Raw genomic sequence first — 57,671 nt, forward strand, 5'->3', positions numbered from 1 at the left:
TTATACATATACATACGTGCCAATAATGCCGTAGCACCCCAGAAATTCATGCGACATCCCCGGTAACTCATAAACTCATTTGGCGGGGCAGACGACCACGAATTGCTTTGCCGAATCCGGCTTGTCATAGAACTACACCAGGAACGGCAAAAAACAGTATCCACTTCCGCCAGCATCGTCTTCGCCTTTTCCATATCCCGAATAATAAGCGACATGACTTCACTTGCCTCCCTATGCTTCGGCTGATAATCCGGGTACATTTCCACATAAGGCATTTTCCCGGATAATCCCGTAATGGGTGCCGGACAATAGAATCGGAACATCTCGAAATGCAATAAAGCGCGTACGCCGTACATCTCCCCTAGAATCATATCCCGTTCCGTCTTCCCGACCTCAAAAAAACTCGTGTCTTTGGCTTCAACCTGTTGAATGATGTTATTACACGTTGAAATCACGTTAAAAGCCTTCTTCCACATCGTCTCGGAAATCTCTTCCACGGAGGAATTCTCCCAGTTAAACTGGGCGCCATAATACAAACCCGTAGGTAGATAACTGGTTGATGAGGTCTGATAATTATGCCCCAAAGCACTGGCAAATCCCCACATCAAATTATACCCATATAATCCGCTACCGGATAACTCCCGATAGACTCCGTTCACAGCCATCCTCACCCCCTTATAATCCGCGAACAACTCGTCTTCAACAACAACATTATCGGAGGTAACGTCCAAGAAGTCATCACAGGCACTCAACAGTCCCATTGACAATAACAATATAATCCATATCTTTCTCATAATATTCCTTTCATTATTTTAGAAACCGGCACTCAGTGAAAAATTAAAGGTACGCGCAAACGGATAGGACAAGCCCATCTCTCGTTTAATCGTCGAAAAAGTAGCCACATCCTTCATGTTGAATTGCAATCTCAAAGAAGTGAACCCGATCTTATCGAGTAACTCGCGATTGAAATCGTATGACAAAGTCAAAGAATTAAAGGTCACGTAGTTATTTTTCTGCACGAACCGGGAAGTCGAACGGGTAATATAATACCTATCCTTCAATGCTTTCAAGGGGGTCACGTCACCTACATTCTGCCAACGTTCCGTCCACACTCGTTTATCAGCATTATAATTGTTCAAGTTTGCATTCTCCACGTTATCCAGCAACGTTTTATTATATTTATCTCCTCCGAAAGAATACAAAAACGTCGTGTATAAAGAAATGTTCTTGTAACGGAAATTCAAACCGAACGCACCCTCTCCCCATGGATCTTCATTCCCGATCTTCTGCTGTTCGTCCGAAGACCATGTATAGGTAATCGTTCCATCCCGTTTTTGGAAAACTTCCCTACCATTCGCCGGATTAATACCTAAAGATTTCATCCCATAAATCGTGTTGGTAGAATTTCCCTCCTCGTACTTCATAATCGGCGTGGCATACACTTTATTCGATTCGGCATAAATCAACAAGAATTGATTGGTAACCAGACTCTGGTCCCTGTACCCTTCATAAAACTCATCGATACGAGAATTGTACTCTTTCAATGATTCCGATATTTTCAATAGTTTATTGACATTATGGGACATATTTCCAAAAAGAATCACGTCAACATCTTTATCACTGTACACGCGTACACTCTTCAAAGCTATTTCAAACCCGCGATTCATTACCTCCCCGACATTATCCTTATACTTGGAATATCCTGATGACGACGGAATAGACACATCGTTGATCAACGACTTCGTCTTTTCATTATACACGTTAAATTCTATAACACCTCTATTCCCTACTACTCCTATTTCTGCCCCGATATTCCACGAAAACTTCTTTTGCCAAGTCAAATTAGGATTACCCAACGCCTTCGGTTTTACCCCGATACCCGTGGGATACCAGTCATCCAACATAATCTCGAAAGTATTCCTCGCCATATAAGGTTCAAAATTTGCGCTTCCGGTCTCTCCGATATTGCCCTTAATCTTAAGCATGGGAATCCAATAGAATCCATTCATAAATTCGTAATTGTGCAAGTTGATACCTGTACCGAGCGACCAGAAAGGAGCCCATTTTTTATCCGTACCGAATTGAGAAGACCCGTCGTACCGGTAAGAAGCATCGAACAAATAGATATCCTTAAAACTATAATTCAGCATCAAGAACATCCCGACCAAACGCGTTTTATTATCCGTGAATGTCGGTTTCTCCACGATTTCATAAGCATAAGCGGGTGAATCTCTTTTCGCATCCGGGAATCCGCGATATTTTGACTTCGTGTAATCATCTTTCGTCGCTTTAACGTTAAATCCCGCAGAAAAATTAAAATTATGCAGTCCCAGCGTGCGATTGTACGCCCCGAACACATTCATATTCCAATTCATTTCCTCTTTTCGTTCCTTCGCCAGATCACCTTTCTTGAACAAATCGATCCGACCGTACGTACCGGATTCCGGGTCCGTGAATTTATCCGTGTGCGAATCTTTATAACTAACTGCAAATTGTCCTTTAATCAACAGGTAATCATTGATATACCAATTCAAGGCCAAATTGTTCGTTAACTCCGAATACCCATTCTTACTGTAATTACCGATTACCGCCTCGTATAGCGGATTGTCCGACGAGCCGCCATAATTACCCCATTGTGTCGTCGTTTGCAACAATTCTCCAGTATCCGGATCCCGCCAATAGTCATATGGCTGTTTGGAAGTGTAATCTCCAAAATCTCCATAAGGAGAATCTTTAGCTTTCACGACATCATATGAAACCTGATTACGAATCTGCACTCCTTTAAATCAATAGTCTAAAGTTACTCCGGCACCCATTCTATCCCGATAAGATTTTTTCATGACTCCGTTCTCATTGTCGTAGCGTAACTCGATCCCGAAACGGATATGTTCTGCCCCTCCCTCGATATACACGCTATGCCGATGATTAATTTCCGTTCTCAAGGGCTGGGAAAGCCAATAATTATCCACGCCAATTAATACGCGATTCCGTTTTTGAAGATAATTCCACATCAACGAATTCAATTCATCTTCTGCCGAATACAATCCTTCAAATCTCCACGGCTCGAATAACCCGGCAGCCACTTCCGCTTCCAGTTTCTCTTTCGAATGCATCAAATTATAACTACTTAAATCCGGGGCTGTGATTCCCAGGTTTCCGCTGTACGAGATTCTTAATTCCCCGGGTTGCGGGGCCAAAGTTTCAACCACGATCACACCGTTTGACGCACGCGAACCATAGATAGCCGTGGCTGCAGCATCTTTCAGTATCGTAATATCCTTTACTCGTTGCACATCAAAGTCAAAAATTTTCTCGATAGATACCTCAAAACCATCCAGGATAAACACGGGCAAATTCGGGTTATTAGTTAATGCGAATTCCGATACATCGGTAGATTCCATCATATCCAACTCCTTCACGGACGGTAGTCCCGAACGTCCCCGGATATATAGTTCAGGCAATGCGTTCGGATCCGAACCCAACTCGTTATTCTTGATAATACGTAATGAAGGATCAAACACCTGCAAAGCATCCAATAAACTACGACTCGAAACTTTTAATATCTCTTCCCGGGAAACTTGTGTCGCCGATCCGGTAAAACTCGATTTCCGAATATTCGCGTAGCCCGTCACCACGACATCCTGCAGTGCAATCTTGTCCTCTTTCATCACAACTCTCAAATCTTTACGAGTTCCCCCCTTCTTTAAAGCGGCTATTTTCACGTATTCCGTTTCCATTCCCACGAATGTAAATATCAAAGTAGCCGTATCCACCGGCAACGTTATACTGAAAACCCCGTCTACATTAGTGGCAACCCCGACACTTGTCCCCTTGATCACTACCGTCACTCCCGCTAACGGTCTCTTTTTCTCATCTACCACCGTACCTTTTATCAAACGAGCCTCCCCTTTGACCACCATCGTGTCTCGGGAATGCATTTCATTTGCTTTCCGAATAATAATCAATTTGTCCTCTACGGAATAAGTCAGCCCTGTTCCCTTTAAACACTCGCGGAGAATCTCGTCGATGTCCACTGCCTTAAACCGTTTGTTCAACTTGTTGATACCCGCCACTTCGCTGTCTTTGTAGATAAAATAATAATCGCTGTGCTGGCGAATCTCTTTCATTAAATCCTCAAACGTTGCATTCTTCAAGTTAAAACTGAACACAACATGTTGCGAATGTACTGCTGCAGATAAATGCATTGCCGTACAAAAAAAGAAAAGAGTTAAAAAACGCATAGTTAATAAAATTTTTCGTACCCCCGGCGAACGGAGATAGCATTCTCGATTTTTTTTCATACATTTGTACCATTATATGATTAAACAATACCCACCCGGTTTCACCCGGTTTGGATTCATCATAAGCGGTTAGAAGTTGCACCTTCTTTCCGCTTATTTACTTTACTCTGCCTCTACCACGACGATTTTCCCTTGCACCGTAAACCGCACCCCACCCAAACTCTCAAACACGTTCAGCAAGGTTTCCGCATTCTCGTAACGTTTCAATCTTCCGGAGAATATAATATCCTTTACCCCCTCATTCTGGTAAAATACCTTGACATCATACCACTTGGATATTAGCCTCATGACATTCTCCAAACGCTGGGACTCAAATAAATATACCCCGTCTTTCCAAGACACGAACAACTCGACATCCACCTTCCGCACGTCGTTCTTCCCGCTTGCCTTATTGTAAACCAACTGCTCCGACGGATTCAACACCGTAACTTTCCCAGAAAGATCATCCACTTGCACACGCCCTTCTACCAGCGTAGTCATAATACAATTCTCTTCCCGGTATGCCCGGATATTGAATTTTGTACCCAGCGCCTTGACATCAAGCTTTCCGGCATCCACGATAAACGGACGTCTGGAATCTTTGGCCACATCAATGAAGACTTCCCCACCTACTTGTATCCTGCGTTCTTCACCTAAAAAAGTAACCGGGAAACGGATATAACTCTCTGAATTCAGCCACACTTTTGTTCCGTCATCCAAGGTGACATTATACTCCGCTCCGCGGGGAACCTGAATCGTGTTGAATACTTCTTCCGCCACAAAAATCGTATCCTCTACATTATAAGCTAAACCTCCCCCACTGTTCACGATCCGCTTGCTCCCGTCCACCAAAGCAAAGTTCTCTTGATTCAACGGCTTCGTACTCCCGTCCGACAACGTCAGGGTTGCCATCGATTTCCCCGGCAATAAAGACATTTCATTCGGATATTTCCCGAGGGAAGGATCAATCCGCCATTCCAGCAACAAGAAAGCCACCAACAAAGGCAAGATAACCACTGCCGCTACAGCAGCTGCGTATCTCCATTCGATTCGTCTTTGTTCCCGAAGGCGTCCTTTCAATTGGTCAAAATCATAATATTGCTCAAATCGACGGTAAACAGCTTCTTTATCCCGAAATGAATCCGTTCGTGTCAACTGTTGAAATACCACCCGGTGTTTCTCGGAGGTATCCAGCCATACCTTCAACTCCTCGAGTTGCTTTCCCGTGATTGAACCCTCGATATAAGCAAAAATAATATCCGCAATTTTTAAATTCTCTTCCGACATCTTTTACGATCTTTTTATCCCTATAACACGAAAAAGTATATGCCATACTATTCCCTTCCCATTTTTTTTTGAAAAAATGAATCAGATCATAAATAAATCTACCGGAAAACAATAAAAAACCAAATTAATCGGGAGAATTCACATCGACAAAATAAAAAAGAAACAACAGGAATATCTTGTCTTTCAATTTTCCCCGGAGAATTTCACGGGCACGGGCGCGTTGGTTGCGAACCGTGTTCTCCGATACATCCAAAGCCTCGGCTATCTCCGTGATCGACATATCCAACAAAGTAAGGTTGAAAACTTTCCGCATCGCCTCGGGCAATCGCTCCACCTCATTCCGAATCCGGCGATGAAGCTCTTCCTCAATCACGAAACACTCCTCCTCCTCGACAAAAGTCTCCGATACCGTGTCATTCAAGGAAACCTTCTTCACCCGGGAACGGTCACGGTTATAATTCAAACAAGCGTTTCGAACGGACAGATACATGAACGAACGCAGGGAATAAATCGCCTCGAACTTTTCCCGCCGAGTCCATACTTTTATAAATACTTCCTGCACAATATCGGCAACGGCAGCATCATCCTTAACAAACCGACTTCCAAAAGCACATAAAGCATGAAAAAACAAGCGATAAATTTCTTTTAACGCACCCTCTTTCCCTTTATTTAAATCTCGAAGTATACTCGTTTCAATATCTACCATTAGTTCCTTTCTAAGTCACACAAATATATAAAAAACCTAACACTTTTAATAGAATCAAAATAAAATACATTTGTATTCATATTTTTATAAATTCTATTTCTTTGATTTCTAAACACCTGCCAAACGGACAAAAATATTTTCAATTTTCTGGTAAATTTTCATCGAAATTATTTTGCACAATAGCACAAAACCCCTATATTTGCATCGCTTTTGAAAAAATTCCTTAGTAGCTCAGTTGGTTAGAGCGGCGGACTGTTAATCCGTAGGTCGTAGGTTCAAGTCCTACCTGAGGAGCCAAGCAAGAGAAGCCAGCAGAATGCTGGCTTTTTTCATTCCTGAGGAAAAGCAGGTGTAAACACGGTGAAATAAAGAAGAAAACAGGGAATAACTTTGCTGCAACTTCGGATCATCTTCGGTACAACTTCGCTCACGAGCGTCCATGATGCATAAATGCAACAAGAATAAAAGGCATATAATGACTTATTTGCACAGTTATACACCCTAAAATATTTGGGATTCCTCCTTATTCCGGTTTTCTATAAGGTATTCTAAAATAAACAGTCGTGCCCTTGTTTAATTCCGAAGTCAAACGAATATCTCCGCCCAGCAGTTCGACAATTGCCTTGCATATAGGCAAACCAAGTCCTGTTCCCTGTACAAATTCATTTACTTTAAAGAACCTGTCAAAAACACGCCCGAGTGATTCTTTAGACATTCCAAGTCCTGTATCTTCCACGAAACACTCGATCCAATTTCCATCATCCGATACAATTGCACCAACAATGATGCATCCCCGGGTAGTAAACTTTTTGGCATTTCTGATTAATTCAAAAATATCTTCGTCAGTTTCACTTCGTCCGTTATAACGAGTAATTCATTTTGTGGTCCTCTTTCAATAAATTCAACTCCTTCCACGGCATTCAAATGCCCAATATCCAACACCGAATGTACCAGAAAACGCATATCGTATACTCCCGAGTAAAATATTTCCTGACCTGCCTCCAAACGCGACAAATCTAACACATCATCCAACAAAACCAGTAAATCCCGACTATTATTCGATATGGTATCCTTGAACATTTTTTTCTCCTCGTTCGAGTATCCTTCTTCGACCATCAAATTAGTGAAACCAACTATACTATTCAATGGGGTTCTGATCTCATGCGAAATATTCGCCACGAAAGCGGATTTCAATTTATCCGACTCTTCAGCTCTTTGCAAAGCACGAGCCAATTCCTCCTCCGCCTGCTTATGTTGATGTATGTTTATTGCCATCCCATAGAAATACCGCGTCACGTTCCCGTCTGCCATTTCCACGATCTCCATAATACCCCGGCTTTCCCACCAGCGGAAAACACCTGTTCCCAAGAAATCAATTCTACATTCAAACGCAAATTCCGTCATCGCCTCTTTCGATAATTGCTTAAAAACGGACACGAATTTTTCCCGGTCATCCGGATGAATATGTGTTACGAATTTTTCAAAGGTATTCAGACTTTCTTCTACCTCCTTGCTTTCCGTGAAGCCTTCGCCAAAAATCAAAGAATCATTCTCCACGTCATAAAACCAGGAGTACGCTTGCAAGACATTGACCGATATCCGCAAAAATTTTTGTTGTTGCCATTCCCTTGTAATATCCCGAAACATAATTACCGCACCACAAATCTCGTTATCAGCATTCAACAAAGGCGAAAAACAACCGATACTGTAATCTTTCAATTCACATTTAACCCTATATTGCGGAAAACTCTCATCAAAATCATTGTTGTTTTTCAAATATTTATTATATTGCAAGACAATCTAAAACCAAAAAACATTATGACAACACTAGAAATTCAAGGAAAGACATTTGAAGTCGATGGTGACGGTTTTCTCACCGATCCTTCAATCTGGAACGAAGACGTGGCAAAATTGTTTGCCGAGGCGGACGGAATCGCTAATTTAACAGACAATCATTGGGCAGTTATAAAAATCATTCGTAATAACTTCGAGGAAAAGGGGAATGCCCCGATGGTACGGACGATCTGCAAGGAAACCGGATTGAAATTGAAGGATATTTATGAATTATTTCCGTTAGGACCCGCCCGGGGTGCGTGTCGGGTGGCAGGTTTACCGAAACCGGACGGTTGCGTTTAGAACACACGATTATGTCTTGGTATATTTGGACCTCGTTAGCTGCACTTCTCTTTTGTGTAGTACTACTGGGGAAATATTTTGTACGACTTTTAAAAAAGGGTCCTCCTAAAGACCTTTCGCAAAAATCGGGAAATATTGCCCAAGCAGTCTGTTACTCTTGTATTGGAGCTATGTCACCTATGCAAAAAGAATCAGCTTATTTACACCTGCCCACCTATTCGGCAGGTATTATTTTTCATATAGGAAACTTCCTGGCAATCCTTGTGTACGTGATTATCGCACTCTCGGCGATCTTCAGCTTCCGGATTCCTATTGAAAGTGTAACGAACCTCGTCATCATCATACTGGCAGCCATCACGTTTGTTGCCAGTGTCTGCGGACTATCCTTATTTATTAAACGTATCGTGAAAAAAGAACTCCGGGAGTTGTCCTGCACGGATGATTATATTTCCAATCTTCTCTGCACGGTCATGCTTTTCGTGACGACATATTCCCTGTGGATGTTCCAGTTCGGGGCGGTATATTACATCACGATGGCACTCCTGTTCGTATGGATGCCTATCGGCAAGATCAAGCACGTACTTTATTTTTTCTTTGCGAGGTATCACTTGGGCTTTTTCTACGGCTGGCGTGGAACATGGCCTCCTAAAAAAGCTACGGTATGACAAATATCACGAAAGAACAAAGAAACAAAGCCCTTGCCATCATCAGCCAAACGAGCGACAGCAAGCTGGAAACCCATCTGAACGCTTGCGTGCGGTGTGGCTTATGCGCAGACAGCTGTATGTACTACCTCACGATGAAAGAAGCCAAATTCATTCCCGCGAGAAAAGTCGATCTGGTCAGTTCGATATACAGGCGTTACAAGACATGGCAAGGCGCCATGTTCCCGAAATTATTCCACGCCCGGGAACTGGATGACAAAACGTGTGAAGAAATGGTGGATTCCCTGTTTGGCGCTTGCACCATGTGCGGGCGTTGCGTGAAACATTGCTCTATCGGGGTAGACATCCCCTTTCTCGTGAAGAAAGGCAGGGAGATGCTCGCGGCTATGGATATGGTGCCGAAGACCCTTCAAGCCACGGTAGATGCAGCCATCAACACGGGTAACAACATGGGTATCCCCACAGACGAATTCGTCGACACGATTCAATGGATGGAAGAAGAACTTCAGGATGAAATGGAAGACCCGAATGCCGGATTGTTTCTGGACAAAACCGACAAGAACGTGTTCTACACGGTAAATCCCCGGGAACCGAAATTCTTCCCTCTCTCGATCTCTGCCATGGGTAAAATATTCTATGCGGCAGGAGAAGACTGGACGCTCTCGTCCAAATATTACGATGTCACGAATTACGGTTATTTCAACGGTAATAACACGGAGGCTACACAGATTGCCCGAAATCTCTATGACGAGATACACAAGCTCAACTGCAAACGCCTCATTCTCGGGGAATGCGGCCATGGCTCACGAGCCATGCGCTGGGAAGGTCCCAATTACCTCAAAACAAAATATGACTTTGACACGCTGACCGTCGTGGAGCTTATCGGTGAATACATCCGTAACGGGAGAATCAAACTGGACAAGAACTTGAACGATAAAGTGGTAACAATCCATGACCCTTGTAATCTAGTACGAAACGGCGGACTTCTCAATGAAATCCGTTTCGTGGTTAATGCTGCCGCGGCAAACGTAGTCGAAATGACCCCTCACGGGACAGATAATTTCTGTTGCGGGGGAGGCGGGGGAGCTTTAGCCATGAGCGAATACAACGAACGCCGTCTTAAAATCGATAAAATCAAAGCTGATCAAATCACGGCTACCGAGGCACAGGTCGTGGTTACTCCATGCCACAATTGCGTGGATCAACTTACCCAAATAAACCATACTTACAAATTAGGCATCATCATAAAGACGGTGGCGGAATTGGTTGCGGATGCACTAATAATTGAAAATGCAGAATTGAAAATTAAAAATTAATACAAGCATTATGAGCAAATTAATCTACCTAGACAATTCAGCCACCAGCTTCCCGAAGCCGGATGTAGTTTATGATTTCATGAACGATTTCTATCGTAAACATGGAGTAAACCCGGGACGTTCCGGGTTTGACGCCGCCGTTGAAACCGAGGAAGTAGTGAACTCTACCCGCAAAATGTTGACTAAACTCTTTAACGGGGGTACAGATCACAATCGTTTGACGTTCAGCTACAACGCCACAGACTCTTTAAACTTGATTATCAACGGTCTGGTTGAAAAAGGTATTCACGTGGTATCCACGATGTTGGAACACAACTCCGTGTTGCGTCCTCTCAATATGCACCACCAAAATGGTACTATTGACGTGACTTACGTGCCCTTTGACGAGAACGGTTACGTGCATCCCGACGATATTAAAAAGGCGATCCGCCCGAACACCAAATTTATAGTTATTACCCACTGTTCCAACGTATTGGGAACGATCCAGCCATTGGCTGAAATCGGGAAAGTCTGTAAAGAAAAAGGCGTAATCTTCGTGGTTGACGGTAGTCAGGGAGCCGGAGCCGTCGATTTGGATATGCAAGCTTCTGGCATAGACGTGTATTGCTTCACGGGACACAAATGCCTCATGGGTCCGACGGGAATCGGGGGTTCATACGTGCGTGAAGGCATCGAGATCAAACATACCCGTGCCGGGGGCACCGGAGTCCGTTCCGCGTATCCCGTGCATCTGGACGAATATCCTTATCGTTTGGAGTACGGGACATTGAACCTGTTGGGTGTAGCCGGATTGAACGCCGGGGTGAAATGGATTCAAGAACAAGGCATCATGAATATCCATCACCGGGAAATACAATTATGGGACAAATTGCGCAAGGCTCTGCAAGACGTGGAAGGAGTCACCACCTATTGTGCCAACAGCCCGGAAAACAAAAACCCGGTACTTAGCTTCAACATCAACGGATTCGATTCAGCCGACGTGGGCACCATGCTCGACGTGGATTACAATATTGCCGTTCGTACCGGATTGCAGTGTGCCCCGAAAGTACACGAGGTAATCGGTACATTCGATATGCACGGAACTGTCCGCATGAGTATCGGGGCTTTCACCACGGAAGAAGATGTGAATACAGCCATCGAAGCCGTGAAAGAAATTGCCGCGATAAGAAACTAAAAATTACACCCCATTTAACAGGCTCCACGTTTTTCTCGCATGGAGCCTGTTTTGCTACAGATTTTTACTCCGATCAAAAAATGATATCTCAAAACATATTTCTCAAATAAAATACGATATTATCATTTTCGGATACGTTGTAAGTAAAAATTCATTACTTTTGAGCCCATTAAAACAAACAAAAAAATTAGCTATATGTACGGAAAATTTCAAGACTTTTTAAAGGCTGAATTACAGTCAATAAAAGACGCCGGCTTATACAAAAGCGAAAGAATCATCGTTACCCCGCAAGATGCAGAAATCAAACTTGCCACGGGAGAAACTGTATTGAACTTTTGTGCAAACAACTATTTAGGACTTTCTTCAAACCCAACCGTTATCGAAGGAGCAAAGAAAGCATTAGACAGCCACGGTTACGGTATGTCTTCTGTACGTTTCATCTGCGGTACCCAAGATATTCACAAAGAACTGGAAGCTAAAATCTCTCAATTCTTTGGGACAGAAGATACCATCCTTTATGCCGCTTGCTTCGACGCTAACGGTGGTGTATTCGAACCGTTGTTCGGACAGGAAGATGCCATCATCTCCGACGAATTGAACCACGCTTCCATCATCGACGGTGTTCGTCTTTGCAAAGCCGTACGTTACAGATACAAACACGCCAACATGGCTGACCTCGAAGAACAATTGAAGATTTCTCAAGCTCAACGCTATCGCATCATCGTTACCGACGGCGTATTCTCCATGGACGGGGATATTGCCAAGATGAACGAGATCTGCGACTTGGCTGAAAAATACAACGCCATGGTGATGGTTGACGACAGCCACGCTGCCGGGTTCATCGGCGAAACGGGGCGCGGTTCAGCAGAACACCACCACTGCATGGAACGTGTCGACATCTTCACCGGAACCCTTGGTAAAGCCTTAGGCGGCGCCATGGGAGGTTACACTACCGGTAAAAAAGAAGTGATCGATATGTTGCGTCAACGTTCAAGACCTTACTTGTTCTCCAACTCCTTGTCCCCGGCAATCTGCGGTGCTTCCATCGCCGTGTTCGATATGCTGACAAAGAGCACCGAACTGAGAGACCGCGTGATGGACAATGCCAACTATTTCCGTGCTAAATTGACGGAAGCCGGATTCGACCTGAAACCATCTGAGTCTGCCATCTGCGCCTTGATGCTTTACGATGCAGTACTTTCTCAACAATTCGCTGCCGAATTACAGAAAGAAAACATCTACGTAACCGGATTCTACTACCCGGTTGTACCGAAAGGACAAGCCCGTATCCGTATCCAATTGTCTGCCGCACACACCCGCGAGCAACTGGATCGCGCCTTGGCCGCCTTCATCAAGATTGGTAAGAAACTTGGCGTTATCAAGTAATATAGACAACCATTCAATAATAAAAATAGTCGCTTTTTCGGGCGACTATTTTTTTATTTATAGAACCATTAACATCAATTACTTCGCATATTTCTCGTTAATTCTTTTCACCTCCGTGTAGACAAACGCCCCTTCACCCATCGTCTTCATGGACAAATCTATATATTTCTTTCCTTCTTTCTTTTGCCCGGACAAGAAAAGTATCTCCGCATAATAAGCCATTCCCACGGCATCCTTTCCATCTTGCATCTTTTTCAACCAATACAAGGCGATATCCCTTTGCTCTTGATTTTTAGCATTTACCCCCAAGTTATGCGCACATGATCTAGTTAACATTGCATTCCCATTCTCTCCATATAGCGGAACAAGTTCCAAAAGAGCCTCCAAATAAAGCTCGTCTTTATGATTTCTTTGGGCATAACGTACCTTCTGATTTGCGACAAGTAATTTAAATTCATCCTTCAACTGGGGATACTTCACGCACAAATTTCTATAAATTCTTTCCCAATCCGGTATATTCACGGTATCTTTCACGTGAGGCACAACCATTTCCCGTTCAATCAAGTTCAACACTTTTTGTTCTGCACTCCTTTCACCGAGTACGGCATTCACCTCGCCCGGATGCTCCAGAAAAAATTTAAACGTTTCATCATTCGTGCTGAAAATGAAATCCGAAGCATATCGTATTCCTTTCTCAGACACCCGTTCTTCCGGGGTGATTGTCTGCCAGAACACGTTAGCCACTTTCATGGCGAACTCTCTCTCTTGTCGTCGGGCAAAATCAACCGACAAATCAAACAAGAAATCTACATCCCGTTCCCCAGCTTCAAACTTCCTCCAACGAGTGTACAACTGTTGCCTCTCATCTAATGCCGTCTTCCCCAACTCAATAAAAACTTTCGTATTAGTTGTCGCCCCCGGCATCGAATGCACGAGCTCTCCTTTCGGGTTGAAAAAGAGCAAAACTGGTACTGTCCTTATATTAACAAGCCTTTGCACCCTATCAACTTCTTTATACCAAGCCTTCGTACGCTCATCATCTTGAGCCGTTTTATTAATCTGCAATTTCACACAGATAAAATGCTCGTTAAAAAATTTCCCGACTTCTTCATTGGGAAACACGACTTCTGTCATATTCCGACAAGGTCCGCACCAAGTTGCCATGACATCCATAAAAATATACTTATTCTCCCCGGTAGCCTTTTTTACCACCTCATCCCAGCTCATGCTCTGGTCGAACTGGATTCCTTTATTATCTTGAGCTATTATTCCGACGGGAAACAACAAGATCAACCCGATGACGATTCTATACATTGTATTCATAACTCCGGCTTTTAATTTATTTCATTGACAATCTGTTTCAACAACTTCATTTCTCTGGCATTTTTCTTCTTCATCTCCATCGCCCGTTCGTAAGTTTTACTTCCCTCTTTAGTCAACTTCAAAGCGGAATTCACACATTTCAATCCTTTCCCTTTTTGCTTGTTCAAGAAAAGCACTTCGGCATAATTCAACAATTGATATGCATCTTTTTCATCCAACGTTTTTTCCAGCCATTCCAAAGCGACCTTACGGTCCTCTTTATCCCGTGCTTTCAATCCTAACTCGTGAGCGTAACTACGAACCAACATATCATTTCCTTCCTCATCGCACATCGGAACTAATTCTCTTAAAACCGAAGCACAAAGCGCATCATTATGATACTTCTTGGAATACACCAATTTGCGATCCAGAAGCATCTTTTTAATTTCTACTTCTTTCCGGGGATATTTCACGCTCAAATCTTGGCAAATCCCGTCCCAATCCGGCATATTCACGGAGTCATTCATCAATGGCAAAATATACTTCGCCTCGATTGCCCGCATGACTTTCTGATTTGCCGCTCCTTTTCCAAGCACGGCATCCACCTTTTCCGGATAATCATAAAAGAGACTGAACATGGCATCATCCACACTGCCAAAGAAATCGCTTGCGTAACGGATTCCCTTGTCCAACAAACGTTCTTCGGGAGTTATCGTCTGCCAGAAAGTATTCCCCACCTCTCTCGCCATGACCTTATCCCCCAACATCAGGAAATCAACCGATAAATCGTACAGAAACTCCACGTCCCGTTCTCCCGCCTCGTACTTTTTCAGGCGAGTAAAAATCTGCTGATTCTCATCCAAAGCCTTCCGCCCACATTCGATAAATTCATTCACGTTCGGAATTCCCCCCGGAACAATATGCACCAACTCTCCTTTCGGGTTATAATAAAGTGCCGTCGGGAGTACCTGAATCTTCGCCTCCGTACAAATCTTGTTCACTTCTTTATACCAGGCTTTCACGTACTCATCGTCTTTAGCCGTCTTATCCGTCTGCAATTTGATACAAATAAAATGCTGGTTATAAAAATCACCCGCTTCCTTCTGCGTGAAAACATTTTTCACCATTGCCTGACAAGGCGGACACCAGGTAGACATAACATCCACGTAAATATACTTGTTTTCCCGAGTAGCTTTCTCCACCACCTCGTTCCAGCTCATACTCTTGTCAAACTGGATTCCTTGTTCTTGTGCCACCATCGTAACAGGCATCCACAATAACAAAATAAACACAAACCTAAAAATCGATTTCATACGTTTCATTTTTAATTTACTACAAATTCTTAATAACATCCTCTATTTTATTCTTGCAATGAACCAAACTCTTCCTTCTCTCCCTCGACAAGGACATTCCAAGCGCTTGTTCCATCACTACATACAATTTATTCAAATGCACTTGCAAAGCAACGGATTCACCCCGACCGGGATTCCTTCTCAATGCCTTCTCCACACATTCCAAATACTTCATTTGCAAAGCTTCCCGATACACATCCGCCTTTCCCGCCTCTGACCATACCGCCCGGTATAAATCATCCAGGAATTCATCCAATGTGTAGAAAGCCGTCGTTCCGGACATCACTTGATTCAATGCGAACCGGGACATCCCTTTCTCGAATAAATATTCCAACACTGCATTCTGCCAAGCCGCAATCACCTCCGAGGGAGCCAATCCGGCTTTCTTGACCAACGGGGATAGAACAAGCCAGTACGGAGTTGTGAAAATCTCCCGACTCAAAAACGCCAAAGCCTCTTTCTGTTCTTCCCGTCCCACGGGATTAGGTTTTGCAATACAACTTTCCCCTTCCGGGCAAATCTCAATTCCCCCGAACTGTTGAAGCACAAGTAACACGATCGAGTATAAAACCCCATCCTTTCCTCCGGCACGGCGAACCCAAATTCCCCACCCTGTCGTATCCCGTCCATTCCGGATCAAATCAGCCCTTCTAAATACTTGCTTCACATTTGCCAGCGCACACGAAGCCCCTGCAACCGGATCACGTCCTAAAGTTCCCAGATTAGCCATCGCTTCTATCGCCGTGGGTGAATCTGAAGAATAATACCATGTGTGTTCCGGCTTGTTTAAATTCCTCCGCAACAATGCCTGCAATCCTTCAACAGCTTCCCCCTCTTCTCCCCAATAACGATAGCCCCAGTTGATCGCCCAACAATCATAACTACCCACAACGGGGAACAAATTCTCCGTCGCCACCCGATCCTCCGGCTGTGCCACCGTATTCACAAAATGATCTCCCATGATTGACGAGGACATTCCATTTTCCGACAACCAATCATTATCCCTCAATTCTTTATCAAGTATCCACGCCGATGCCAATTTATTCGGCAATAATCCCAAAGCCTGCCCGATGCGCTGTCCTAAAGTTACACGAATCAAATGCCCTTCAATCTCTTCTGCCTCGGTTTTCAAATCAAATACCTTCTGCCACAAAGCGCTTCTCGTAATCCACTCATATTTCAATGAATCCAACACTCCGGGAGCCCAATGCACACGAGCCTGTATGATCTGCCCGCTCCGGGGGTCGACATTCACGTCCACCTCCTCGTTTTGCAAAGAATCTTGGTAAAGAATCAATCCTCTCAACGACACCAAAGACTGCCCCGTTTCTTCCGGTATATCCCTGGCAACAATAGCATTCCGGAAACCGGCAACCTCAAAAGCCCGCTGCCAATCTTCCACCGCCCGCACAAAATAGGGTTTCCACCGTTCCGGGATCTTCGGATCAAGATAAAACACGATCGGCTCTTGCGGTTCCGTCAATTTACCCGTCAAATAAGCTTCTACATCCTTGGGTTCCAACGCCCACCGTCGGATCACGTGGCGAGTCCGAATCCCCGTACATTCATCTTTGAAATAATCGTACGAAACCGAAGAAAAACCGATTCTTCGATCCCTCACACGTCCTTCTCGGGGAGTCTCCGGCAACAAGAAAAACGTGGTAGTCACCGGCATTTCTGTCAACTCATCATCAGCCCGCTTCCACTGACGACGGACAACGGGCAATTCCCTCATCACAGTACACGCGAAAAATCCATCTTCCGCATGAAAACGAACCACACGTTTACCCGGCGCATTAAAAAGCGGCTCTTCTCTCATTATCAGTTCCGTGATATCAATCAAGAGTTTCTCTTGATCCTCCCGTTGAACAGGGCAAATCATAAAGGGCATCTCCACCTGGTTACGAGCCACGAGTTTCTTCATTTCAGGAGAAGTTTCTTTCTCACCGATCCGAAAATCCGGCAAAAACACGCCTACCTCTCCGGCTCTCTCCTGTTTAAAAGACACAACGATCTCTTTCCCCAGCCTACTCCCCGGTTGATACGTCCGGTTTTCACGCACAGAATCCAGACGGCTTACAACCAAAAACGCACGCGCCAACTCGGTACGGGAAATGTCCAACAGACATCTTCCCTCGGACGGATACACGCGGAAAGTCGACGCGCAACCATCATGCGACCATATCACTTGAATAAGTAATAGAATACAAAATATTTTCTGATACATACAATACATCCATTTTTATTTTAAAAACTTATTCATCGTCCGAATCAAATCCCGGCAATAGATACCGAAATATTCCTCGTTATTCTTCGCCAGAGCCTGTTCCACTCTCTTCTTCAAGTCACCCACGTACTGCTTGTACAACCGGACTCCCTGCGGTCCGGTACTCGAACAATAAGCGCTGACCCGCTGGAAGAAAAGCCTTTGTAAATTTTGCCTGTAAATACCCGGCATCTTCCCGTCCAACACATCCTGCCAAACCACTCGGTGCAAATCCTCAAAAAAATCATTCAACGCGTAAACCCCGACAGAATCCTTTACTGGCAAAGAACCCGCTTTGGGCAATAACCAAGCTAATGCCCCCGTATGAATCACTTCCATGAACTGAATCGGATCATTCTCGATTTTTCCTGCACACATGGGACTCACCAACCATTCGGGAGCGGTAAACACGTATTTCCCCAAAAACATCATCGCCCGGTGTTGATAGTCTGGTTCCACCAAAGTCTTCACGAGTTGCTCTTTCTCATCATAATCCCAATAACATCCTCCCACGATGTTTATAACCTGTTTCATATAATAATGGTATTGTCCCAAAGGCACATTTCGCTCTCCTATAGAAACAATCCGGTCATAGATTCCCCGATAAGTCGTATAACTACCATCTTGATCCGGCTCCCACTGATCCATCCGTGCCAAAACCCATTTCAAATTTTCCATCCCGTAGGTATTTGCAACCACCAGGTCATCACCCACATCCTCCGATTGCGACCGGGGGTCGCTCACGTTGGATTGAGCCCCGTACCACTGTCCCCACTTCTTCTGCTCCTCCCCGACCCAAGCCGACACATGGGCACGTTCCTCCTCCAAGGTCTTTATTTCCGGAAATAAACGATAGCCCCATTCAATAGCCCAACGGTCATATAGGTTTATCCTCGGAATCAGATTCAACCGATCGACACCATCCCCGGGTTGTGCCACGTAATTAAAACGCGAATAATCCATGATCGAAGTGGAAATCCCGTTTCGTGTCAACCATTCGTTATCCCTCAATTTCTCGACCGGAACGACGGAACTTGCCCCCATATTATGCGTCAATCCCAGCGTGTGTCCCACCTCGTGCGAGATAATCACCGACAACAATTGCCCCAACCACTCGTCCGATATTCCCTTGGAAAATATCTCCGGATCACTTGGTCCTGCCTGTACCAGATAATTCCCTTTCAACCATTCCACCAGACTATGCCCCCACATAATACGGGCATGGTAAATCTGTCCGCTTCTCGGATCGGCATACCGCTCCCCGAAAGCGTTCTCTTCCGTGGTCGGTCGATACACGATTGCCGCCCGACAAGACTCCAGCGTCCAAGTCGAATCGGCAGGCGAAGCCACCCTTGCTTGAATCGCATTCCGGAACCCTGCCTGTTCGAAAGCGGAATTCCAATTATTGATTGCCACTTCAATATAAGGGATCCATTTCCTCGGGGTCAACGGATCAATATAAAACACGATCGGCTGCCGAGGTTTTACCAAAATACCCTTCCGGTACTTTTTCATATCCTCCGGCCGAGGCTCCAACCGCCACCGGGAAATACAATAGAAATCGTCTTCCCTGACCATTGTATCCCCACAAACCAAATGCTTGCTTCTGAAGTACCCCACCCGTTGATCCTCATGCCTCAACCGCATCAATTCCTCGTCCATCAACAACAGACAACTACTTACCCGTACATTCCCGTCCCTCTTTTCCCGCCAACCGACCAACTCTTGGCAATCCGGATGAGAAATCGCCTTCAACGTCGACATTTGTAATTTTCCATTCACCACACCCGTGTCACAAACCACCCACGAGGTAATATCCAAACATACGTTTCCTTTTCTACCCCGTTCCTTCGAGAAACTAGCTATCTCAAAAGGTGGTTTCGGGGGACCGATCATATTAGAACCCGCATTCTTACTGATCGATGCTTTTTGCATCAAAGCCATCTGTCCGTTTTCCCGTTCCCGTAATTGCAAAACTTGCAATTCTCCCACCATATCTCCCGCCTGAGCAGTACACCCACTCCCCACGGCTGCCAGCTGATTCACCAACAACCATTCCCGCCCGATCAACGCCTCTGACAATTCCCAAATCACCTTATCCCCTTCCCGATAAATCCGAAAATATGCTTTACCTTTTCCCTTGCCTTCCGAAAAAAAAGGCAAAACAAGGAGGAAGAGGAAGGAAAACAATGTTTTCCTTCCCATTACTCGAAATCTCAATACATTCATTAAACTACTTTTTGTACACGATTTTCTTTATCTTACCGAAATCAGTAGCCAACAGCCGAGGCGCCGCATCTTTCAAGTCCCCGGTATTCACCAACGTGAAAGCATAGAGCGATCCCTTGCTCCCATTATACGTGGCTGCCGTCAGGCTTAGTCCATCGTTCGTCGGCAAGACAATTGATACCACCTCTTCTCCCGACGGGAAAGCATACAGCAACCGGGAGGTATTCGCATCCGCATCATACAGGCGGATCTCGTTCCCATTTGCATAGTATATTTGCTGCCTGCCATACGGGGAAACAAACACCGGACTATCCTTCATGCCGGGACACTCCTCTTCGCTAACTACATGAAAAGGTCCGCTGCTAAATCCTACTCCCGCCATCGTATAACGTATAACGTAAACATTGTCCGCATCCCGGAACACTATATTGTAATAGTAATTTCCCGCACCTCCGGTTGGCATTCCAATCAGTTCCCAGTCTTCATCCACCTTTGCCGCATCGAACAATGTCACTCCCCCTGAAACATAAGAACCGGTCACATCTTGAAGCACCACGTTAGTTGCCTGATACCGGGAATAAAAACGATGATTCGCTTCGTCAAAATACAAGATCCCCATCAACTGTCCCCTATAATTCATCCCCGAACCGATAAAGGAAGCACAACCGGTTTCCAAACCATCGGATGCGACCATCGGTTCGCCAAATAAAGTTTGCCCTTGATCCTGATGCATCCGGTAAATCTTTCCATCATTTATCAAAACAAATGTAGAATTCTTCTCGATATAATTTGCCAAAACTTGCGGACGAATAACCGCCGGACGCGTAGCAAACATCTGCTCGATATCGGCAAGCACCCGGCAAGAACGATAATCTATCACGTACCCCCAGTCTTCCCCGAAAATCATCGTCATATTACCCGCGGCGACCTTCCCGTCCGGAGATGAATACCCGCTAAAATCTACCGTAAACAAATCCGTTACATTCGGCTTTAACACAACATCCGGGTTTACCTCCGAGAATATACCATGAAACACGGTGGACGTGGACGTGTTATAAAAACTGATATCCGAATAATTGTCATATTGCTCCACGACAAAATAACCGGGCTGATAGTTTGTCCGCACTTCCAGTTTCATTCCTTTACGATAAGTAACTCCCGTGCTATTATCCGTTACTTTAAAATTAAACGGGTAAGAATTACCGGAAGCATAATCAATCTGCTCGGCAAAGTTCCGCTCCGTGGATAATACGACATTCACGGAATCCGAGGAGGTCGGAATAGAAACCACCCACTCGTAACTCAAGTTTTCTTCATTCTCTTCCAAGGCAAAAGAGAGTTTGGGCGATACTTCCAGTACCATTCCCTGTTGCACGGACACGACATCCGGTAAATCAATCGAAATCTCGTTCAAATCCCGATAGGAATAATTCCCCTTATCCCGGTAACACGACGCCAAAAGCAATACGCCCAGCATCCCGATAAGACTATATCTAAACCAATTTTTCATACTTTCGTGTTTAAATTAAAAAGAAACTTGTTTTCCATTTTCATCCAGCATCTTTTCACCGGGATGTTCTGTTTGCCACAATTGCAACTCACGACGCATCCGCAACAAGTCATCATACATATAATTCCTGTCTGCGGGGGACACCGGTTCCACTCCCCAGTATTTTCCCAACTTCTCGTACATGAAATCAAATTTAACCCGGCTCCAATCACCAAAAATACCACACTGCGACCAATAAGGCGGCTCTGACACCAAGTTTGAAAACTTCAACTCGTAACGCAGAGATATTAAAAACGTCTTGTCGTCTGATACCGTATCCCCGAACACCTGTGCCGGAAATTCTTCGAAAGGTTCAAGCACGAACTTGACCATTTTCTCTTCATCACCCAAGTTCTTTTTAAGTAACAACACCTTTGGAGTAAATGAAACTGCATTAGCAGGCAACACATTATCCTCGATTACAAAATGCACTCCCTCCACGGCAGTACTTCCCTCTCCCGCAACTAGATTTACTTTACGGTCATAATCCACGGGCTTCCCCATCAAACGAATTTCCGGAAGTTCAAAAATATGTTCTTCCACCCCCGGGTAAAAATAGAAGGAATAAAAGCCACTGAATATCTTGTTGTACTCGTCCATGTCAAATTTACCCTGAACAATCACATCACCTGTACCATAGAACCACACCCCTGCGTCATAAGAGGCTCCGGGAATCTTATCATCATCTTCACAAGCGGCAACAATCCCCAACAACATCACCGCCAACATAATTCTTATATTATATAACGTTTTCATCTTCATAACTATTCTCGTTAATTACTCTGTAATTCCACGTCTTAATTCAAGCTCATTCTCCGGTACAGGGAAGACATAACCGGGAGTCGATACATCCACGTATGTTTCCTGATCGTGATCCAAAACCTTCGTTATATTCAACCGTTTATAATAATAAAACAAGTGTCCTTCGCAAAAAAATTCTTTCTTGTATTCATTCAGGATCTCATTCTGGAACTCCTCGTCCGATATGGAATCTTCCACCTTCTTCAATCCCCTGTTCACCAACACCTCATTCAAATAAGCACGTCCCTCCGCTGTATTACCACAACATTCGGCAGCGATATAATACATCTCTGACCAACGCATCAAAGTAACCAAATCCCCTCTACTGGCAACACTTCCATTATACCGGTAAAACATATACCTTTGCCCACCGACTTGGTCGGTTGCAGCAAGATACCACAAATAGATAAACCTGTAATCCGTCCCTCCTCCTGACGTCGTTCCATAAAGCTTCTCTATATCCGTCACGTCGTTACGCAAACCATGTACATCAAATCCCATTCTTTTGTCATACACGTCTTTCAAATTGGTTTTATTCAAGGTAAAAATACACTCCGTGTAGAAAGCAATATCTCTACTTTGCAAATCACGACAATCCACTAACGGATCCATAAACCTGAATTGTTCAGACTCGATCACTTTTTGGGCATACAGCAAAGCGTTTTCCGTATCCCCCTTCCAGTGATAAATTCGAGCCATCGTCGCGTATACCGCCCAACGATTAAAATGAGAGCGGCGACTGTTCAACCAACTGTTCTCTACGGAAGACGAGTACATATTATCTACCGACAACAAACTATCCGCCTCCTGTAAATCCTGAAGAGCCAACCCGATCACCTCCTCCTCCGTGTTAAACAAAGGCCATTCCCGCCCGGACAATTTCGTCACGTAAGGAATCGTCAATTCATCCCCGGCCAAAGCATACGGCTTCCCGAACAAACGCATCAGATCGAAATGCATAAAAGCACGCACACCTAACGCCTCTCCCTTTATCATCCGGTAATTATCATAAGTAAATACCGATTTGTAATCTTCAATCTGTTCCAACAAGCTATTCACGTTGGCGATGACATTATAACCTTTGCTCCAAATTTTATCAATCGCACCGACAACTTCAGAACCTTGATAATAATTGGTTGCATCCAGATCTTTTCCCAAACCACTGACATTATAAGTATCGAATATTTTAAAACGTCGAGCTAACACATCCAGATAAGTCACACTCAGTATATCCCCGTACAAAGCATTGTCCGCCATCAGGTAATACACCCCCGCCATGCCATCCATAAATCCCTGCTCCGTTTCAAACATCTCGTAATCGATCACTTCCGTCTTCGAAGGTACATCCAACCAATCGTTGCATGCCCCCAAGGAAAGCCCGAAAACCAACACGATATAAAAAATATATTTCTTCATAATCTATCTTTTTATTCTATATAAATACTACAACCTAGCCGACAGCGTAAACAGGAAACTTCGATTGAATGGATAAGACGTACCGGACTCACGCTTCATACTTGAAATACGCAACACATTCTGCATCGAGAAACTCACGCTGAAACGATCGCTGTTAATCGCCTCTTTGGAAGCGTCATTCACTTTCTGAACGGCTTTGGTCACAAATCGGTTTAACCAACGCTCCACCAGAATACCCGGGTCTATTGTCAATCCCGTTATCTCGAACGAATTTGCCTTTTGCACGAAACGGGAAGTCACTTTCGTCGATTTTTCCGTCCGCGTGTAACCTTCCAAATCCACCAATCCTTTGTAATCGGCAGGCTTACCCGGTGTTGTCCAACGATCTTTCAGCACCCGTTTATCCATGTTTTGTTGCAAATTAAAATTCTCCACCTTGCTTGCCAACGTACTATTATACAACACACCTCCCGTGCGGAATGTCAACCCGAAATTCAAACGAATCCACTTGTACTGGAAATTATTGTAAATCGTAAAATTCAATTTCGGTTGCATATCCCCCATGTACACCATATCCTCCTGCCTCCAGACATAAGTCTGCCGGCCGTCTTTCGTCAGGAATACCTCATAACCGTTACTCGCGTCAATTCCCAAAGAGCGTACGGCATACAAACCGCTGACACTGGCTCCTTCCACGTATTGGAGCACCGGAGTCGTGGCACCGTTTGTTATCTGCTGGTTCAAGGCTGCCTGATTCTGAGCCTTCAAATTATCCGTGATCTCCAATAACTTATTCTCGTTATGATAAAATGAAGTGGCTACCGACCAGTACAACTCTCTTTTAGGCGCCTGCAACAACACGACCCGAACCCCAAGGTCAAAGCCCACGTTTTGGCTTTTGCCCAAATTATCATGATAAGAATCAAAACCATTGGAAGGAACCGTGGAAGTCGACATGATTAAATCATCCGTCGTTTCCCGGTAATAATTAAAGTTTGCCGTTACTCGTCCCTTGAACAATCCAAAATCCACACCATAATTCCATTTTTGCGTTTGCTGCCACTTCAATGCCGTATTTCCCAACCCCATCAATGTAGCCGGGATAAAATCAAGATACCGTCCGTCCGTTTGATACTTGTACGTTGTGGCTCCCGCGTAAGCCGGGAAATTCACGCTCCCGGTAAATCCCCATGAAACCCGAAACTTCAGCTGGCTGATAACGTTCTGCCCCAGCATAAACTTCTCGTTATGGAAATTCCAACCGATACCGACAGAACCCAAATCCCCGAATCTCTTTTTTCTCCCGAACACGGACGAACCGTCCGCCCGGATAGAACCATCCAGCAAATAACGGTTGCCGTACGCATAACTCAAGTTCCCGTAAAAACCAGCCGTTCGTTTCATACTATAACTCCCGGACGGTTTCGTGTTACTGTATTGCAACCCAAACAACAAATCATCCAAACGGTCATTCGGGAATCCCTTAACCACCAACCCGAAAGAATTCGACTCCTCGTGATTCAACTGCGCACCCGCAGAAATATAAATCGTATGGTTCCCAAAGTTCCGTCCGTAATTCAACGTGGAGGTCAACTGCCACTTTTTCGTCTTTCCGTTATTCTTGGTGTACGACCCCCTTTCGGAAAAAGCCGACGTGAAAAATTCGGACGCCGTCCCCGGCACGAAATTATCCCGTTCCGTCGTCCCGTGCGTGTAAGTAAACGTTGTATTCAACTTCAGCCCTTTCACGAAAGTCACTTCCGACCAAAGCTCGTTAGCAATGGAAAGACTGGAATTTGTATTTACCATATTCAAATGGGCATTCCAAAGCGGATTCTTCTCGGAAGGAGTATGGGACGAGGATATCAAACCATTGCTCCCTTCCGTGGGATAAATATCCACGTATTTCGTAACATTACCATTTTCATCTTTCGGCAACCAGTAAGGATTCATCCGGGCATACTGCCCGAAATCCCCGTAAGGTGATTCCGACCCCTTGGAAGAATTAATCTTCACGGCATATTGGAAACTCAACTTCTTGTTCAACGTCGTGTATTTTACTCGTACGTCACCACCGAGCACATCCCGGTAAGAACCTTTCATAATACCGCCGTTATTGGAATAATTCACCGTCCCCTGTAACAACACTTTTTTGGTACCGTAAGAAACCCGTGCCGTATGGGAATGAGTGAATTCCGTACGCAAAGGTTGAGACAACCAATACGTATTAATTCCCCGGGCTACATTATGCTTCACCAAATTGTGCAAATCGTCCAACCGTTTTTGTTCCGTGAAATCACGGCTACGGTAATACCCCCCTAACTCCTCGACCTCCAGTTTCTGACGGGCATTCATCAAATTAAAACTGGACAAATCCGGTATATTCACCCCGTAAGTGCCCGTGTAAAAAACCTGGGTAGCCCCCTCTTCTGGCTGGATCGTTTCCACAACCAAAACCCCATTCGCAGACTTGGAACCGTAAATAGCCGTTGCGGCGGCATCCTTCAACAAGGTGACAGACTTCACGATATTGGGGCTCATGTCAAACAATGTCTGCAAATCGGACTCGAAACCGTCGATAATAATCAACGGCGGGTTGCTGATATACCCGTACTCGCTCTCCATATCCGTCTGCATAATACTGTTCGTTCCCCGCAACTGCACCTTCGGCAACACGTTGGGGTTCGAACCGTTCACCACGTCGTCCGGCATCTGGAATGAAGCGTCCAACACTTTCAAGGCACTCAAGATACTTGTTTTACTGATCGCTCGAATATCCTCGCCCGTGTACTGGGTTGCGGCTCCCGTAAAATTCTCTTTCGGACGGGTAAAAATACCATTATTAATCACCGTCACCTCCTCGATGGCATAAGCCAAAGAATCCAAGATCACCGTGCCCATATCCGATTTTGCCGTCAATGTCTTTTTCTCGTAACCGATAAAGCTAAATTCTATTTTACTCCCCTCGAACACATCCTTCAACACAAAATGCCCGCTGGTATCCGATGTCGTGCCCCGGTATTCGCCAAGCACCTGTACTGTCACCCCGGGGATCGACACGTTCTTGGCATCCACGACCCGACCGCGTACTCTTTGAATCACCTTTCTAGCTACCGGGGTTTCTTTCGCCTTGCTCACCACGATAGCACCACTCTGAAACTTCCACTGCAATTTCGTTCCTTTCAACAACTCGTCCATCACCTCGCTAATCGAAGCATCCTTGAACTCGTAATCCTTCCGGGGAGAATTAGGCAAATCCTCCTTCAGATAAGTAAACCGATAGCGAGTCGTCTCCTGCAAGCGCTTGAACACCTGTTCTACTAACACCTGCTTCATGCTCAGCGTGACACGCTGTTCCGTTTGGGCGGAAAGCATTCCCGAAGACCCGAAACTACTCGCGAAAACGTAAAAGACCAGAAAAAGGCTCTTCCAAACCATCTTTTTTCGTCCTTTCCCTCTCGTAAAATGATTTTTTTTCATACCTTTGTTTTTAAGGTTATTAAATAACGATACACAAATAATCTTGAACATAAGGAAGAGTGTGCAAGACTCTTCCTTGTTTTTGATTATATCTTTAGAAACGGATATATATTTTCTTTCCTTCTATTCTATATTTAAAATCAATTAAACTTTGCAACACTCCTAATAACTCTTCCACCCTCTCGTCACGCATGGCGTGGAAAGTCACACTACCACCAGGCATGCCAACCTTATTCTCGATAACAAATTCTACATCATACCATTGTGCCATAGCGGAAAAAATAACCTCTATCGGCTCTCCTTCAAAGGCAAACATTCCTTCCCGCCAAGCGACACAGGTCGACGGGTCTTCAAGTTCCACCACTTTCATATCTCCCGTTCCCCGGTCAAACACAGCTTGCTCACGAGGAGATAATATCCTGTATACCGAATCATTCCCCACGTGCACGACGCCTTTCAGCAAGGTCACCTTCAAAAATTGCTCATCGGCATAATCCCGTACATTCAATTCCGTTCCCGTCACCCATATCTGCAAACTCCCGTTCGTATGCACTTCAAAAGGTCGGGTAGGATTCGTCTTCACTTTAAAAAAAGCCTCCCCGCATAATCTAACCTCCCGTTTATCTTCCGCGAAACGATCCGGGTACATCAATACCGTTTCCGAATTCAACCATACCTCGGTACTATCATTCAGCCGTAACCAGTACTCGCTTCCCCTCGGAACCTCTACACGAATCATCTGCACCTTTTCTTTTGCAACCACGTTCTCGGCAACCTTTTCCTTCACGTGTTCTTTCCACTCCGTACCCGTGTTATTCTCTTTCAACACCACCTTGCGCCCGTCATCCACGGATAGAAATGCATAATATTTGCCTTGGACTTCGGGCAAAGGCACCCCTTCCCTTTTTTCCGTCCGAAGCGAAAAGATGACGACCGTACTTAAAACTGCCACCAACAATACTGCCGCCACCGAAGAAATCCTCATGTACAACCTACGACGTACCTTTCGATGAATCTTTTCATGGATTGCCTTTATCGTCTTCTCGTAGTTCAGATGACCGAAATTCTTTTTGCGCTCCGCTAAACTTCTCCCGGAAACAAACGCCTCATACATTTCCCGATTCTCCGGCGAAGCATCAAGCCAACGCTGCAAGCGTTCCTCTTCCCCCGGGGAAATATCCCCTACCACCTTCTTCACCATAATCTCGGCTATATCTATTCCATCCAAATAGTCCATATCTTATTTTTTTATCACTAGAACACCACCACGACAAAAAAGTATACATCGAATAAAAAAAAATTATACATTTGTATTGTGATATTTACAATCCCCTCGTGCTATGGAGTTGGATACCCTCTTACAAGAAATACAAAAGGATAACCGAGAAGCCTTTAACGAGCTCGTTTTGCGATACAACGAATCGTTGAATGCTTTCGCTTTCAATATCCTAAAAGACAAAGAGGCGGCAGAAGACATCGTACAAGATGTATTTGTCAATCTATGGCTGAACCGGAAAAAGATCACCTTCGGGGAGTCCATGAAAAGCCTGCTCTACGTATCCACCCGAAACCTGGTATACAACTATATCCGTTCCGCGAAAAGAGAAAACGAACGCTATAAACACCTTGCGGCAGAAAACGAAACCTCCACTTTAAATTATATCATACAGGAAGAAGCTCTACGTCTTCTGAACGAATCAATCGAACAACTTCCGCCCCGTATGGCAGAGGTCATCCGCCTCAGCTTGGAAGGACTGAAACAAGAGGAAATCGCCGAACAAATGGAGGTTACCGTCGCCAACGTGAAAAGATTGAAAGCACTCGGTATCGAAAAATTAAAAAAATCACTCGGGGCACTATCCTACTTCGTGTTTACCACTACCGGGCTGATCTGACTTCTCCCGGTTCTGCGCGTAATACTTGCAAAACTTGTTCAACACGCACTCCCCGCACAACGGGTTTCTTTTCCGGCACACCATAGCGGCATAGTCCAAGATTGCCCAATTCAATTCCTTGCAACGCCGCACCTCGATAATATCATTTGCCAATTCCTGTACTTCCTTGTCAAAACGCACATCGATAAAATCGCCCAGTTCAAAATAGCGTTTCAGCAAACGGGACATATTCACGTCCAGCAACGGCTTACGGTTCTTCAAAATAAATAGTTCAAAAGCATTCGTCACGTACAACCCGATAAAACCGGAATCACGCAACTCGTTGGAATCACCCGGCAACTGCCCTCCCCGACGACGCAAGTCTTCCCCCAGCTTATACAGCCGTCGGGCCCGATGCCGGTACAACCCCAAGGGTTTCATCGCCTCCTCCAACTCCTCCAGCGAAGCGTTGCAAAGCGCATCCCAGTCCGGGAACCTCGAGAAAAAAGTATCGAAATACTTCGCCACTGTTTCCGCTTTCGTCCTCTGCAACAGAATCTCGGACACGATCTGCTGGTACTTCGTCGCCCGATCCTCCCGCCACGGGAACACCCGCTGGTTCTCATCGAACCATCGCAACAAACTGTGCTGCAGATATTGAACCATTACTTCCCGCATACAATGGATATCATCCGGCCAGCGCCGCCCTATACTCGTTAGGAGAACAACCGACCACTTTCTTGAACAAGCGGCTCAAATGATGGGGATACTTGAATCCCATCTCGTAAGCAACTTCGCTGACAGACTTATCCAGATCGGCAAAACGCTCTTTGACTTGATTGATTACCGTCAATTGAATACACTCCTGAGCCGATTTCCCGGTTTCCTTCTTTATCAAATCACCGAAATAATTAGCAGAAAAGTGCAGTTTATCCGCACAATAGGCGACGGAAGGCAACCCGTAGATTTCGGGGGCTTCCGAATCAAAATAATTGACCAATAAATCTTCAAACCGGGTAAGAATATCCTTATTGACATCCTTGCGCGTAATAAACTGGCGGTCATAAAAACGGACGCAATGATTCAGGAAAACCTCGATATTAGCGGTTATAATGGAACGGCTATGCTTGTCTATCGCATGCTCCAATTCCTCCCGAATACCAAGAAAACAATTAATAACGATCTCCCGTTCCCGGTCCGACATGTGGAGAGCCTCGTTCGCCTCGTAAGAAAAAAACGTGTACTCCTTCATCTTCTTTCCCAGCAGCGTGCCATGCAGCAAATCGGGATGAAAAAGCAAAGCCCACCCTTTCCCCTGAACCCGGGTCCCGTCATCATCAACCCCGACGACTTGCCCGGGAGCAATAAACACCAGCGTACCTTCCTGATAATCGTAAACCCCGCGCCCGTAGCGCAAATCCCCACAATTGATATCCTTCAGGAAAATGGTATAAAAACCGAAATTGATGCGACTATGCCTTATCGGCGGTATTTTTGAAAAATCGAGAACACTCACGAGCGGATTCAATGTTTCCACCTCCAGGAATTCATGATAATCATGAATCGTATTCATTTTTAATATCTCACCCATAACGTTCGGAACTTTTGTTTGATACAAAAATAACAATTCTAATTTAAAAACGCCACTATTTTGAATCCGCATTTGTTAACATAGAAGTGGAGATTCCGTTTCTCGAAACAAAAGGCAAGCAAACGCCAGACTTATTGACCTCCACCCAACGCGTGATACAGGCTTATGATGCCCTGTATCTCATCGAATTTGTCCTGTGCCAATGATTTCTGGACATCCAATAGGGACTGTTGCGCGGTAAGCACCTCCAGGTAGTTCACCGAGGAATGACGCATCAACAGCTCCGTCTTTCGGACTGCCTCCTGTAAAGAGACGACACTCTTAGAATTTATCGCCAGCCTCTCCCGTGCAGTCTGCAAAGATACCAGCACGTTATTTACCTCACTGCCAGCCTCAAGCAATTTCTGTTGAAATGCCAACGCTGCTATCTCCTGTTCCGCCTTGGCTATTTTCAGGTTAGCGATGTTCGTTCCGCGATTGAACAACGGTTGCGTCAGCGAACCGATGGCATTAAGCAGCCATTGTCCGGGATTGAGCACAACGCCACCTCCGTTGTTCGTCCATCCCGCACTCCCCGATAGATTAATAGAGGGATAGAAAGCTGCCCTTGCCACATTTGTGGCATAAAAAGCCTTTGCCAACGACATTTCAGCCTCCCGGACATCGGGACGATTTGCCAATAGCTGAACGGGGATCCCCATTGACATGGAATCGGGAAAAATCTGATCGGCAAATTTTCCCCGCTCTATGCCTTCAGGAGTTTGCGCCAACAACAGGCACATCGCATTTTCAGTCTCTTTCAAACTCTTACGCATGGACAACAAGGAGGCTTCGAGTGCCGCCCTGTTCGCTTCGGCTTGAAGAACTGCCGCGTCATTGGCACTTCCCGCCCGCATCAATGCCCGCAACGTCGAAACCGTCCGCTGCCAGTTCCGCGATATCTGTTCTGCAATCGCTATCTGCTCATCCAACATCAGCAACGTGTAATAAGTTGAAGCGACCGATGCCACGAGCGAGGTCTGCACCGCCTGCCGATAGGCATAAGACTTCTCCAATGAAGCACGGGCTTCACGCTTGGCGGCTGTAACTTTGCCGAATATATCCATTTCCCAACTCGCGGCACCGCTTATATTGTACGTTTTAGCCGTCGAACCGTCCCAACTGTTCAGTCCGCCTTCCGCACCGAGATTCACGGACGGCAGATAAGCCAGACGGGCAGCAAGCAATGCAACTTCGGCTTGCTCTGCACGTAAGCGTGCTGTCCTTAAATTCGTATTACGCGTCAACGCCGTATCTATCAACTGTTGCAAGTATGCATCTTGAAACAACTCCTTCCACGAAAATGTCGCTATATTACTATCGACTTCTACCGTTTGCGAAAATTTCTTGTAAACACTACAACCTGACAACACGGTCAATATCAATATACTTATAATTATTTGTTTCATTGTTCCTCCTTTTGATCCATTTCTTTCAAATGCTTCAACAAAGCCACTTTTTCCTTCTCTCCCGTTATAACCGGGTCTGCTTGTTTGAACTCTATCGGCTTAACGCGTTCCTCCATGGATTGGAAAAACATCCACAGGGCGGGCACGATAAACAATAGCACCAACGTTCCCACCAACATACCCCCCACGGCACCGGTACCGAGCGTGGAATTACCATTGGCACCCACACCCGAAGCGAACATCAACGGAAGCATACCGAATATCATCGTCAACGCGGTCATCAGAATAGGACGCAGACGATTCTTCGCCGCTCCCACGGCAGCCTGCTTCAAAGACATTCCGCCGCGTCGGCGTTCACCCGCGTAATCTGTAATGAGGATGGCAGTCTTTGCCAACAAACCGATAAGCATGATCAGTCCCGTCTGTAAATAGATGTTATTCTCCAGCCCGAACAACTTGGCAAACAAAAAACTTCCCATCAAACCACAAGGTACGGAGAGAATAACCGTAAGAGGGAGTATCAAACTCTCGTACATACCGCTCAGGATGAGATAAACGAGCACGATACAAACGGCAAAGATAATGATCACATTGTTGCCCGTGGTCGCTTGTTCCCGTGAAATACCTCCAAGTTCGTAGCCGTAATCTTTGGGCAACACTTCATCGGCAGCCTCCCTTATGGCTTTGAGTGCATCGCCCGAACTATACCCGGCAGCAGCGTTACCGTTAATTGCTATGGAGTTATAGAGGTTAAAGCGAGAGAGGGATTGAGGACCGTAAGTCTTGGTGAGTTTCACGAATTGCGATAACGGAGCCATCTCACCACCCACACGCACGTAGAAATGATTAAGCGACTCTTGCGTGACACGCTTTGCCGGATCGGCCTGAATCATCACACGGTACAGTTTGGAGAAACGGTTGAAATTCGAGGCATAACTACCACCGTAATATCCTGACAGTGCGTCCAAGACCTCCGCTGTCGTGATTCCTGCGCGTTCGCACTGCGCGGCGTCAATATCCACCCAGTATTGCGGGTAATTATTTGCAAACGACGAGTACGCCGCCTCTATTTCAGGACGCCCGTTCAAAGCCTCCACGAATCGGTCGCATACATTCTTGAACTCGGACAAATCGCCACCAACCTTATCCTGCAAATAGAGTTCGAAACCTCCTCCCATGCCGTAACCCGGAATCATCGGAGGCGCCATCACGAACATGTTGGCGTCCGGTACATCGGCAGCAATACCGTAAAGCCTTTCCGACAGTTCCATTGCCGATTGTCCCACGCCTTTACGCTCGTCCCAATCGGTCAGTTTGATAAAGTACATACCCATCGACGGACCAGCACCGTTAAATGAATACCCCGATATTCCGCTCGAATACTCGATTTCAGGAAACTCCGCCAGCTTCTCGTCAATCCTTTGCATGATACGGTTGGTCTCTTTCAGAGAACTTCCCGGCTTCGTGTCGAGGCTAATCATCAGAGTGGCAACATCCTCGTCCGGGACAAGCCCCGTGGGGGTGGAGTTCATCAAGAACACCAACGCCGCCAGACCCGCCGCAAGCGTTACCCACACGGCCCACCCGCGACGAACAAAAAAGAGAACACCGTTTTTATAGTAATGAAGCAAGGTATTAAAAGCAAGGTTATATACCCCGCGGAAACGGGCTGCAAAATTGTCCCTGGCTTCACCGTTCTCATCCACGTAAGGATTCAGCATCAACGCGCACAAAGCCGGAGACAAAGTAAGAGCGTTGATGACCGACAATCCGACCGCAACGGCCATGGTAATACCAAACTGCGTGTAAAACGTACCCGAAGTTCCGCCCATGAATGACGTAGGGATAAATACCGCCATAAAAATCATGGTAGAGACAATGATGGCCGACGATATTCCGCCCATCGCATCGGTCGTCGCCCGATAAGCCGACCGGTACCCCGCATCGAAACGGCTTTGTACCGCTTCCACCACGATAATGGCATTGTCCACCACCGTTCCGATGGCAAGTACAAGCGCGAAAAGCGTAAGCAAATTGATGGAGAAACCTGCCACTGCCATAAAAGCAAATGTCGCGATAATCGAAACGAATATGGATATGGCGGGAATCAAGGTAGAGCGTATATCCTGCAAAAACAGATACACGACGAGCACGACCAACACGATAGCCAATAACAACGTCACAATCACCTCTTTAATAGAGGCATAAAGAAAACGATTGGTATCACTTAAAGACACAAATTCAAGCCCCTCGGGAAGATCCTTGCCCATATCTTCGAGAACCGCATCGATTTCATTGATGACTGCCGAAGCATTGGAACCTGCAGTCTGATAGGTCAGGGCTAAAGCGCAAGGCTTACCGTTAATGGTTGAATGGAAATTATAGGCTTCGCTGCCCAGTTCGACATCCGCCACTTCTTTCAAGCGGAGTACGTCGCCGTCAGGCAGTGAACGAACGACGAGGTTTTCAAACTCTTCGGGTGTCGACAGCCTGCCCCTGTACTTCATCGTGTATTGAAACACGTTATCGTTATTCTCCCCGAAAGAACCGGTTGCCGCCTCTATATTCTGCGTGGCAAGAACCGCGGATATGTCCGACGGCACCAGTTTATACTGAGCCATCTTATCGGGTTTCAGCCATACACGCATACTGTAATTGGCCCCGAACAACATGAACTTACCCACCCCGCTGATACGCTTGACGCGAGGCTCTACGTTGATCTTCATGTAATTGTCGAGGAATTTGTTATCATAGCGACCTTCAGGGTCATATATGCCGAAAGTTTTCAGCTCAGCATTCTGCTGTTTTTCGGTAGTTACACCCACTTGCACCACCTCGGAAGGCAACAAACCTTGGGCGGTAGCCACCCGGTTCTGCACGTTGACAGCCGCCATATCGGGATTCGTCCCTTGCTTGAAATAAACAAGCAGTTCGACATCACCGCTGTTGGACGCAGTCGATGTGATATAAGTCATGCCTTCCACGCCATTGATAGCTTCTTCCAAGGGTATGACAACCGCTTTTTGCACGGTTTCCGCGTTGGCACCGGGATAATTGGTGTAAACAGCCACGGTCGGAGGCGCGATATCCGGATATTGCTCGATAGGCAACGAGAACAAAGCCAACACTCCCATCAATACCATTCCCACGGAAATCACGGCAGAGAGAATGGGACGGTCTATAAAATATTTCAGATTCATAACTTGTTCCTTTATACTTTAATCATTTTTTATGGATACGGGGGCACCGTCTTTCAACATAGCCACACCTTCACGAACCAAAACATCTCCCTCTTGTAAACCGCCGCGGACAAGGTATGTTTTACCGTTATTAAGTTTATCCACGCTGATCTCGGTGGACTTTGCCATACCGTCAACGACCTTATATACATATATCTTGTCCTGAATCTCGTAAGTTGTTCCTTGAGGGATGACTATCACGCCCCGTTCTTCATGGGGCAGAATCACGCTTCCCACTCCACCGCTGAACAACAGGCGTTTTTCATTCGGGAACACGCAGCGGACAGACGCCGTACCCGTCTGGGAATTGATGATCCCACTAATCGTTTCAATCCGACCTTTGCTTTCGTAAATGGACCCGTCGTTGAGTCGCAGCTCTACATCCGGCATTTTGCGGATCATTTCATCAGGCGATCCGTATTGACGGATAAGGTTGCGGATCTGATTCTCGCTCATGGAAAAATAGACATACATCTGTCTCGTGTCCGACACCGTTGTCAGCGGTTTGGATATGGACGGGCCAACCAATGCACCTGCCCGGAAAGGAAGTGTTCCAACCACCCCATCGACGGGGGAATGCACCTCGGTATATGACAGATCGTTTTTCGCGTTGGTTTCCCGCGCTCGAGCTTGTTCCAGGTTCGCTTCGGCAATGGTCAAAGCATTCTTTGCCATGGAAAGGTCGTACTCGGAGATGACCTTCTCGTCGAATAGAATCCGCTTGCTGTCATACTCAAGCTTCGCGGTCTCTACCTGAGCCTCGGCAACGTGGACACTGGCCGTCGCTGTCCTTAACGCCGCCCGATAGGACACTTGATCGATAACGAAGAGAGACTGCCCCCTCTTCACTTTTTCACCCTCTTTTACCATCAAACTCGAAATCGTTCCCGACACCTGCGGATAAATCTCCACGTCCTGACAGCCCTCGATCGTGGCCGAGTAGGACTCTACAATATCGACCGACGTGGTCGTAACCTTAAATACCGGATAAACCCGCTCTCTCCCCGGGGCGGGACGCTCGTTTCCGCACGCCGTCAGGAGTGCCAGGCAAGCCGATAAAACAACTGTTCTGAATCGCATATATCTAACTTTAATTTGTAATCGAAATCACGGTCGCGAAATTACCGTGTTCCTCCATGCAACAATATACTTTTATCCCGACAAGTCGGGTACTTTTTCGGACAACAAGAGATTCGTTTGAAAAGAAAGTAATAATTTTGCAGAAGATATGAATAAAGCTAAATACAAACTATGGGAAATAACCCGATACGGCATATCGGGAGAAACGGACCTGAAAGAAGGAATAGGTAAAATTGTCGACATCAACGGCTGCACGCTGCTCCGGTGCACCCAAGGACATGGAGTGGTCAGCATCGACTTCCGCGAGATGAAAGTATCCGCCGGCTGCCTGGTCGTTCTCACGGGGGATTTACCATTCATCCCCATCGAACTGTCAAGAGATTTCCACGCGTATTACATTTCCGTTCCCAAGGCACTTGCCGACGAAACGTTTTACAAAGTGGCCTCCTCTTTCTGGGACCTGCTCTACAAGCATCCCGTGCTTCCCACGACCCCCGAACAGGACCGACTACTAAAACATTGGTTCATACAAACCGATTGGATTATCAACCATTGCGATACAGAACAAGCGAAAGATGTCGTGAGAAACAACTTTTACAACCTGTTCGTCGCCATCGACAATGAAATGAGAAGAACGGGAATCGAGGAAGTCAGCAATTTCTCGAAGAACAGAAGCTGGAAACTGTACAATGATTTCTACACCCTGCTGAGCAGGCACCACACGAAACACCACGACGTGAAATACTATGCCGACAAACTGCACATAACACCGGATTACCTGTATAAATTATTCCACCGGATTGAAAATATCTCTCCCAAAGAGATGATCGACCGGTTTGTTATAGTTTCCATAAAAATTCTTCTCCAAAATACAGACCTATCCATCAAGAATATCGCGGCAGAGTTGCATTTTGATGACCCGCCCTACATGTGCCGTTTTTTTCGAAGAATGACAGGGATGTCCCCGTTGGAATACAGAGATAGCGTGAAAAAATAATTAAGTTATTCGAACCAATATCCCGGAATAGATAAATCAGTAATATTGGTAAGCATATCCGTAATTCGTATTCCACGCTTCCCGCTTTCTGTCCGTAATTTTGTAATACAAAAACAAATAAAACAACACGGACATGGAAAAAGCAGTATTAAATAATGGTATAGAGATGCCGATTCTGGGATTCGGCGTTTACCAGATCAGCGACGTGAATGAATGCGAGCGCAGTGTTTTTGATGCCATACAGGCGGGCTACCGCCTGATCGACACGGCAGCAGCCTACGTGAATGAAGAAGCCGTCGGCAAGGCGGTCAAACGTAGCGGGGTACCCCGCGAGGAGCTCTTTATCACGACAAAACTATGGGTACAGGACGCGAGTTACGAGGGTGCAAAGGCTGCTTTCCAAAAATCCCTCGACCGCCTGGGAATGGATTATCTCGACTTGTACCTAATCCACCAGCCTTTTGGCGATTACTACGGGGCATGGCGTGCCATGGAAGAATTGTACGCGGCAGGAAAAATTAAGGCTATCGGGGTCTGCAATTTCTATCCGGACCGCCTGGTAGACTTGATTCTTCACAACAAAATTGTCCCCGCCGTCAACCAAATAGAAACTCACGTATTCTTCCAGCGCACGAAAGACCAAGTATTGATGGATGAGTACGGGGTACGCATCGAGTCATGGGGACCCTTCGCGGAAGGACGCAACGATATGTTCCGGAATCCCACGCTTGTTTCCATCGCCGCAAAACACAACAAGTCCGTGGCGCAAGTCATACTTCGCTGGCTGACACAAAGGGGCGTTGTCGCCATCCCGAAATCCGTGCACAAAGAAAGAATCATCGAGAATTTCCGGATTTTTGATTTCCAACTGGACGCGGCTGATGTAGAGGCAATAGCATCACTTGATATGAATAAAAGTCTATTCCTCGACCATTATGACCCGGAAATTGCCAAATGGCTGGGAACGACGAAATTCGAGATTTAAAAACAAAGTAACAAACATAATACCCTATTAAAATGACAACAAAGTATTTTTTTATAATCGCGACAATGATGATGACACTCAACATGAACGTAGAAGCACAGAAAACCACTAGCGGCAAAAAAGTTTTGGTCGCTTATTTTTCCCGGAGCGGGAACACAAAAGCCGTGGCAAACCACATCAAAGAATTGACAGGCGGTGATTTGTTTGAAATCGAGGTCGCCAAACCTTACCCGTCAGACTACCATACCTGCACGGAAGTCGCCAAGAAAGAAAAAGAAACAAACGCCCGACCGGAGTTAAAAACGAAGGTTAAAAACATGGAAGAATACGATATAATATTCGTGGGATTCCCGAACTGGTGGGGGACAATGCCGATGCCGATCCTGACATTCCTCGAAAGTTATAAACTGGAAGGCAAAATCGTCATTCCTTTCTGCACTCACGGCGGAGGAGGCGAGCAGAATTGCTTCAAAGATTTCGTGAAAAACACAAGCAAAGCTACAAACAAGAAAGGATTTCTTACTGGCGGCGGAATGGCAAGTTCAGCCCGTCCTCAAGTAGAGAAGTGGTTACGGGAAATCGACATCATTAAATAAGAGGAATCATACCCGTGTGCCGGAAGGAAGTTATGAGCACCATGACAGAACGTACGCTAAAAATAGAAACGCTGAATCAATACAACAAGCTGATCGGGCAAAAAACATTACACCCGCTAATAAGTGTAATTGATCCGTCCGGGACGCAACAATTCAAACGCCTCCCCGTCAGCGGCAATTTTTATGCGCTGTTTTTCAAACAAGTGGAATGCGGGGATTTCAGATACGGTCGGCGCAGCCATGACTTCCAATCCGGGACGCTGGTATTCAAAGCACCCGGAACACTTGTCGACATAGATGCCCTCCCGGGACACCCCGGTATCCTGTTTCACCCGGACTTATTGAATAACACGCTACTCGCCTATAAAAAAGCAGAATATACCTTTTTCTCGTACCGGGAAAATGAATCCCTCCACCTGTCCGAACAAGAAAAACAGACCGTACTGGAATGCCTGGGAAACATCCGACAAGAGTTACAACGGGATATCGACAAGTTCAGCCTAAGGTTAACGACCATATATCTTGAATTGCTCCTGGATTATTGCCTGCGTTTTTACGAACGCCAATTCATTACCCGCGCTAACCTCAACACGGACACGCTAGAATTACTCGACCAATTCCTGGAAGAATATTTCCAATCAGGACAAGAACTCAAAACAGAATCGCGATCCATCAAGTACATTCATGAAAAAATGCCTCAATCACCCGCTTATCTAAACGACTTGACCCGGATCGAATCCGGGAAAACACTTCGTGAATATGTCTGCTTCAAAAGGAGCAATATCGCCAAATAGTCATAACACGAAATGCACGCTCCTCGAGTAAGCGGAATCGTCCGCGGCACCGAAGAAACAATACGCGTGCAGGAACTCCTTCTCTCTCGCGAACGGCAACGAGAACGTGCCCGAGCCTTCGCTTCGCTTTCCCGTCACGTCCTTCGCCCACTTGAACCCGAAGGTCAATGGCTCTCCATCTTTCTCCTCCCACAAAACGAGCACCATCAGGCGGTCATTCCCCCCTCGGGTGCGGCATCCCCCTTCCGCCACCCACGTCACGCGGAACTGCCCATCACCCATCGCCTCCACCGCCATGCCATCAGGATTCAACAATTCCCCCTCCGTCAACACGAATTGCCCGTAATCGCGCATCATCCCGTCATCATTCAAAATCCCCCTGTTCACGCTCGTGAAATAATTGTTCGCCATCTTCCCGTACTTCGCCCCCGCCAATTTCCACACGGGTATTCCCAGTGTCCTTTTCACGTAAGGGTACAACCCGTTCATCAGCGAAAAAACGTTCATGGACTTTTCCTGTTTATCACTGCTTTTTTTCCGTTTTCCCGGCGACCTTCTCAGTATTATTTTCCCCATTCTATTATAAGCGAACACGCCGCGTCCCAACCTTCCGCTCATTCTTCCAAACAAACCATCTTTGACAACTGCCATATGATAATCTTTATTTACAATAGTTTAACTTCTATTCTTCTCCCTATCTTCCCGTAGTTTGACAGAGGTTCTAAGGTATATAAATTTTTTTACAAAACTACCATTATTCTATTTAAATAATATAACAATAGAATAGCAATAGAATGACAATAGTATAACGCATTGATTAACATCGGTAAAGAGTACCATCAAAATACTTGCAATAAAGGAGAAAACACGGCAAAGGCATGGGTATTTAAAATAAATTTCTTAATTTTAAAGCCGTGAAACAGGATGAAATGACAAAAGATATTTTTCAACTACGTAAAATGATTCTCAATAAAGAATTTTTTCCGTTTTTATGTTGAAAATATTTCATTTATTGCCCGAAATGATATAAATTTGACAAATCAATGCGAATGTGTTAAATATTTAACTGAATCAATATAAAAATGCTTCCTTATGAGTAAATTTATTTCTATCGAAGAGGCTATATCAAAAGTAAAAGATGGTATGACCATTATGGTAGGCGGATTCCTGGCGAACGGAACCCCTAACAAGATCGTGGACGCTTTGGCAAAATCAGGCGTGAAGAACCTCACATTGATCTGCAACGACACGGCATTCCCGGACAGAGGTGTAGGTCAGTTGATCGCTAACAAGCAAGTAAAAAAACTTTTCGTGTCACACATCGGCACGAATCCTTGCACGAGTGAGCAAATGAATAGCGGAGAACTGGAAATCGAGTTCTGCCCGCAAGGTTCTTTAGCCGAACGCGTGCGTGCGGGCGGTTGCGGATTGGGCGGAATCCTGACTCAAACCGGAATGGGCACGATCGTTGCCGAGGGAAAACAAATCATCAACGTGGACGGTAAAGACTATTTGCTGGAAAAACCGTTAAGAGCTGACGTTGCTCTCGTGGGTGCAAGCCTTGGAGATAAAGCAGGGAACTTGGTTTACCGGGGGACATCACAAAATTTCAACCCGCTAATGGCTGCCGCAGCCGACCTGGTGATCGCAGAAGTGAACGAACTCGTGGAAGTAGGCGAAATCGCTGCCGAGAACGTGAAGACACCGTCTATTATGGTAGACTATATCATTAAGTGATTTACGATTTACGATTGAAGAATAAAATTAAAAATTAAAAGCAAGATGGAAAAATCAATGATACGTTTAAGGATGAGCGCGAAGGATGCTCATTATGGTGGGAATTTAGTAGACGGCGCACACATGGTACACTTGTTTGGTGACGTTGCCACGGAATTGTTAATCATGCACGACGGGGATGAAGGGCTGTTCGTTGCTTACGACAATATCGAATTTCTTGCACCCGTTTACGCCGGGGACTATATCGAGGCAACCGGGGAGATCGTGAAAGTAGGGAACACTTCCCGCAAGATGGTTTTCGAAGCGAAGAAAGTGGTAGTTTCCAGACCGGACATCTCTCCTTCTGCCGCCGACGTGTTGGAAGAACCCATCGTGGTTTGCCGTGCCAGCGGGACTTGTGTTGTCAAAAAGGAAGACCAGAGAAAAAATTAAAAAATTATCATTATGGAGAAATTAATTATCACAGCAGCCATTTGCGGGGCTGAAGTTACCAAAGAACAAAACCCCGCCGTTCCTTATACAGTAGAAGAAATCGTGAGAGAAGCCAAATCTGCTGTAGATGCGGGTGCTGCCATTGTTCACCTTCACGTTCGTGAAGATGATGGTACTCCGACCCAAAGCAAAGCTCGTTTCAAAGAGTGTCTTGACGCCATTTATAAAGTATGTCCCGATGTGATTATTATTCCCTCAACCGGAGGTGCCGTGGGTATGACCGCGGAAGAACGTCTGCAACCGACAGAGCTTTTCCCCGAGATGGCAACCCTCGATTGCGGTACTTGTAACTTCGGTGATGACGTGTTTGAAAACACCATGCCCATGATGAGAGATTTCGGCAAAAGAATGCTGGAAAACAACATCAAACCGGAATACGAGTGCTTTGAAATGGGACATCTTGATACCATATTAAATATGGCCAGAAAAGGACAAGTTCCGGGGGTTCCCATGCAATTCAATTTCGTTCTTGGCGTTCCCGGATGTACTCCCGCCACGGTTCAAAATCTTAGCTGGATGGTAAACGCCATTCCCGCAGGTTCCACATGGACCGCAACGGGTATCGGTCGCCATGCCTTCCCCCTTGCAGCCGCCGCTATCGTCATGGGCGGTAACGTGAGAGTAGGTTTTGAAGATAATCTTTATCTCGAAAGAGGCGTGCTGGCGAAGTCAAACGGAGAATTAGTTGAGAAAGTAGTCCGTCTGGCAAAAGAGCTGGGACGCGAAGTTGCAACTTCGGCTGAAGCAAGAGTAATTCTAGGATTAAAACCATTAAAATAACATCGATTTCTTAAATTTCTAAATCCAAAATATTATGCAAAAGAAAGGAAACAAATACGGAACTCACCGTGTAATCGAACCGAAGGGCGTATTGCCACAACCCGCTAACAAGATTGACAACAACATGGACGAGATCTATGACAACGAGATCTTGATTGACGTTCAAACCTTGAATATCGACTCAGCCAGCTTTACCCAAATCGAGCAACAAGCCGGAGGCGACAAAGCTAAGATTGCCGAGATCATGATGGGTATCGTGGAAAAACAAGGTAAACACCGCAACCCGGTAACCGGATCAGGTGGTATGTTGTTAGGTACGGTTGAGAAAATCGGTGATGCACTGAAAGGCAAAATCGATTTGAAAGAAGGTGACAAAATCGCTACTTTGGTTTCTCTTTCTTTGACCCCGCTTCGTATCGACAAGATCAAAGATATCCGTCCGGACATCGACCAAGTGGACATCGACGGTAAGGCTATCCTTTTCGAGAGCGGTATCTACGCTAAGATCCCGGCCGACCTTCCGGAGAACCTTGCCTTGTCCGCGTTGGACGTTGCCGGAGCTCCCGCACAAACAGCCAAACTTGTAAAACCGGGCGATACCGTATTGATCATCGGTGCAGGTGGAAAATCCGGAATGTTGTGCTGCTACGAGGCTAAAAAACGTGCAGGCGTTACCGGTAAAGTAATCGGTTTGTGCCACAGCCAGAAGAGTACGGAACGTTTACAGAAACTTGGTTTCTGCGACTATGTATTCTCTGCCGATGCAACTCAACCTGTTCCGGTAATGGAAAAAATCTCTGAATTGACGAATGGTGAGATGTGTGACGTAACGATCAACAACGTGAACATCACTGACACGGAAATGACCTCTATCCTTTGCACAAAGAACACGGGTATCGTTTACTTCTTCTCTATGGCAACCAGCTTCACGAAAGCCGCTCTTGGCGCCGAAGGTGTAGGAAGCGACGTGACGATGATCGTGGGTAACGGTTACACGAAAGGTCATGCAGAGATCACTCTTCAAGAACTGAGAGAATCAGAAGCCTTAAGAAAGATCTTTACAGAACTTTACGCTTAATTAATTTACGACTTATGATTTACGATTTATGATTGCTTACACGGTAATTGTCAATCGTAAATCATAAACTAAAATCTAAAATTTAAAATTATTCGATGGACAAAGGTTGTAGATACGGTACACATAGGGTTATCACCCCGGAAGGAACACTTCCCCAACCGGCACTGAAGCTGGATAACACGATGAGCATTTACGACAACGAGTTGTTGATAGACGTGCAAACACTGAATATTGACTCTGCCAGTTACACGCAGATCAAGGGTGCTTGCGGCGGGGACGCGTCAAAAATGAAAGAGATGATTCTCTCGATCGTGGAGGAACGGGGCAAGATGCAAAATCCGGTGACCGGTTCGGGGGGTATGCTGATTGGTACGGTAAAAGAAATAGGTCCGGCATTCCCGGATAAATCATTGAAAGTGGGTGACAAGATCGCGACGCTGGTATCCCTTTCCCTGACACCTTTGAAAATCAATAAAATCAAGAATCTCGACCCCGTATCCGATCAGGTTGACGTGGATGCGCAAGCGATTCTTTTCGAAAGCGGCTTATATGCCGTACTGCCGGATGACATACCGGAGAAATTGGCATTGGCAGTGTTGGACGTGGCAGGAGCACCGGCTCAAGTGGCACGTCTGGTAAAAGAAGGTGATACGGTTTGTATCATCGGGGGAGGCGGAAAGTCCGGAGTACTTTGCTGCTACCAGGCAATGAAAAACGTAGGACCTTACGGAAAGGTTATCGTGGTAGAATACTCGGAAGAGAATGCCCGAAGGATAAAAGACATGAATCTCGCCACTCACGTGATTGTTGCCGACGCGACAAAAGTGATGGACGTGTACAAGAAAGTGACCGCTATCGCGGGAGAAAGAGGTTGCGAGGTGACAATCAATAACGTGAATGTTCCCTCGACCGAAATGACCTCTATTCTAGTCACAAAAGGACAAGGATGTGTTTACTTCTTCTCTATGGCTACCAGCTTCACGAAAGCAGCACTGGGAGCCGAGGGAGTAGGAAAAGATATAAATTTAATCGTGGGAAACGGTTACGCGAAAGGACACGCGGAATTAACCCTGAATATTATTCGGGAATCTGCCGAGATCCGGGAGTTGTTTGAAAAATTGTATGTGAAATAAATTGATAACCTCTAACAAATTTAATACTCAACAAAAAGGCGGATTTGCGCGAGGCAATCTAAAATCTAAAATTCAAAATCTAAAATCTAAAATATTACAAGTGATGTCAGAAAGCAGACGAAAAGAGTTTTTCCCAGAAGTTACCGACGAACAATGGAACGATTGGAAATGGCAAGTGAAAAACAGAATTGAAACACTCGAGCAATTAAAGAAGTACATCGAGTTGACCAAAGAAGAAGAGGATGGTATCCGCGAGTCTTTGAAGACTTTAAGAATGGCGATTACCCCTTATTACTTGAGCTTAATTGACAAGAATAACCCGTATTGCCCGATTCGCAAACAAGCTGTTCCTTCCGCTTTAGAACTGCACAGATCGGAAGCCGACCTGTTGGATCCTTTGCACGAAGACAGTGATTCTCCCGTACCGGGTTTGACTCACCGCTACCCGGATCGCGTGTTGTTCCTGATCACGGACCAATGTTCCATGTATTGTCGTCATTGTACCCGCCGGCGTTTCGCGGGACAAAAGGATAGTGCTTCCCCGACCGAACGTATCGATAAATGTATCGAGTACATCGCCAAAACCCCGCAAGTACGGGATGTACTGTTGTCGGGAGGAGACGCGTTGCTGGTAAGCGACGAACGTTTGGAATATATTATCAGCAAATTGAGAGCCATCCCGCACGTGGAGATTATCCGAATCGGAAGCCGTACTCCCGTGGTGTGCCCGCAAAGAATCACCCCGGAGCTGGTTAATATGTTGAAGAAGTATCACCCGATCTGGTTGAACACCCACTTCAATCACCCGAACGAGATCACGCCGGAATCAAGTGCCGCTTGTGCACGTCTTGCCGATGCGGGTATCCCGTTGGGGAATCAAACCGTACTGTTGAGAGGCATCAATGACTGTACTTACGTGATGAAACAATTGATGCACGGGTTGGTGAAAATGCGCGTTCGCCCGTATTACATTTATCAATGTGACCTTTCCATGGGTATCGAGCATTTCCGTACTCCCGTATCCAAAGGTATCGAGATCATCGAGAACTTGCGCGGTCATACTTCCGGATATGCAGTTCCCACGTTCGTGGTAGACGCTCCCGGAGGAGGTGGAAAAACACCGGTAATGCCGAATTATGTTCTTTCTCAGTCACCGAAACGTGTTGTATTGAGAAACTACGAAGGTGTTATCACGACCTACACGGAACCGGAAAACTATAAAGAAGAGTGCCACTGCCCGGAATGCGAAAAAGCCCGCAAAGAAGGCGTAGCCGCTCTGTTGAATGGTGACGCCCTCTCTATCGAACCGAAACACTTGGCTCGTAACGAGAGAAATCACCACGAATAAATCGATTCGATGATTCTGTGATTTCCGATTAAGTGATTCATCGCTTCTCCGGAAATCACCGAATCATTTAATCTCTAAATCAACAATTGATTGTGTTTATCGAGGAAATATTAAAATACAACAGTATTGCAATCGTGGGACTGGCTAAGAACGCCGGGAAAACAGAATGCTTGAACTATATTCTTCGGCACGTGAAGAATACGGGGAAGCGTTTTGCCCTAACCTCCATAGGCATTGACGGGGAAAGCAAAGATCAAGTCTGCCAGACACCGAAACCGGAAATAGAGATATTCGAGGATATGATATTCATCACATCCGAGATGCACTACCGGAGCAAGAGGCTGGTGGCAGAGATCATGGATGTCAGCACGCAACAAACCTCTTTGGGACGACTGGTTACGGCTAGAGCCGTCTCTTCGGGAAAAGTGCTATTATCCGGTCCCGCCGACACGGGGTCGCTGCGAACCTTGATCCATGAAATGAAGCGTTTCGATGTCGACACGACGATTGTAGACGGCGCCCTCTCCCGCCTCAGCCTAAGCTCTCCGGCGGTGACTGAAGCCATGGTATTAGCCACGGGAGCCGCACTGTCCTGCAATATTCCTCAACTGGTAAGAAAGACAAAATACGTCTACGACCTCATATGCCTGGATGAAGCGGCTCCCGATATTATCCGGAAGCTGACGGGCATCGAGCAAGGCGTGTGGTCGATTGACGAGGAAGGAAACGTCCACGATCTGGATATCCCCTCCGTGTTTATGCTTGAAAACAGAAAAGAAGATGTCTTCAAGCACGGGAACACGTTGTACGTGGCAGGTGCCATTAGTGACAAATTATTGCATTTCCTCCGGCAGCAGAAACAAATCCGGGAGATCACGCTAATCATGCGGGACTTCACGAAAATGTTCGCTTCCATGGAAACCTATTACGCTTTCGTGAAAAAAGGCGGTACCATACGGGTTTTGCAAAAAAGTAAACTACTGGCAGTCTGTATAAATCCCCAATCACCGGATGGATACTGCCTGGATTCGGACGAATTGCGGGTTGCCATGCAAGAAAGCCTGGGCATCCCGGTGTATGACGTGAAAAGAATTGAAAATTTAAAAATTCAGTGATTATTAAATCACAAAATAAATAGTAAGGTGTTTTTACGTAGCGCGATAGAAGAAGTAAACGGGTTCAGGTACATGATCGACCAACTGGAGATTCAATCCGGGCTGGCAAAACGTGTATTGAATACACAACTCTATTTACACACGAAAGAAGAGATTGTCGCCAAACTGGACAAAACGGAAGCGGCTGTCAACCTCCTGCGTGATTCCCTGTTGACCGACACCATCACCAAAATCAACGTGAAACTTATGCAGGTGAAAGATATCCGGGGTACAGCAAACCGGATAACCGAATCACAAGCATTGGATGACATTGAATTGTTTGAATTAAAATCGTTCTCGTTGCTCGTCATGGAGATCAGGCAATTATTGCTTGCCGCGCGCATTGATGTGGTAGTACTTCCGGACTTGGAACCGGTCGTCAACATCCTTGACCCGGAGAAAATGCGTATCCCTCATTTCTACGTTTATGATGCTTATTCCGAAGAATTGGCAGCCCTACGGGCAAAAATGAAGGCTCTGAAAATGGATGCCAAGACCGAAGACAAACAGCTGGATCAATTGCAATTCGAGCATACGATGTTGGAAGATCGTGTCCGGGAAGAATTGTCTACACGAATACATCCGTACAAACAAGAAATTAACGAGGCTATCGCGCAAGTGGCAACGCTCGATATTTTACTTGCCAAGGCAAAGCAGGCTATCGAGATGCGACTGTGCAAGCCGGAGATCACGGAAACGGTCACTCGTTACAAAAATATTTTCAACCCGCAGGTAAAAGAAGTTCTGCGGCAAGAGGGAAAAAAATTCCAGGCTATCGATATAGACATCGCCCCCGGGGCGTGCCTGATCACCGGAGCCAACATGGCAGGCAAGAGCGTTATTCTAAAGACGGTTGCTTTAGCCCAAACCCTATTCCAATTCGGTTTCTACGTTCCGGCAGAACACGCGGAAATCGCGCTGGTTGACGAGGTACTCTTGTGCATCGGCGACGAGCAATCCGAGCTGAGCGGTCTTTCCTCCTACGCTTCGGAAATGTTAAGGCTAAACACCATCGTTCAGGACGTGAAAGCAGGCAAAAACGCCCTTATCCTGATCGACGAACTGGCAAGGACGACCAATCCCGCGGAAGGGAAAGCGATTGTCAACGCGACGCTCGACTTCCTGACGGACAAGGGTGCCCGTTCCCTGATTACCTCGCATTACAGCGGCATAAAAGCCGGATGCAGGAAAATGCGGGTAAAAGGATTTATAAAAGATAAAATAAACGGTCAGCTGACCATTAATAACATAAACGAGTTTATCGATTACTCGCTGGTCGAGGATACTCAAAACTCCGTCCCGCAGGAAGCGATGCGCATTGCCCGCATCCTGGGTATAGACGACGAACTGCTGGATAAGGCAGAGAATTATTTGGAACAGAATTTATAACAGAACAAAAATATGCAGAACAGTAAATTAGGGTTAGATTTCAACAAAGTAGCACACGCGAAAGACGTGGCTAGAAAGATAGCCGACGATGTACAGAAATTCGTGGAGCAGTACTCTACCGTTGCCGTTGAGCGTACATTATGCCGCTTGCTCGGTATTGATGGCGTTGATGCCAACACGGTACCGCTTCCCAACGTCTTGGTAGACGAGATCAAAGACAAAGGAGTGTTAAGTCAAGGTATTCTCTTTTTCTTGGGTAACACGATCGTGGAAACCGGAATGGACCCGCAACAAATAGCAGAGAAAGTTGCAGAGGGACAGCTGGATATGACCACGTTGCCCGTTCACCCGATGGACAAGATCAAGGCAGCCTTGAAACCTTACGTGGACGCAAGTATCAAACGCATCAGTGATCGCCGCGCCAAGAAAGAAAATTACTTGAAAACGATAGGCGAAGGTCCGAAACCTTACCTATACGTGATCGTGGCAACCGGAAATATCTACGAGGACGTGGTACAGGCTCAAGCAGCCGCACGCCAGGGAGCCGACGTTATCGCCGTAATCCGTACAACAGGGCAGAGTTTGTTGGATTACGTGCCTTATGGAGCTACCACCGAAGGTTTCGGGGGAACTTTCGCTACCCAGGAAAACTTCCGCATCATGCGTAAAGCACTGGACGAAGTGGGTGAAGAAGTAGGACGTTATATCCGCTTGTGTAACTACTGTTCCGGGTTGTGTATGCCGGAAATTGCCGCCATGGGTGCTTTGGAAGGCTTGGACGTGATGCTGAACGATGCCCTTTACGGTATCCTGTTCCGCGACATCAATATGCAACGTACACTGGTCGACCAATTCATGTCACGGGTCATCAACGGATTCGCCGGAGTCATTATCAACACAGGTGAGGATAACTACCTGACTACCGCCGACGCCGTGGAACAAGCCCATACCGTGCTGGCTTCCGACCTGATTAACGAACAACTGGCTTTAATCGCCGGGCTGAAAGAAGAACAAATGGGATTGGGACACGCTTTTGAAATGGACCCCTCGTTGGAAAACGGGTTCCTGCTGGAGCTTTCCCAAGCACAAATGACCCGGGAGATCTTCCCGAAAGCCACTTTAAAATATATGCCTCCGACCAAATTCATGACGGGAAACATTTTCCGCGGACACATACAGGATGCACTTTTCAACATGATCGGGATATGGACTTCACAAGGTATCCAACTATTGGGAATGCCGACGGAAGCTATCCACACGCCTTTCATGTCCGACCGTTACCTTTCTATCGAGAATGCCAAATACATTTTCGGTAACATGAAAAACATCGGCGACGAGGTAGAATTCAAAAAGGACGGGATCATCCAAAGTCGTGCCAAAGAGGTATTGGACAACGCTATCGCGCTACTCGAGAACATCGAGCGGGAAGGACTTTTCACCGCACTTGAAAAAGGTATCTTTGGAGACGTGAAACGCCCGAAGAATGGCGGTAAAGGACTTGACGGTGTAGCGGCAAAGGGAGCCAATTACTACAACCCGTTTATTGAGCTAATGCTTAATAACAATTGAAAATTGAAAATTGAGAATTGAAAAGAAAGGAGCGACACTATGAGTGGAGGATTATATTCTACCGAGAAAAATGATTTCGACCAGACGCTGGATCTGAAAAAAATAAAACCCTACGGCGACACTATGAACGACGGGAAAACTCAATTGAGTTTCACGTTGCCCGTTCCCGCCGGGGACGAGGCTATCGAAGCCGCGAAACAATTGTTGAAGAAAATGGGTTTCGAGAACCCGCAAGTCGTGTATCACAAGGAATTGACCAAGGGATTCACCTTTTTCAATTGCTACGGGAGCTGCACGCACACCGTGGATTACACGAATATCCACGTGCCGAAAGTGGAAGGTACAAAATGGGATATGCACGAAACAGACGAGTTTATCCGTGAAAACATCGGACGCCCGTTAATTGTCGTGGGAGCCAGCACCGGAACCGACGCCCACACCGTGGGTATCGACGCCATCATGAACATGAAAGGCTTCGCGGGACACTACGGCTTGGAACGATATGACATGATCGAAGCCCACAACTTGGGTAGCCAGGTTCCCAACGAAGAATTTATAGCCAAAGCCATCGAACTGAAAGCGGACGCCCTTCTGGTTTCACAGACCGTTACACAGAAAGACGTGCATATTCACAACATGATTGAACTCGTGGAGATGCTCGAGGCGGAAGGCTTGCGAGACAAGGTTATCCTTGCTTGCGGCGGACCCCGTATCTCCCACGAATTAGCAAAAGAATTGGGTTACGACGCCGGATTCGGGATGAACACCTACGCCGACGACGTGGCTTCATTTGTTGCACAAGAATTTGTTAGAAGAAGAAATAAATAATTAAATTTACGATCTATGATTTACGATTTATGATTGCTATTAATCTAAAATCCGAAATCTGAAATCAAAAATCAAAACGGTTATGGATAAAGATCAAGTAAGAGAAGTGATCGCCAAGCGAGTAGCTCTCGAATTAAAAGACGGCGACGTGGTAAACTTGGGTATCGGATTACCGACAATGGTTCCGAACTACTTGAAGAGTGACGTACACGTGGTACTGCAATCCGAAAACGGATTGTTGGGCATGGGACCGAAACCGGAAGCCGGAAAAGAAAATCCGGAACTGACGGATGCCGGCGGTGGTTTCATCACGGCTATTGACGGGGCATGCAGCTTTGACAGTGCCACTTCCTTCGGTATCATCCGGGGTGGACACGTGGATGTAACCATTCTTGGTGCCTTACAGGTAGACGAGAAAGGGAACTTGGCAAACTGGATCATCCCCGGCAAAAAAGCCCCGGGTATGGGTGGAGCCATGGATCTTCTGGTCGGTGCTAAAAAAGTAATCCTTGCCATGGAACACACGGCAAAAGGAAGCCACAAGATACTAAAAGAATGTACCCTGCCGTTGACGGCAGCCGGCGAGGTCGACATGATTATCACCGAAATGGGTGTGATGAACGTTACCCCGGCAGGTATCGAACTGGTAGAATTAAACAGTGAATTTACATTGGATGACATCAAAGCAGCAACAGGCTGTGAATTAATAGTTTCTAAAGACTTAAAACCTATGCCTCAATAATGAAGACATATATCGTAGCAGCAAAAAGAACAGCGATCGGCAAATTTTTGGGAAGTACTCTTTCTTTATCAGCAGCAGACCTCGGTGCAGCGGTAATCAAAAATATTATTGCAGAAACCGGAGTTAATCCTGCCAATATCGATGAGGTAATCGTGGGTAACGTACTATCTGCCGGACAGGGTCAGGGTGTAGCCCGTCAGGCATCTATCAAAGGGGGTATCCCCCAGGAAGTACCGGCCTACGGTATCAACATGATATGCGGTAGCGGCATGAAAGCCGTACTCAACGGCGTAAGCGCTATCAAAGCGGGATTGGCGAACCTGATCATCGCGGGAGGTACCGAATCCATGTCAAAAGCCGGTTACATTCTCCCCGGGCACGTCCGTGACGGACACCGCATGGGAGACGTAACCGTCATCGACCACATGGTATTCGATGGTCTCACGGATGCTTTCGAGGGGTACCACATGGGAGTCACGGCAGAGAATATTGCAGAAAAATATTCCATCAGCCGCGAGGAACAGGACGAATTTGCCATGGAATCGCAGAAGCGTGCTATCGCTGCTATCGATAATGGTAAATTCAAAGCCGAAATTGTGCCTATCGAATATAAAATGAAAAAAGAAGTTTTACAATTCGATACGGATGAATTCCCCAACAGAAAGACATCCCTGGAAAAATTATCGACCTTGCGTCCCGCTTTCAAGAAAGAGGGTTCCGTGACAGCCGGTAACGCTTCCGGAATCAACGACGGAGCATCATTCGTGATGATCGCGTCGGAAGAGGCTGTTAAACAGAACAATTTAACTCCCCTATGCGAGATTATCGGTGTCGGGCAAGGCGGTGTGGATCCCGCCATCATGGGTATGGGACCAGTGCCAGCAATCGCCAACGCGCTGAAGAACGCTAACATTAAACTATCTGATGTTGACGTGATCGAACTGAACGAAGCGTTTGCAGCACAATCACTGGGAGTAATTCATGAACTGATGGCACAACACGGCGTAACGAGGGAATGGATAAACGAACGTACAAACGTAAACGGTGGTGCTATTGCACTGGGTCACCCCATCGGGGCATCGGGCAACCGCATCATCGTATCACTTGTATATGAAATGCTAAACAGTGAAGCTAAAGTAGGTATGGCTTCCCTCTGTATAGGGGGAGGTATGGGAACGGCGTTGATTTTAAAAAAATGCTGATTTAGGATTATAACTAGCTTCAATCAATTAAAAAAACATTAATAATAATGGATTTCAGTCTATCAAAAAAAGAGCAACTCTTCTTACAAATGATAAGAGAGTTCGCGGAAAAAGAGGTAAAACCCTTGGCGGCAGAAGTGGACGAGTCGGAAAGATTCCCCATCGAAACCGTTGAAAAAATGGCGAAATTGGGTATTATGGGTATTCCGTTCCCGGTGGAATATGGCGGAGCCGGAGGTAGCAACATTCTCTACACGATGGCTGTAGAGGAGTTATCCCGCGTATGTGCCACTACCGGTGTGATCGTGTCCGCACACACCTCTCTGTGCTGCGCCCCGATCATGGAACACGGAACCAACGAGCAACGGGCAAAATATCTTCCCAAACTGACCTCCGGGGAATGGATCGGAGCATTCGGATTGACCGAGCCTAACGCCGGTACGGATGCCTCCGCACAACAGACCATTGCCGTGAAAGAGGGAGATCATTACGTGCTCAACGGTTCCAAAATATTCATTACCAACGCCGGTTACGCTCACGTGTACATCATCATGGCTATGACCGACAAATCCAAGGGGACCAAAGGTATCTCTGCCTTCATCGTGGAAAAAGATTTCCCGGGATTCTCCGTGGGTAAAAAAGAGAAAAAATTGGGTATCCGCGGTTCTGCGACCTGCGAATTAATCATGGAAAACTGTATCGTTCCGGCAGAAAACCTGTTAGGACAAGAAGGCAAAGGCTTCGGTATCGCCATGAAAACACTTGACGGCGGACGTATCGGTATCGCTTCTCAAGCCTTGGGTATCGCACAAGGAGCCATGGACGAAACCGTGAAATACGTGAAAGAACGCAAACAATTCGGGAAAGCCATCGGTCAATTCCAGAACACGCAATTCCAATTAGCAGACTTGCAAACCAAAATCGAAGCAGCTCGCCTGCTGGTAAGGCAAGCCGCCTACAAGAAAGACCAGAAAGAGGCTTATTCCACGGATGCTGCCATGTGTAAATTATTTGCAGCCGAAACAGCCATGGAAGTAACAACCAAGGCGGTACAATTCCACGGCGGATACGGATACACCCGTGAATACCCGGTTGAAAGAATGATGAGAGATGCCAAGATCACCGAAATCTACGAGGGAACCTCGGAAGTTCAAAGAATGGTGATTGCTGCAAATTTATTAAAGTAAAAGACGATTGAAATGAAGATAGTTGTTTGTATTAAACAAGTTCCGGATACCACGGAAATCAAACTGGATCCCGTTACAGGAACCCTTATCAGAGACGGGGTACCCAGTATCATGAATCCTGACGATAAAGGAGGACTCGAGTTCGCCCTCCAATTAAAAGATCAATACGGTGCACACGTGACGGTTGTCACGATGGGACCGCCACAGGCTGAAGCCATCTTGAGAGAAGCTTACGCCATGGGAGTTGATCGTGCTATCTTGTTGAGCGACCGCAAATTCGGAGGAGCCGATACTTTGGCAACCTCTCATACCATTGCCGCCGCTTTGAAAATGTTGGATTTCGACCTGGTAATCACCGGACGCCAGGCTATTGACGGGGATACCGCACAAGTAGGACCGCAAATCGCGGAACATCTTGATTTACCGCAGGTAACCTACGTGGAAAGCCTGACCTTCGACGGTAATAAGACATTTACCGTGAAGAAATCCATGGAAGAAGGCTACCAGATGGTGGAAGTCGATGCCCCGTGCGTATTCACCGCTTTGGCATCAGGCGTAAAACCCCGCTACATGTCCGTGAGAGGAATCGTGGAAGCTTATGATAAGGAAATCGAAACTTGGACTTACGACAACATCACTGTTGACGATAAGAAGATCGGTCTGAACGGTTCACCCACCCGTGTATTCAAATCATTCACGAAAGGTGTGAAAGCTGCAGGACAAATCTACGAAGTAGAACCAGCGGAAGCCGTAGACATCATTATCAACAAGCTAAAAGAGAAGTTTATTATTTAAAATATCAGGAATGGACAAAGCACAATATAAAAACGTTTACGTCTTCGTTGAGCAAAGAGAAGGCGTGCTTCAAAACGTGGCTCTGGAATTGTTGAGCAAAGCCAGAGAATTAGCTGATGCCTTGAACGAGAAAGTATATGCCATGTTACTCGGACATAACCTTTCCACGCAAGCACAGGAATGTATTGCTTACGGCGCCGACACCGTGTTGCGGGTAGACGCTCCGGAACTCGCGACTTATACCACGGAACCTTACGCGCAAGCAATCTATCAAATCATCACCGAGAACAAACCGAGCATCGTGTTAATCGGTGCCACCACGATCGGTCGTGACTTGGGACCTCGCCTGTCCGCACGTGTAGAAACCGGTTTGACAGCAGACTGTACCGGATTGGAAATCGGTGAAGACGGAGGTCTGTTAATGACTCGTCCGGCATTCGGGGGTAACCTGATGGCAACCATCGTTTGTAAAGAACACCGCCCGCAAATGTCAACCGTTCGCCCGGGGGTAATGCGTATGGGACAGCGAGACTTGAACCGGAAAGGAACTATCGAAGACGTGAAAATCAACTTCGACCAATCTAAATTCCGCGTACGGGTGATCGAAACCGTGAAAGAAACGAAAAACCTGATCGACATCACCGAGGCTAACGTTCTCGTTTCCGGTGGTCGTGGAGTAGGTAATGCCGAAGGCTTCGACATGTTACGCGAAATGGCAGGCGCCATTGGTGCGGAAGTATCCGCATCCCGTGCTATGGTAGATGCCGGCGTACTCGGTCACGAACGCCAGGTGGGACAAACCGGTAAAACCGTACGTCCCGACTTGTACTTCGCCATGGGTATCTCCGGAGCGATCCAACACCTTGCCGGTATGGAAGAATCCGACTACATCATCGCCATCAACAAAGACAAGTTCGCCCCCATCTTCAACGTGGCAGACTTGGGTATCGTTGGAGATGTCCGCAAGATTGTCCCTCTTCTCACAGAGCGATTGAAAAAATAAAACTAATAAAAAATGGAGCCTGTAACGGGCTCCATTTTCATTATAATGAAAACTTTTCCCCAATCAGCCATAAATTTTCATCATACTGAAAACTTTTTCCAAGCCCTCCACTTCAAAAGAAACATACATTGATCACATTGTCTGTCTATAATTTGTGCATCACTTGACCTTACGAACTAGAGGGTGTGTCGCAACACACCCTCATAAGCGCCCATCATAAATCACTTCATCGGAAATCATTAAATCACTCGATACTCAAGTAGTCACTATCCGATACCAACTTGCCGTTCTTCGACGTGGCAAAACAATATGCCACCACTTTCGTCGTATCCCAATTTTTCGGAAGCGGGAAAGTGGTACTGCCACTCTCGCCTCTGTCCCTCAACGCGACAATCTTCAGCCGTTTCAACGCAGTCTCGAACAACACGGCATACACCTTATCATTCACCAACGAAAAAGCATCCTCGTCTTCATCTCCCGCCTGCTCGAACAGATATTTGCTCGTCTCCGCACTGTACGTTGCCGTAACTTCCGGCACACGAAGTATCCCCGATGCCACCTTCAACTGCTCGAACTCTATCGTCGCCACGTGTCCTTCTGCCACACTCACGGCACCCATGTTCTCCTTGACAAAAGCATTGGAAGTCGTACCGTTCCCGGTACCTTCAAATCCTTTCCGGATAACCGCTAACAACCGACGAGCCAACTGCACCAACACCTTCATCCGTGCCCGCTGATCCAATATCTCCGAAGTCGGTTTATCTTTCCTCTTGAAGACCTTCGCTTTCGCGATATTCTTCTTATTCGTGTAACACATCGTCACGTTCCCGACGGACTTCGTTACTTTTCCCAGTAAATTAGAATCAAATATTGCCATAACAACAAAATTTAAATAGTTAATAAATAAAAAACTCACACTCTCGATTGAAGCGTTGCGCACCGCCCCAATCATAAATCACTAAATTGTAACCCTGGTCCCGGATCCACCTTCCTCGCCGTCACGTCCGAATGCCCAACCACGTACTTTATCGGGTAACGCTTCTTCAGTAACCGGCACACATACCGTAACACCTCCATTTGCACTTCCGTGTACCTGTGCCAGTAAGTAAGTCCTTCCCCGGAATCATCCGTGTACACCTCCTTGAAAGGAACCACCCTTCCACACTCCGCCACAAACTTTCCTCCTTCCAAACGAAGTTGCCCCAGGTTATCCAATTCGATCCCGATAGAATAATGATTCAACTCTCCCCGTCCCGCATACCAGCTTCTGCCGGCATGCCAAGCC

Annotated in this window: 49 protein-coding genes and 1 tRNA gene (2 of these 50 cut by a window edge); 26 read left to right on the forward strand and 24 right to left on the reverse strand. The window is 46.1% G+C overall.

The features are described 5' to 3' along the window. From A3CY_RS0107805 to A3CY_RS0107820, 5 genes are all read right to left on the reverse strand, one after another. Nucleotides 1-794, reverse strand: the 5' portion of a protein-coding gene (locus A3CY_RS0107805; RefSeq protein ID WP_018337354.1) for a RagB/SusD family nutrient uptake outer membrane protein. The gene continues 700 nt to the left of window position 1, outside the view; 794 of the gene's 1,494 nt are visible here — the first part of the coding sequence; the start codon lies at nt 792-794; its stop codon lies off the left edge, out of view. 18 nt (nt 795-812) lie between these two features. Beyond that, nucleotides 813-2,777: a TonB-dependent receptor domain-containing protein gene (locus tag A3CY_RS22915; RefSeq protein ID WP_018337355.1), complete on the reverse strand. Its 1,965-nt coding sequence runs from the start codon at nt 2,775-2,777 to the stop codon at nt 813-815. A 9-nt stretch (nt 2,778-2,786) separates the two neighbouring features. Continuing rightward, nucleotides 2,787-4,241: a SusC/RagA family TonB-linked outer membrane protein gene (locus A3CY_RS22920; RefSeq protein ID WP_018337356.1), complete on the reverse strand. Its 1,455-nt coding sequence runs from the start codon at nt 4,239-4,241 to the stop codon at nt 2,787-2,789. Between the two features lie 162 nt (nt 4,242-4,403). Beyond that, the gene (locus A3CY_RS20530; protein ID WP_018337357.1) at nt 4,404-5,567 is read right to left on the reverse strand and encodes a FecR family protein; all 1,164 of its coding nucleotides are present in this window, start codon (nt 5,565-5,567) and stop codon (nt 4,404-4,406) included. A gap of 124 nt (nt 5,568-5,691) precedes the next feature. After that, entirely contained in the window at nt 5,692-6,273 is a 582-nt protein-coding gene (locus A3CY_RS0107820; protein WP_018337358.1) for an RNA polymerase sigma factor, read from the reverse strand. Nucleotides 6,274-6,493: 220 nt separating this feature from the next. Here A3CY_RS0107820 and A3CY_RS0107825 point away from each other — a divergent pair. Further along, nucleotides 6,494-6,570 (forward strand) — tRNA-Asn (locus A3CY_RS0107825). A 226-nt stretch (nt 6,571-6,796) separates the two neighbouring features. On the opposite strand, the gene A3CY_RS22700 is transcribed toward A3CY_RS0107825, so the two are convergent. Together A3CY_RS22700 and A3CY_RS21955 are read right to left on the reverse strand one after the other, a co-directional pair. Next, complete coding sequence (locus A3CY_RS22700; protein WP_081619441.1) at nt 6,797-7,147, reverse strand: sensor histidine kinase; 351 nt, start codon at nt 7,145-7,147, stop codon at nt 6,797-6,799. Then, nucleotides 7,096-8,049 (reverse strand): sensor histidine kinase, encoded by a 954-nt coding sequence (locus tag A3CY_RS21955; RefSeq protein ID WP_018337360.1) that lies wholly within the window; start codon nt 8,047-8,049, stop codon nt 7,096-7,098. Before A3CY_RS21955 ends, A3CY_RS22700 begins: the two co-directional genes overlap by 52 nt. Before the next feature lie 42 nt (nt 8,050-8,091). Between A3CY_RS21955 and A3CY_RS0107840 the strand changes: the two genes are divergently transcribed. From A3CY_RS0107840 to kbl, 5 genes are all read left to right on the forward strand, one after another. Continuing rightward, nucleotides 8,092-8,409 carry a TusE/DsrC/DsvC family sulfur relay protein gene (locus A3CY_RS0107840; protein ID WP_018337361.1) on the forward strand — a complete coding sequence of 106 codons (318 nt, stop codon included), beginning with the start codon at nt 8,092-8,094 and terminating at the stop codon, nt 8,407-8,409. Between the two features lie 179 nt (nt 8,410-8,588). Then, on the forward strand, nt 8,589-9,074 hold the full coding sequence (locus A3CY_RS20540; protein ID WP_018337362.1) for a hypothetical protein: 486 nt from the start codon (nt 8,589-8,591) through the stop codon (nt 9,072-9,074). Then, the gene (locus A3CY_RS0107850; RefSeq protein ID WP_018337363.1) at nt 9,071-10,390 is read left to right on the forward strand and encodes a (Fe-S)-binding protein; all 1,320 of its coding nucleotides are present in this window, start codon (nt 9,071-9,073) and stop codon (nt 10,388-10,390) included. Before A3CY_RS20540 ends, A3CY_RS0107850 begins: the two co-directional genes overlap by 4 nt. Before the next feature lie 10 nt (nt 10,391-10,400). Next, nucleotides 10,401-11,564: an aminotransferase class V-fold PLP-dependent enzyme gene (locus A3CY_RS0107855; RefSeq protein ID WP_018337364.1), complete on the forward strand. Its 1,164-nt coding sequence runs from the start codon at nt 10,401-10,403 to the stop codon at nt 11,562-11,564. 195 nt (nt 11,565-11,759) lie between these two features. Further along, entirely contained in the window at nt 11,760-12,950 is a 1,191-nt protein-coding gene (kbl, locus tag A3CY_RS0107860; protein ID WP_018337365.1) for a glycine C-acetyltransferase, read from the forward strand. Nucleotides 12,951-13,028: 78 nt separating this feature from the next. Here kbl and A3CY_RS21960 read toward each other — a convergent pair whose 3' ends face one another. The 9 genes from A3CY_RS21960 to A3CY_RS0107905 all read right to left on the reverse strand — a co-directional run bounded on the left by A3CY_RS21960 (nt 13,029) and on the right by A3CY_RS0107905 (nt 28,582). Continuing rightward, entirely contained in the window at nt 13,029-14,273 is a 1,245-nt protein-coding gene (locus tag A3CY_RS21960) for a thioredoxin family protein (protein ID WP_026207434.1), read from the reverse strand. 11 nt (nt 14,274-14,284) lie between these two features. After that, entirely contained in the window at nt 14,285-15,565 is a 1,281-nt protein-coding gene (locus A3CY_RS0107870) for a thioredoxin family protein (protein WP_018337367.1), read from the reverse strand. Nucleotides 15,566-15,584: 19 nt separating this feature from the next. Then, nucleotides 15,585-17,831, reverse strand: a complete 2,247-nt coding sequence (locus A3CY_RS0107875) for a zinc-dependent metalloprotease (protein WP_018337368.1) — start codon at nt 17,829-17,831, stop codon at nt 15,585-15,587. A 15-nt stretch (nt 17,832-17,846) separates the two neighbouring features. Then, nucleotides 17,847-20,099 (reverse strand): zinc-dependent metalloprotease, encoded by a 2,253-nt coding sequence (locus tag A3CY_RS20550; RefSeq protein WP_051082690.1) that lies wholly within the window; start codon nt 20,097-20,099, stop codon nt 17,847-17,849. Between the two features lie 4 nt (nt 20,100-20,103). Then, on the reverse strand, nt 20,104-21,609 hold the full coding sequence (locus tag A3CY_RS0107885; RefSeq protein WP_026207436.1) for a PKD-like family lipoprotein: 1,506 nt from the start codon (nt 21,607-21,609) through the stop codon (nt 20,104-20,106). A 15-nt stretch (nt 21,610-21,624) separates the two neighbouring features. Then, nucleotides 21,625-22,404: a DUF4843 domain-containing protein gene (locus A3CY_RS0107890; protein ID WP_169503584.1), complete on the reverse strand. Its 780-nt coding sequence runs from the start codon at nt 22,402-22,404 to the stop codon at nt 21,625-21,627. 21 nt (nt 22,405-22,425) lie between these two features. Then, nucleotides 22,426-23,865, reverse strand: a complete 1,440-nt coding sequence (locus A3CY_RS0107895; RefSeq protein WP_018337372.1) for a RagB/SusD family nutrient uptake outer membrane protein — start codon at nt 23,863-23,865, stop codon at nt 22,426-22,428. Between the two features lie 27 nt (nt 23,866-23,892). Continuing rightward, a complete protein-coding gene (locus A3CY_RS0107900; RefSeq protein WP_169503586.1) occupies nt 23,893-27,345 on the reverse strand; it encodes a SusC/RagA family TonB-linked outer membrane protein in 3,453 nt (1,150 codons plus the stop codon). A gap of 94 nt (nt 27,346-27,439) precedes the next feature. Further along, the gene (locus tag A3CY_RS0107905; protein ID WP_018337374.1) at nt 27,440-28,582 is read right to left on the reverse strand and encodes a FecR family protein; all 1,143 of its coding nucleotides are present in this window, start codon (nt 28,580-28,582) and stop codon (nt 27,440-27,442) included. A 103-nt stretch (nt 28,583-28,685) separates the two neighbouring features. Here A3CY_RS0107905 and A3CY_RS0107910 point away from each other — a divergent pair, with 103 nt between their 5' ends. Further along, nucleotides 28,686-29,240, forward strand: a complete 555-nt coding sequence (locus A3CY_RS0107910) for an RNA polymerase sigma factor (protein ID WP_018337375.1) — start codon at nt 28,686-28,688, stop codon at nt 29,238-29,240. Here A3CY_RS0107910 and A3CY_RS0107915 read toward each other — a convergent pair. The 5 genes from A3CY_RS0107915 to A3CY_RS0107935 form a co-directional block, all read right to left on the reverse strand. Then, complete coding sequence (locus A3CY_RS0107915; RefSeq protein WP_026207438.1) at nt 29,202-29,885, reverse strand: HhH-GPD family protein; 684 nt, start codon at nt 29,883-29,885, stop codon at nt 29,202-29,204. The two genes, A3CY_RS0107910 and A3CY_RS0107915, sit on opposite strands and share 39 nt — an antisense overlap. A gap of 22 nt (nt 29,886-29,907) precedes the next feature. After that, entirely contained in the window at nt 29,908-30,810 is a 903-nt protein-coding gene (locus A3CY_RS0107920; protein WP_026207439.1) for a helix-turn-helix domain-containing protein, read from the reverse strand. Between the two features lie 131 nt (nt 30,811-30,941). Continuing rightward, a complete protein-coding gene (locus A3CY_RS0107925) occupies nt 30,942-32,258 on the reverse strand; it encodes an efflux transporter outer membrane subunit (protein WP_018337378.1) in 1,317 nt (438 codons plus the stop codon). Next, nucleotides 32,255-35,458 (reverse strand): efflux RND transporter permease subunit, encoded by a 3,204-nt coding sequence (locus tag A3CY_RS0107930; RefSeq protein WP_018337379.1) that lies wholly within the window; start codon nt 35,456-35,458, stop codon nt 32,255-32,257. The genes A3CY_RS0107925 and A3CY_RS0107930 overlap by 4 nt, the downstream gene beginning before the upstream one ends. A gap of 18 nt (nt 35,459-35,476) precedes the next feature. Next, nucleotides 35,477-36,577: an efflux RND transporter periplasmic adaptor subunit gene (locus A3CY_RS0107935; RefSeq protein ID WP_018337380.1), complete on the reverse strand. Its 1,101-nt coding sequence runs from the start codon at nt 36,575-36,577 to the stop codon at nt 35,477-35,479. A 148-nt stretch (nt 36,578-36,725) separates the two neighbouring features. Here A3CY_RS0107935 and A3CY_RS0107940 point away from each other — a divergent pair, with 148 nt between their 5' ends. The 4 genes from A3CY_RS0107940 to A3CY_RS20555 all read left to right on the forward strand — a co-directional run bounded on the left by A3CY_RS0107940 (nt 36,726) and on the right by A3CY_RS20555 (nt 39,949). Beyond that, complete coding sequence (locus tag A3CY_RS0107940; RefSeq protein ID WP_018337381.1) at nt 36,726-37,574, forward strand: AraC family transcriptional regulator; 849 nt, start codon at nt 36,726-36,728, stop codon at nt 37,572-37,574. Nucleotides 37,575-37,707: 133 nt separating this feature from the next. Beyond that, entirely contained in the window at nt 37,708-38,559 is an 852-nt protein-coding gene (locus tag A3CY_RS0107950; protein WP_018337383.1) for an aldo/keto reductase, read from the forward strand. Between the two features lie 65 nt (nt 38,560-38,624). Beyond that, nucleotides 38,625-39,155 (forward strand): flavodoxin, encoded by a 531-nt coding sequence (locus A3CY_RS0107955; protein ID WP_018337384.1) that lies wholly within the window; start codon nt 38,625-38,627, stop codon nt 39,153-39,155. Nucleotides 39,156-39,196: 41 nt separating this feature from the next. Beyond that, on the forward strand, nt 39,197-39,949 hold the full coding sequence (locus A3CY_RS20555) for a hypothetical protein (protein ID WP_018337385.1): 753 nt from the start codon (nt 39,197-39,199) through the stop codon (nt 39,947-39,949). Here A3CY_RS20555 and A3CY_RS0107965 read toward each other — a convergent pair whose 3' ends face one another. Beyond that, complete coding sequence (locus A3CY_RS0107965) at nt 39,950-40,600, reverse strand: hypothetical protein (RefSeq protein WP_018337386.1); 651 nt, start codon at nt 40,598-40,600, stop codon at nt 39,950-39,952. It abuts the gene before it with no gap. A 441-nt stretch (nt 40,601-41,041) separates the two neighbouring features. On the opposite strand from A3CY_RS0107965, the gene A3CY_RS0107970 reads away from it, so the two are divergent. The 15 genes from A3CY_RS0107970 (at nt 41,042) to A3CY_RS0108040 (ending at nt 56,386) form a co-directional block, all read left to right on the forward strand. Further along, nucleotides 41,042-41,686: a CoA transferase subunit A gene (locus A3CY_RS0107970; protein ID WP_018337387.1), complete on the forward strand. Its 645-nt coding sequence runs from the start codon at nt 41,042-41,044 to the stop codon at nt 41,684-41,686. 45 nt (nt 41,687-41,731) lie between these two features. Next, nucleotides 41,732-42,118 carry a 3-aminobutyryl-CoA ammonia lyase gene (kal, locus tag A3CY_RS0107975; RefSeq protein ID WP_018337388.1) on the forward strand — a complete coding sequence of 129 codons (387 nt, stop codon included), beginning with the start codon at nt 41,732-41,734 and terminating at the stop codon, nt 42,116-42,118. Between the two features lie 12 nt (nt 42,119-42,130). Then, nucleotides 42,131-42,958 (forward strand): 3-keto-5-aminohexanoate cleavage enzyme, encoded by an 828-nt coding sequence (kce, locus tag A3CY_RS0107980; protein WP_018337389.1) that lies wholly within the window; start codon nt 42,131-42,133, stop codon nt 42,956-42,958. Nucleotides 42,959-42,992: 34 nt separating this feature from the next. Continuing rightward, complete coding sequence (gene kdd, locus A3CY_RS0107985) at nt 42,993-44,036, forward strand: L-erythro-3,5-diaminohexanoate dehydrogenase (protein ID WP_018337390.1); 1,044 nt, start codon at nt 42,993-42,995, stop codon at nt 44,034-44,036. 95 nt (nt 44,037-44,131) lie between these two features. Next, nucleotides 44,132-45,169 carry an L-erythro-3,5-diaminohexanoate dehydrogenase gene (kdd, locus tag A3CY_RS0107990; RefSeq protein WP_018337391.1) on the forward strand — a complete coding sequence of 346 codons (1,038 nt, stop codon included), beginning with the start codon at nt 44,132-44,134 and terminating at the stop codon, nt 45,167-45,169. Between the two features lie 103 nt (nt 45,170-45,272). Further along, nucleotides 45,273-46,517 carry a lysine 2,3-aminomutase gene (gene kamA, locus A3CY_RS0107995; protein ID WP_018337392.1) on the forward strand — a complete coding sequence of 415 codons (1,245 nt, stop codon included), beginning with the start codon at nt 45,273-45,275 and terminating at the stop codon, nt 46,515-46,517. A 92-nt stretch (nt 46,518-46,609) separates the two neighbouring features. Next, complete coding sequence (kamB, locus tag A3CY_RS0108000) at nt 46,610-47,632, forward strand: lysine 5,6-aminomutase reactivase subunit KamB (protein WP_316244989.1); 1,023 nt, start codon at nt 46,610-46,612, stop codon at nt 47,630-47,632. A 27-nt stretch (nt 47,633-47,659) separates the two neighbouring features. Continuing rightward, entirely contained in the window at nt 47,660-49,060 is a 1,401-nt protein-coding gene (gene kamC, locus A3CY_RS0108005; RefSeq protein WP_026207442.1) for a lysine 5,6-aminomutase reactivase ATPase KamC, read from the forward strand. Nucleotides 49,061-49,072: 12 nt separating this feature from the next. Continuing rightward, nucleotides 49,073-50,629, forward strand: a complete 1,557-nt coding sequence (gene kamD / locus A3CY_RS0108010; RefSeq protein ID WP_018337395.1) for a lysine 5,6-aminomutase subunit alpha — start codon at nt 49,073-49,075, stop codon at nt 50,627-50,629. A 39-nt stretch (nt 50,630-50,668) separates the two neighbouring features. Continuing rightward, on the forward strand, nt 50,669-51,457 hold the full coding sequence (gene kamE, locus A3CY_RS0108015) for a lysine 5,6-aminomutase subunit beta (protein ID WP_018337396.1): 789 nt from the start codon (nt 50,669-50,671) through the stop codon (nt 51,455-51,457). A gap of 82 nt (nt 51,458-51,539) precedes the next feature. Next, nucleotides 51,540-52,199, forward strand: a complete 660-nt coding sequence (locus A3CY_RS0108020) for a 3-oxoacid CoA-transferase subunit B (protein WP_018337397.1) — start codon at nt 51,540-51,542, stop codon at nt 52,197-52,199. Next, on the forward strand, nt 52,199-53,401 hold the full coding sequence (locus A3CY_RS0108025) for an acetyl-CoA C-acetyltransferase (RefSeq protein WP_018337398.1): 1,203 nt from the start codon (nt 52,199-52,201) through the stop codon (nt 53,399-53,401). The genes A3CY_RS0108020 and A3CY_RS0108025 overlap by 1 nt, the downstream gene beginning before the upstream one ends. A 47-nt stretch (nt 53,402-53,448) precedes the next feature. After that, the gene (locus tag A3CY_RS0108030) at nt 53,449-54,588 is read left to right on the forward strand and encodes an acyl-CoA dehydrogenase (protein WP_018337399.1); all 1,140 of its coding nucleotides are present in this window, start codon (nt 53,449-53,451) and stop codon (nt 54,586-54,588) included. Between the two features lie 12 nt (nt 54,589-54,600). Continuing rightward, nucleotides 54,601-55,383 carry an electron transfer flavoprotein subunit beta/FixA family protein gene (locus tag A3CY_RS0108035; RefSeq protein WP_018337400.1) on the forward strand — a complete coding sequence of 261 codons (783 nt, stop codon included), beginning with the start codon at nt 54,601-54,603 and terminating at the stop codon, nt 55,381-55,383. A 10-nt stretch (nt 55,384-55,393) separates the two neighbouring features. Further along, the gene (locus tag A3CY_RS0108040) at nt 55,394-56,386 is read left to right on the forward strand and encodes an electron transfer flavoprotein subunit alpha/FixB family protein (protein ID WP_018337401.1); all 993 of its coding nucleotides are present in this window, start codon (nt 55,394-55,396) and stop codon (nt 56,384-56,386) included. 244 nt (nt 56,387-56,630) lie between these two features. On the opposite strand, the gene A3CY_RS0108045 is transcribed toward A3CY_RS0108040, so the two are convergent. Both A3CY_RS0108045 and A3CY_RS0108050 read right to left on the reverse strand, forming a co-directional pair. Next, nucleotides 56,631-57,263: a hypothetical protein gene (locus tag A3CY_RS0108045; RefSeq protein ID WP_026207444.1), complete on the reverse strand. Its 633-nt coding sequence runs from the start codon at nt 57,261-57,263 to the stop codon at nt 56,631-56,633. A gap of 71 nt (nt 57,264-57,334) precedes the next feature. Next, nucleotides 57,335-57,671: the 3' portion of an N-acetylmuramoyl-L-alanine amidase gene (locus tag A3CY_RS0108050; RefSeq protein WP_018337403.1), read on the reverse strand. It continues 233 nt past the right edge of the window; the window shows 337 of its 570 coding nt (coding positions 234-570); its start codon lies beyond the right edge, outside the window; the stop codon is at nt 57,335-57,337.

This window comes from Butyricimonas synergistica DSM 23225 (assembly GCF_000379665.1).
In the GTDB taxonomy this organism is placed as follows: domain Bacteria; phylum Bacteroidota; class Bacteroidia; order Bacteroidales; family Marinifilaceae; genus Butyricimonas; species Butyricimonas synergistica.

What these genes read in the sequence shown, in the direction of transcription:
- A3CY_RS22920 (WP_018337356.1), bottom strand. Translation starts at nt 4,241, where the DNA reads ATGCGTTTTTTAACTCTTTTCTTTTTTTGTACGGCAATGCATTTATCT.
- A3CY_RS20530 (WP_018337357.1), bottom strand. Translation starts at nt 5,567, where the DNA reads ATGTCGGAAGAGAATTTAAAAATTGCGGATATTATTTTTGCTTATATC.
- A3CY_RS0107820 (WP_018337358.1), bottom strand. Translation starts at nt 6,273, where the DNA reads ATGGTAGATATTGAAACGAGTATACTTCGAGATTTAAATAAAGGGAAA.
- A3CY_RS0107840 (WP_018337361.1), top strand. Translation starts at nt 8,092, where the DNA reads ATGACAACACTAGAAATTCAAGGAAAGACATTTGAAGTCGATGGTGAC.
- A3CY_RS20540 (WP_018337362.1), top strand. Translation starts at nt 8,589, where the DNA reads ATGCAAAAAGAATCAGCTTATTTACACCTGCCCACCTATTCGGCAGGT.
- A3CY_RS0107850 (WP_018337363.1), top strand. Translation starts at nt 9,071, where the DNA reads ATGACAAATATCACGAAAGAACAAAGAAACAAAGCCCTTGCCATCATC.
- A3CY_RS0107855 (WP_018337364.1), top strand. Translation starts at nt 10,401, where the DNA reads ATGAGCAAATTAATCTACCTAGACAATTCAGCCACCAGCTTCCCGAAG.
- kbl (WP_018337365.1), top strand. Translation starts at nt 11,760, where the DNA reads ATGTACGGAAAATTTCAAGACTTTTTAAAGGCTGAATTACAGTCAATA.
- A3CY_RS21960 (WP_026207434.1), bottom strand. Translation starts at nt 14,273, where the DNA reads ATGAATACAATGTATAGAATCGTCATCGGGTTGATCTTGTTGTTTCCC.
- A3CY_RS0107870 (WP_018337367.1), bottom strand. Translation starts at nt 15,565, where the DNA reads ATGAAATCGATTTTTAGGTTTGTGTTTATTTTGTTATTGTGGATGCCT.
- A3CY_RS0107875 (WP_018337368.1), bottom strand. Translation starts at nt 17,831, where the DNA reads ATGTATCAGAAAATATTTTGTATTCTATTACTTATTCAAGTGATATGG.
- A3CY_RS20550 (WP_051082690.1), bottom strand. Translation starts at nt 20,099, where the DNA reads ATGAATGTATTGAGATTTCGAGTAATGGGAAGGAAAACATTGTTTTCC.
- A3CY_RS0107885 (WP_026207436.1), bottom strand. Translation starts at nt 21,609, where the DNA reads ATGAAAAATTGGTTTAGATATAGTCTTATCGGGATGCTGGGCGTATTG.
- A3CY_RS0107890 (WP_169503584.1), bottom strand. Translation starts at nt 22,404, where the DNA reads ATGAAAACGTTATATAATATAAGAATTATGTTGGCGGTGATGTTGTTG.
- A3CY_RS0107895 (WP_018337372.1), bottom strand. Translation starts at nt 23,865, where the DNA reads ATGAAGAAATATATTTTTTATATCGTGTTGGTTTTCGGGCTTTCCTTG.
- A3CY_RS0107900 (WP_169503586.1), bottom strand. Translation starts at nt 27,345, where the DNA reads ATGAAAAAAAATCATTTTACGAGAGGGAAAGGACGAAAAAAGATGGTT.
- A3CY_RS0107905 (WP_018337374.1), bottom strand. Translation starts at nt 28,582, where the DNA reads ATGGACTATTTGGATGGAATAGATATAGCCGAGATTATGGTGAAGAAG.
- A3CY_RS0107910 (WP_018337375.1), top strand. Translation starts at nt 28,686, where the DNA reads ATGGAGTTGGATACCCTCTTACAAGAAATACAAAAGGATAACCGAGAA.
- A3CY_RS0107915 (WP_026207438.1), bottom strand. Translation starts at nt 29,885, where the DNA reads ATGGTTCAATATCTGCAGCACAGTTTGTTGCGATGGTTCGATGAGAAC.
- A3CY_RS0107920 (WP_026207439.1), bottom strand. Translation starts at nt 30,810, where the DNA reads ATGGGTGAGATATTAAAAATGAATACGATTCATGATTATCATGAATTC.
- A3CY_RS0107925 (WP_018337378.1), bottom strand. Translation starts at nt 32,258, where the DNA reads ATGAAACAAATAATTATAAGTATATTGATATTGACCGTGTTGTCAGGT.
- A3CY_RS0107930 (WP_018337379.1), bottom strand. Translation starts at nt 35,458, where the DNA reads ATGAATCTGAAATATTTTATAGACCGTCCCATTCTCTCTGCCGTGATT.
- A3CY_RS0107935 (WP_018337380.1), bottom strand. Translation starts at nt 36,577, where the DNA reads ATGCGATTCAGAACAGTTGTTTTATCGGCTTGCCTGGCACTCCTGACG.
- A3CY_RS0107940 (WP_018337381.1), top strand. Translation starts at nt 36,726, where the DNA reads ATGAATAAAGCTAAATACAAACTATGGGAAATAACCCGATACGGCATA.
- A3CY_RS0107950 (WP_018337383.1), top strand. Translation starts at nt 37,708, where the DNA reads ATGGAAAAAGCAGTATTAAATAATGGTATAGAGATGCCGATTCTGGGA.
- A3CY_RS0107955 (WP_018337384.1), top strand. Translation starts at nt 38,625, where the DNA reads ATGATGATGACACTCAACATGAACGTAGAAGCACAGAAAACCACTAGC.
- A3CY_RS20555 (WP_018337385.1), top strand. Translation starts at nt 39,197, where the DNA reads ATGACAGAACGTACGCTAAAAATAGAAACGCTGAATCAATACAACAAG.
- A3CY_RS0107965 (WP_018337386.1), bottom strand. Translation starts at nt 40,600, where the DNA reads ATGGCAGTTGTCAAAGATGGTTTGTTTGGAAGAATGAGCGGAAGGTTG.
- A3CY_RS0107970 (WP_018337387.1), top strand. Translation starts at nt 41,042, where the DNA reads ATGAGTAAATTTATTTCTATCGAAGAGGCTATATCAAAAGTAAAAGAT.
- kal (WP_018337388.1), top strand. Translation starts at nt 41,732, where the DNA reads ATGGAAAAATCAATGATACGTTTAAGGATGAGCGCGAAGGATGCTCAT.
- kce (WP_018337389.1), top strand. Translation starts at nt 42,131, where the DNA reads ATGGAGAAATTAATTATCACAGCAGCCATTTGCGGGGCTGAAGTTACC.
- kdd (WP_018337390.1), top strand. Translation starts at nt 42,993, where the DNA reads ATGCAAAAGAAAGGAAACAAATACGGAACTCACCGTGTAATCGAACCG.
- kdd (WP_018337391.1), top strand. Translation starts at nt 44,132, where the DNA reads ATGGACAAAGGTTGTAGATACGGTACACATAGGGTTATCACCCCGGAA.
- kamA (WP_018337392.1), top strand. Translation starts at nt 45,273, where the DNA reads ATGTCAGAAAGCAGACGAAAAGAGTTTTTCCCAGAAGTTACCGACGAA.
- kamD (WP_018337395.1), top strand. Translation starts at nt 49,073, where the DNA reads ATGCAGAACAGTAAATTAGGGTTAGATTTCAACAAAGTAGCACACGCG.
- kamE (WP_018337396.1), top strand. Translation starts at nt 50,669, where the DNA reads ATGAGTGGAGGATTATATTCTACCGAGAAAAATGATTTCGACCAGACG.
- A3CY_RS0108020 (WP_018337397.1), top strand. Translation starts at nt 51,540, where the DNA reads ATGGATAAAGATCAAGTAAGAGAAGTGATCGCCAAGCGAGTAGCTCTC.
- A3CY_RS0108025 (WP_018337398.1), top strand. Translation starts at nt 52,199, where the DNA reads ATGAAGACATATATCGTAGCAGCAAAAAGAACAGCGATCGGCAAATTT.
- A3CY_RS0108030 (WP_018337399.1), top strand. Translation starts at nt 53,449, where the DNA reads ATGGATTTCAGTCTATCAAAAAAAGAGCAACTCTTCTTACAAATGATA.
- A3CY_RS0108035 (WP_018337400.1), top strand. Translation starts at nt 54,601, where the DNA reads ATGAAGATAGTTGTTTGTATTAAACAAGTTCCGGATACCACGGAAATC.
- A3CY_RS0108040 (WP_018337401.1), top strand. Translation starts at nt 55,394, where the DNA reads ATGGACAAAGCACAATATAAAAACGTTTACGTCTTCGTTGAGCAAAGA.
- A3CY_RS0108045 (WP_026207444.1), bottom strand. Translation starts at nt 57,263, where the DNA reads ATGGCAATATTTGATTCTAATTTACTGGGAAAAGTAACGAAGTCCGTC.